Genomic DNA, 57,131 nt, shown 5'->3' on the forward strand with positions numbered 1-57,131 from the left:
CGGCAAGACGATGCTCGCGAAGGCGCTCGCACGCTCGGTCGACGCGAGCGTCAGCCGCATCCAGTTCACCCCCGACCTGCTGCCGAGCGATGTGACGGGCGTCTCGGTCTTCGACCAGGCGAGCCGGCGCTTCGAGTTCAAGCGCGGCCCCGTCTTCGCCAACCTCGTCATCGGCGACGAGATCAATCGGGCGAGCCCGAAGACCCAGTCCGCCCTGCTCGAGTGCATGGAGGAGCGCCAGGTCACGGCCGACGGCACCACGTACCGCCTCGACCCGCCGTTCACCGTCGTCGCGACCCAGAACCCCGTCGAGATGGAGGGCACCTACCCGCTGCCCGAGGCGCAGCGCGACCGCTTCATGGCGCGGATCTCGATGGGCTACCCGGCATCGGCCGACGAGCTCGCGATGCTCACGACGCGCGAGACCTCGAGCCCGTTCGACGTGCTCGACGCGGTCGTCTCGCTCGGCGAGCTCCGCGCCATGATCGCCGCGGTGCACCAGGTGTTCACCTCGCAGCCCGTGCAGGAGTACGCCGTCGAACTCGCCCGTGCGACCCGCGAGGACCGGCAGCTCCGGCTCGGTGCGAGCCCGCGCGCGACGCTCCAGCTCGTGCGAGCGGCGAAGGCGCACGCGGCGATGCACGGTCGCGACTTCGTGCTGCCCGACGACATCGACGCCCTCGCCGTGCCGGTGCTCGCGCATCGGCTCGTGCCGACGAGCCGCGCGCTCGGGGCGCACGACCGCGATGCCGGCCCGCTGATCGACGCCATCGTCCGACGCATCGTGGGGGAGACGCCGGTTCCGGTCGGCAGCGCGCGAAGGAACTGAGATGAGGCGCCCCCGTCCACTGCGCGTCGCGGCCTGGCCGCGGCTCACCAGGCGCGGGGGCGCACTGCTGGTGGTCGGGGCGGCACTCCTCGCCGTCTCGCTCTGGTTCGACCTGCGCGACATCATGCTGCTCGCCTTCGTCGGCATCGCGATGCCCGGCGTCGCGGCGCTCTTCGTCACGCTGCGGGTGCCGCGGCTCGGCGTGACCCGCAGGTTCTCGCCCCCGATCGTCGCCGCGGGAACCTCGACGGCCGTCGCGATCGCAGTGCGCAACCGCTCGCGGCGAACCCTCGACGGCGCGCACTGGCGGGACCGGGTGCCCGAAGGGCTCGACGCGCCGGCCGAGGCGGTGCTGCCGGCCCTCGGGGCGTACGAGGCCGTGCTGCCGTCGGGCGACGACACGGTGCACCTCGAGTACCGCCTGCGGCTGCCCCGCCGCGGCGTCTACGGCATCGGCCCGATGCGGATCGGCCTCGCCGACCCGTTCGGGCTCGCCCGCATCGACCGCGACGCCGGTCCGCGCCATGAGGTCGTGGTGACGCCTCGGGTGACCCCGCTCGAGCGGGCCCTCGGTTCCGCCGCCAGCGTCGACGGCGTGCTGCACGGCCTGCAACGGCGCTCGCACCCGAACTCCGACGAGCTCATCGCCCGCGAGTACCGCTACGGCGATCCGCTGCGCCGCGTGAACTGGCCCGCGACCGCCCGGCGCGGCGAACTGATGGTGCGCGAGGAGGAGCAGCGCGGCGACCCCGAGGTCCGGATCCTCCTCGACACCACGCTCGCCGGGCAGTTCCCCGGCGGCGGCTCGAGGCCCGAGTGGGCCGAGCGCGTTCACCTCGGCTTCGAGCTCGGCGTCGAGGTGGCGGCCTCGATCGGCGTGCACCTGCTCGAGCGGGGGTTCCGCGTCCGCTGCGACCCGCTCGGCGACCCCGGGCGCGGCGGCGTCGGCGAGGGGGCGCCCGGCGCCTACCGGATGCCCGGGGGCGATCACCTGCTGCTCGAGGACCTCGCCCGGCTCGACGCCCCGGGCCGGGGCGAACGCGTCGACGGCTCGGCTGCGCGCGGCAGCCGGATCGCCGAGGGCCTCGGTCGCGGCGAGGTGCGCGCACGCGAGGCGAGGATGCCGGGGTTCGCGGTGCTCGTCGACCCCGACGACCAGGATGCCGCGACGCTCGTCTCGCTCCGCACCGGATTCGAGCCCGCGGTCGCCTTCGTCGGCGAGGGCGTCTCGACGCGGGTCGTCGACGCGCTGGAGCAGGCGGACTGGCGGGTCGTGCGGGTGCGACGGGCCGCAGTGATCGGCGACGCGTGGGCGGGCGTCGCGCAGCGCGACCGGATGGGCGGAACAGGCGCAGCAGAGACCGCGCGCGGGAGCGCAGCGGGCGCTGACGAACGCGGAACGAACCGCCCGCCGGCACGGGGGCGCGATGCGTCCTGACACTCTGCCGCTCACCCGAGGTCAGCGACTCGCGCTCACCGCGGCGAGCTTCCTGCTGCTCGCGGTCTCGACGATGGCGCTCGGACCGCTCATCTCGGGCAGCGGATGGTGGTGGCTCTGCGCGTTCGTCGCGGCCGGCACGCTGTTCGGGGGCGCCGGACTCCGGGCGATCCGGGTTCCCGCCTCGCTCGTGCCGGTGCTCGAGCTCGTCGTGCTCCTGCTCCTGCTCACACTGCTCTTCGGCGGGTCGACGAGCTTCGCGCTCGTCGTGCCGACCCAGGACACCTTCGTCCACTTCGGGGAGCTCTTCGACGGCGCCCAGCGCACGATCCAGCAGCAGTCCGTGCCGGCGATCCCCGTGCCGGCGCTCAACTTCGTCCTGGCCCTCGGCGTCGGGGTGCTCGCGATCTGCATGGACGTGCTCGTGCAGACCGTCCGCATGCCCGCACTCGCCGCGGCTCCGGCGCTCGTGCCGATCCTCATCCCCGGGTTCATCATCGAGTCGGGCGCCGAAGTGCCGACGCTCGTCTTCTCGGCGGCCTCGTACCTGCTGCTCCTGCGCATCGACGTGCGAGCCCGCCGCCGCGCACTGCTCGCCGCCGCGGAGCGCAACGACGAGACGGGCGGCACCACGGTGATCCCGCCGGCACGGGTGCCGATCGTGTCGAGCCTCGGTGCGACGCTCGGCCTCACCGCGGTGGGCATCCTCACGGCGGCGGTGCTCACGGCCTCGACCCCGAGCATCTCCTCGAGCCTGTTGCTCGGTTCGGGCGCGCCGTCGACGAGCTTCGCGCGCGGGGTGAGCCCGTTCATCGACCTCGGACGCGATCTCCGGCGACCCGATCCGCGGCCGGCGTTCCACTACTTCGCGAGGGACAACGACCGCCCGTACTTCACGGTGCTGACCCTCGATCGATTCGAGGGCCAGGCGTGGGGCGTCACCGAGCGGCCGGTCGACGCCGACAACACCGTCGACGCCCTGCCGCTGCCCGACGGCCTCGACGAAGACGTCGCCGCCACGGAGCATCCGATCGACATCGTCGTCGACGAGGTGCGCACCACCTGGCTGCCGCTGCCGTACCCGACGCGGCAGGTCGAGGGGCTCAGCGGCTCGTGGTTCTGGGACGCCGGCTCGCTGACGGTGCGCAGCGTCGATGCCGACACCGGCGGGCAGCGCTATCGCGCGACGTGGCTCGAGGTCGATCCGAGCCCATCCCAGCTGAGGTCGGCCGGCGGGCGGGCCGGCGAGGAGTTCGACGCATTCCTCGAGCTGCCCGACGACGCACCGCCGATCATCGCCGAAACGGCCGCGGCCGTCGCGGACGGCGCGGCGACCCAGTACGACGCGGCGGTCGCGATCCAGGCGTTCCTGCGCTCGGCCAGCTTCGAGTACTCGACGGAGGCGCCGGTCGAGTCGGGCTACGACGGCGGCGGCTTCGACGTGATCGCCCGGTTCCTCGAGGAGCGCTCGGGCTACTGCGTGCACTTCGCCTCGACGATGGCGGTGCTCGCCCGCGAGGTCGGAATCCCCTCGCGCATCTCCGTGGGCTACACGCAGGGCACATCGACGCAGGAACGGGTCGGGGGCGTGCAGCGCGTCGAGGTCGACTCGCACGACCTGCACGCGTGGCCCGAACTCTACTTCGAGGGCGTCGGGTGGGTGCCGTTCGAGCCCACGCCGAGTCGGGGCACGGTGCCCGACTACTCGCGGCCCGGGGCGGGCGATGCCACGGCGACGACACCGCCCACGACGGGCACCGCGAGCGCCCCGCCGAGCGGCCGGCCCGAACTCGACCCCGATCGAAACCTCGCGGGCGGCGGCGGTACCGCCTCGCCGGCCGACTCGTGGTGGTTCCGCGGCGGCGTCGCCCTGCTCCTCGTCGCAGGGCTCCTGCTCGCTCCCGCCGCGCTGCGGGCCGGACAGCGCGCCTCCCGGCGCCGGCGGATCGCACGCGGCGACCGGCCGGCGGATGCCGCGTGGGACGAGTTCGTCGCGACGGCGCGCGATCTCGGGCTCCGACCCGAGACGACCTCGACCCCGCGCGCGATCGCCGGGCGGCTCGTCGAGCGGGAGGGCTTCGCCGGCGAGGCGGGCGATGAGGCGCGGGCGGCGCTCACCGCACTCCGCGATGCGGTCGAACGCGAACGCTACGGGCCGGGGGCGGCACGATCCGGTGCCGGCGCGGTGCGCCCCGCCGGTGCGGACGGGGGCGCGGCCGAGGCATCCGACCCGCTCGTGCGCGCGCTCGCGACCGCCTGCGCCGCGCTCGCGGAGGGTGAGCCGCTGCTCGTGCGATGGCGTGCGACGCTGGTGCCGCGCTCGCTGATCGAGCGTGCACGGCCGACGTTCGGCGAACGTCCACCTGTCGACGCGTAGAATCGTCGATCGTGGCCACCAAGCATTCCGTGTTCGATCTCAGCGTGCGCGATCTCGTGAACCGTCCGGGCGAGATGCGCGAAGAGCGCATCAGCGCACCCGCACCCGAGCAGTTCGGCGAGGCACTCGTCGCCGTGAAGGAGGGCTCGGCGATCGATCTCGACGTCCGGCTCGAATCCGTGCACGAGGGGATCCTCGTCACCGCCGAGGTCGATGCGACCGCGGACGGCGAGTGCGGGCGCTGCCTCATCGAACTCGCCGTGCCCGTCCAAGTCGAGTTCCAAGAACTCTTCGGGTATCATGGCGGGGAAGCCATCGAGTATGAGGTTCAAGACGACCACGTGGATCTTGAACCACTCATCCGAGATGCGGTAGTGCTGGCACTGCCGTTCCAGCCGGTGTGCCGACCGGATTGCCCAGGTCTCGACCCCGAGACCGGAGTCCGACTGGCCGATCATCCGGAACTCGTCACCCCTGAGCACAGCGACCCCCGCTGGGCCGCGCTCGCGGGGTTCCAGGCTTCCGAAGACAACGGTCCGGATTCCATGTCCGGCGCCGACCAGCAGAGAGAAGAGAGATAGTCATGGCTGTTCCGAAGCGGAAGAAGTCACGCGCCAACACCCACGCGCGCCGTTCGCAGTGGAAGGCCGAGGTCCCCACGCTCGTCAAGACCGTCGAGAACGGCAAGGTCACCTACAGCCTTCCGCACCGCGCGAAGGTAGTCGAGGACTCGGCGGGCACCCCGCTCTTCCTCGAGTACAAGGGCCGCAAGGTCGCCGACGTCTAGTCGGCCCGAGACGCACCGACGACCGGTCGTGACGCGAACGGAACGCATGGGAGGCGGGCGCACAGCGCTCGAAGATCGCACGCTCGACGAGTTGCAGCGAACGCTGCAGGTCGACATCGATCCCACCCTGCTCCTCCTCGCGCTCACGCACCGGTCGTTCGCGTACGAGAACGGCGGCATCCCGACGAACGAGCGCCTCGAGTTCCTCGGCGATTCGATCCTCGGGCAGGCCGTCACGGTCCGGCTCTTCAGGGATCATCCCGACCTCGATGAGGGCGAGCTCGCGAAGCGGCGCGCCAGCCTCGTGTCGAGTGTGGCCCTCGCCGAAGTCGGCCGCACCATCGGCATCGGCTCGTACATCAGGCTGGGCCGCGGCGAGACGATGACCGGCGGCGCCGACAAGCCGTCGATCCTCGCCGACACCGTCGAGGCGATCATCGGCGCGGTCTACCTCGATGCCGGCGGAGACGCTGCGACCGAGCTCGTGCTGCGTCTCATCACGCCGCTCATGCAGGACCCCGAGCGCTTCGGCGCCGCGATGGACCCCAAGACGAGCCTGCAGGAGATCGCGGCCCGCCGCGGTGCTCCGGCACCGTCGTACTCGGTCGCCGAATCCGGCCCCGATCACAACAAGCACTTCGTCGCGACCGTCACGGTCGGTGAACTCGTGCAGGCGTCGGGCGAGGGGTCGAGCAAGAAGCAGGCCGAGATGGCCGCCGCACTCGAGGCCTGGACCCGCATCAGCGGCGCGGCCTGAGTTGCCCGAACTCCCCGAGGTCGAGGTCGTCCGCTCAGGGCTTGCACCCGCGGTGACCGGTGCCGTCGTCACCGCGGTCGAGGTGCTCGAGCCGCGCTCGCTGAAGCGCCACGATCCGGCATCCGGCGACTTCGAGGCGTTGCTGACCGGCGCCCGCATCGACGCGGCCGTGCGCCGCGGCAAGTTCCTCTGGCTGCCGCTCTCGGGTGACGAGCGCCGTGGCGGTCGGGCAGTGGTCGGCCACCTCGGCATGAGCGGCCAGATGCTCCTGCGCACCCCCGAACACCCGGGCGACGACCGGCACGCACGGGTGCGCCTGCACCTCGAGCATCCCGAGCACGGCGAGCTCCGCGTCGACTTCGTCGACCAGCGCATCTTCGGCTCGCTCGCGGTCGATCGTCTCGTGCCGACGAGCGACGGCGAGCTCGGCGGCTTCTCCGACCGGGTGACGGGGGAGTGGGCGCGGCTGCTGCCCACCCAGGTCGCCCATATCGCGCGAGATCCCCTCGACCCCGCCTTCTCCGAGCGTGCGTTCGTCGCCGCGCTCGCGAAGCGCGGCACCGCCGTCAAGCGCGTGCTGCTCGACCAGGGAGTCGTCAGCGGCATCGGCAACATCTACGCCGATGAGTCGCTGTGGGCCGTGCGGCTGCACGGCGAGCAGCCCGCCTCGTCGCTCTCGCCTCGCAAGGCGCGCGACCTCCTCGCCGCCGTGCGCGACGTGCTCGGCAAGGCGCTCGCCGAGGGCGGCACGAGCTTCGACGCCCAGTACGTCAACGTCAACGGGGCATCCGGGTACTTCGAGCATTCCCTGAACGCCTACGGGCGCGCCGGCAAGCCGTGCCCGCGTTGCGGCACGCCGATGGTGCGGGAGGCCTTCATGAACCGCGGTTCGCACTTCTGCCCGAGGTGCCAGCGACGGCGCTCTCGATGATCACGGATACCGTTCTGGATGGAATGAGCGAGTGGTAGAACCGGCCGTTGGATCCGGGGCGTCTTCTGCCCGGTCGTGTTCATCGGGGTCGAACGCGACACGGACGGGCAGCTGTCCTCGACCACCTCGAACCTGATGGGCCACCTCGAGCGTGACGAGCGCGACGTCGCCGTCCGTGACGGGGGAGCGGAGGCAATCATCTACGACACCCTCCGTGATCACGGGATGGTCTGAACCCATAATCCGATTCGCATCGTTTATGAGTATCGACATGAATTCATAAATTAGTCCCTATCTCTTATGGAAAACGGCGATTTCCCATAAAATGGGTGCAGCGGGTTATGAATCCGCACGAGGAGAGCGATGAGCACATTCGACCCCAGGAAGGACCCGCGAGGCCGCACAAGCAACGCAGGTTCGTTCTCCGAACGAACTCACTCCGACCCAGAGACCACCCTCGGCGCACCAGAAGACTGGCCGGCCATCGGCTCCGAAACCCTCGACTGGGAGAGCCGGTATGCGGAACCCTCCGCGCTCGAGCGGTACGGCCCCCACCCGCAGACCTATACCGCAGCCGTGCCGCCGCTCATCTCCGGGCGCGCGCTCCGGCTGAGCCCCCAGACCGCCGCGCTCGCGCGCGCAGCCGAGAACGAGCTCATCCGCTTCGATGCATCCCTGAACGACGAGATGACCGGGTTCGCGCCGCTCCTCCTCCGCTCCGAGGCCGCCGCGTCGTCGCAGATCGAGCACCTCTCCGCCAGCGCCCGCGCCATCCTCACCGCCGAGATCGGCGACACCAGCAAGCGCAACGCCACCGAGATCGTGGGCAATACCCGGGCGATGCAGTCTGCCCTCGCCCTCGCCGACGAGCTCACCCCTGGCTCCGTGCGGAAGATGCACGAGGTCCTCATGGGCGGCACGAACCACGCACCCGGCGACTGGCGGACCGAACCCGTCTGGATCGGCACGAGCGCGCGCAGCCCCGTCGGCGCCGCGTTCGTCGCACCCAGGTTCGAACGTGTGCCCGCACTCATGGACGACGTCATGAAGTTCGCGCGCCGAGACGACCTCCCCGTCCTCAGCCAGGTCGCCATCGCCCACGCCCAGTTCGAGACGATCCACCCCTTCACCGACGGCAACGGCCGCACCGGCCGTGCGCTCGTCCAGTCGATGCTCCGAGGCAAGGACATCACCCGCTCCGTCACCGTCCCAGTCTCCGCAGGGCTCCTCACCGACGTGAACGCCTACCATGACGCGCTCACCGCGTACCGGGCCGGTAACGTCGAACCCATCGTCGAGCAGATGGCGGTCGCCAGCGACGACGCCATCCGGAACGCCCGAACCCTCGTCGGCCAGATCCGCGAGACGACCACCGGATGGCGCGAGCAGGCGAAGCCGCGCACCGGCTCGCAGCTCGAGAAGATCCTCGACTACGCCGCCCGGCAGCCGGTGTTCACCGCCGCGACCGCGTCCGCGGACCTCGGCATCGGCACGACGAACATCTACCCGCACCTGCGGAAGCTCGCCGAACTCGGCATTCTCAAGCAGAAGTCCGAGTACAAGATCGGCCAGGTCTGGCGCTCCGACGATGTGCTCGCCGCGCTCGACCAGTTCGTGGACCGCGCCGGCCGCCGCCGCAGCTGACCGCGCAGAGACGAGGATGCCACCGCGTCGGCCGCGCCCGGCGCACGACAGGAGACCCGACCCCTGGCCGACGAACACGCCAGCGCCGCACTGCCGTGGCACGTCGTCGTGCTCCCGTTCGGGCTCCGCCGGGTCGCACCGCGTACCTGACGGCGATGGACGGCGCGTGGACGTGGCGCGGTGGCGGTAGATGAGCAGTAGGGCGAGCTGCTCGCAGGTGATGCCTTGTAGCTGAGCGTGAGGCCGGTGGAGTGACTCGAAGGTTCCGTCGCTCTGCAGCGAACGGGTGTGACCTCAGCCGTTCAGCTTGACCCAGGCGACCGCGCCGTCATGCACCGAGGCGGCCACGTCGACCCCGGCATCGATACCAGAGGCCAGAGCGATGCTGGGCGCATCCGCCGTCGAGTCCAGGAAGCGCTGAGGGAGACGAGTTCGCACCGGTCGAAGAGTGCCGGATCAGCGCCGGCGGGCAGATGTGCAGCGACGTCGGCGCGGAGCATCCGCGGTTCCTTTTCCTGCACGACCCTGGAACGGAAGAAGCCGGAGCCCAGTGGTTCGAACCGGATGGCGTCCTTTCCGCAACTGCCGCCAACGTGCTGTTCCTCGAGCACGGCTACGACCGCACCTCGCTGGCTCGCGTCGCCGAGCGCGCCGGCGTCTCCAAGGCGACGCTGTTCAAGCAGTTCCCGACCAAGGCCGAGCTCTTCGAGGCGATGGTGCTCGCCGCGGCCGGCTCGCCGGACGGCGCCTTCGAGGATCCCACGTCGGGTGACTTCAGTGCGGGACTGATCGGCTTGGGCCTCGCCTACGTCGAGCTCCTGAACCGACCGGGGATGACGGATCTGATCCGCGCGGTGATCGCCGAATCGTCGCGGTTCCCCGAACTCCGAGAACGGGTCTTCGACTTCGGCACGCTGCCGCTGTTCGCGGCGGTGCGGTGCTGCTTCGTCACCGCGAGCGCCGAGGGGACCGCGGTCGTCGACGACCCGGACACGGCGTCCGCGCAGTTCCTCGGCATGATCTCGACCGTCGTCTTCTGGCCGCGACTGATCCATGGCGGCTGGTCGCTGAGCGACGCCGAGATGCGCCGCGTCGTGGACGAGGCGGTGTTGACCGTCGTGGCGCGGTACGGCTCACGAACCGGCGGCTGACCGGCTCAGCCGCGCTGGAACTCGGCGCCCATGCCGTGCTGCTCGAACCCGAGTGCGAGGTTGATCGCGAGCATATGCTCGTTCTCGTCGGCGTTCCACGTGTAGACCGCGGTGCGCTCCGGCGCGAACTCGGCGAGGCGCACGAGGTTCGCGAGCTTCACGCGCATGCCGAGCCCGTGTCCGCGGTGCGCTGCGACCACGAGCGTGTCGGATTGGTAGGCGAGCGACTTGCCTGGCGGGAGCTCGAGCTCGGTGTAGCCGGCGATCGCACCGTCGGGCGCGACGGCGGCGGCGACGAGCAGCCTGCGGCCGCCGCGAGTCGCCCGCGATTCGTGCACGCGCACCCGTTCGGCGTCCCAGATCTCGGGGTCGAGGTCGAGGCCGCCCGCGGGAACGTCGAGCACCATGCGCGCACGGGCAGCGGCATAGCTCTCGACGAGCGCGTCGGGCACGTGGTCGACCCACGAGACGGTGCGGTAGTCGGATGCCCCGGCTTCGAGCCGCTCGGAATCGGCCCGGAACTCGTCGCGACGGGCGGCGATCTCGAGCACGCTCGCCCGTTCGAGCTGGCCGAGCACGTAACCGTGACGGAGCGCGAAGCGCACGCCCGGCAGCTCGGCGGGCAGGGACGCATCGCCCTCGGGCGCGTGCAGTCGGTCGCCGGGTGCCTCGAGTGCGGCGAGCGGGAAGTCGATCCAGCCCGTGTTGCGGTGCCGGCCGAGTTCGGTGATCACCCCCTCGGCGAGCTCGAGCAGGCGGCTCCCGATTCCCTGCCGGCGGTAGGCGGGGGCGACCTCGACGATGACGATGCCGCTCTCGGCGGCGGCGTCGCGCTCGCCCCAGGAGATCGAGCGACCGACGCACGCGTCGCCGTCCCAGGCGGCGAACGCCCGTCTGATCTCGTAGTCGTCATCGCGGTACATCGACAGCATCTCGGCGGGCGTATCGGCGAACCGGTCGTCCCCCCAGCGTTCGACCTCGATGTCGGTCGCCAGGGCGGCGTAGCGCTCGAACTCGACGGCCTCGGGCGTGCCGAGCCGCTCAGGGAGCGTGATCGGGCGGATCTCGACGGACATGCGCAGCTCCTCTCGGATGGTTCCGGATGATGCGCCGCCGGGTGGGCAGCCGCCCAGACTACCGAGCGCAGCGGGCGACGACAAGCGTGGAATCCCCGCGGGCGCGGCGCGCGTGCACGGCGGCGGCCGCAACCTCGGATACGGTAGTCCGCAGCGTTCTCGCGCACAGGGGAGGGTAGGACGTGTACCTCAAGAGCCTGACGCTCAAGGGCTTCAAGTCCTTCGCACAGCCGACGACCTTCGCCTTCGAGCCCGGCGTGACGTGCATCGTCGGTCCGAACGGCTCCGGCAAGTCGAACGTCGTCGACGCGCTCGCCTGGGTGATGGGCGAGCAGGGAGCGAAGACCCTCCGCGGCGGCAAGATGGAGGACGTCATCTTCGCAGGCACCTCCACGCGGGGTCCGCTCGGCCGCGCCGAGGTGAGCCTCACGATCGACAACTCCGACGGCGCCCTCCCGATCGAGTACAGCGAGGTCACGATCTCGCGCACGCTGTTCCGCAACGGCACGAGCGAGTACGCGATCAACGGCGACCAGTGCCGCCTGCTCGACGTGCAGGAGCTGCTCAGCGACTCGGGCCTCGGCAGGGAGATGCACGTCATCGTCGGCCAGGGCCAGCTCGACCAGGTGCTGCGCGCGACGCCTGAGGACCGTCGGGGCTTCATCGAGGAGGCCGCGGGCATCCTCAAGCACCGCCGCCGCAAGGAGAAGACGCTCCGCAAGCTCGACGCGATGCAGACGAACCTCACACGCCTCTCCGACCTCGCCGGCGAGATCCGGCGCCAGCTGAAGCCGCTCGGCCGGCAGGCCGAGGTCGCCCGCGAGGCCGCGACCATCGCCGCCGTCGTCCGCGACGCCAAGGCGCGACTGCTCGCCGACGAGGTCGTCGGCCTCCGACGCGCCCTCGAGGAGCACGGGAAGAGCGAGCACGAACGGCACTCCGAGCGGCTCGTGCTGCAGGAGCGCCTCGAACAGCATCAGGCCAAGGTCACACGGCTCGAGGAGGCGCAGGGCGGCGACGACGTCGACCGGGCCCGTTCGACGAGCTTCGCGCTCGAGCAGGCGCAGTCGCGCCTGCGCTCGCTCGACTCGCTCGCCCGGCAGCGCATCGCGCTCCTCGAGGGCGCGTCAGACGAATCGGATGCCGCGCCGAGCGTGACCCGCGAGATGATCGACGGCGCCGTCGCCGAACTCGACGGGCTCCGCGACCGCATCGGCGCAGAAGCATCCGCCCTCGATCTCGCGCACGAGGCGACCATGCGCACGCGCGCCGAACTCGACTCGGTCGACGAGGGCATCGCGCGGCAGTCGGCGCTCGTCTCCGCGTACGACCTCGAGCTCTCGAAGCTCGCGGGGCAGGCCGATTCGGCTGCCTCGAAGCTCGCCGCCGTGCGCGGCGAGGTGCTGCGCCACGCCAACGCGCTCGACGCTGCTGCGGGCCGCCGCGAATCGGCCGCCGCTGCGCTCGCCGAGGCCGAGGCGGCCGCAGGCATGGAGGAGACCGCCGAGACCGATCTCGACGAGGCGTACGAGCTCGCGCAGGGTGCGGTGTTCGAGGCCGAAGCCGAGATCGAGCGTATCCGCGAGGAACTGCACGGGCGCGAACGCGAGCACGGCGCCCTCAGCGCACGCACCCAGGCGCTCTCGCTCGCGCTCGACCAGAAGGACGGCTCGGCCGCCCTCGTCGCCGCAGAAGTCCCGGGTGTCCGAGGGCTCCTCGCCGAGTCGATGCAGGTCGAGCCCGGGTTCGAGGCCGCGATCGCCGCCGCGCTCGGCTCGCTCGCCGACGCCGTGCTCGTCGACGACCGCGACGCCGCCTTCCGCGCGCTCGGCCGCGCCGAGTCGGGCGAGCTCGGCCGCGTCGCGCTCGCCGTCGCCGAAGCCGGTGGCGAGCCGGTCGCCGCGCCGCCGCTCGACGGGCTCACCGCCGCGGCCGCCGTCGTCAGCGCCCCGCCGGGAGTGCGAGGGCTGCTCGCCGAGATCTTCATCGCCGACGACCTCGCTGCGGCGCGCGCCGCGGAGCCCGCCCTCGCCGGGGCATCCCAGCCGGCGACCGTGATCACCCGCGACGGTACCGTCATCGGCCGCTACGTGGTGCGCGGTGGATCGGGCCGGAAGCAGAGCCGGATCGAACTCATCGCCGAGCGCGACCGAGCCGCCGCCCGTCTCGAGGAGGTGCGCGGCGAGATCGAGCGCAGTCGTGCGGAGCTCGCCGAGCAGCGACAGCTCGTCGAGGCCGCCAAGGAGCAGTCGAAGCGCGCGCTCGCCGCGCTCCGCGAGTTCGACGCGCAGCTCGCGCAGCGCACCGAACGGCTGAACCGCGCCCGGGTGCAGGCCGAGGCGGCCGAGGCCGACTCGGAGCGGCTCCGGCAGACGTCGGCGCACGCCGAGGAGCGGGTCGCCGAGGCCGAGCAGGCGGCGGGCGAGGCGAAGGCCGCGCTCGAAGCCGCCCGCGCCGTACCGCGCCCGGTGCTCGACGTCTCGGTGCGCGATGCGGCCCTCGCGACCGTCGAATCGGCCAGGGAGGCCGAGGTCGAGGCGAAGCTCCGGCTCGAGACCGCGAAGGAGCGCGTGCGTGCCGAAGAGGCCCGCATCCGCACGATGGAGGCGCAGTACGACGCCGAGCGGCAGGCCGCGGTCGAGGCCGCCCGCCGCGCGGTGATCCGCCGGGCGCAGCTCGAGGCGGCGCGGCGCGTGGCCGAGGCGCTGCCGCCCGCGCTCGAATCCGTCGACGCCTCGGTCGCCGAGGCCCGCGTCGCCCTCGGCCGTGCAGAGGCCGAGCGCTCCAGCCGCAACGAAGAGCTGCAGGCGGTACGCCGCGAGGAGGCCGCGGTGCGGGAGCGCCTGCACTCGGTCACCGAGGACGTGCACGGGCTCGAACTGCGCATCTACGAGAAGAAGCTGCACGTCGGCGGGCTCGTCGAGCGCGCCGAGTCGGAGCTCGGCCTCGACGAGCAGGTGCTGATCGCCGAGTACGGCCCCGACGAGCTCATTCCCGCAGAAGACGAGGAGGGCGAGCCGCGGCCGTACCGCAAGGAGGAGCAGCAGCGACGCCTCGCGGGCGCCGAGCGCAAGCTCGCCCAGCTCGGCCGGGTGAACCCCCTCGCGCTCGAGGAGTTCGCGGCGCTCGAACAGCGCCACCAGTTCCTCAGCGAGCAGCTCACCGATCTCGCGAACACCCGCAAGGACCTGCTCACGATCATCGAGGAGATCGACGGGCGGATGGAGACGATCTTCCGCAGCGCTTTCGACGACACCAAGGCGGCCTTCGCCGAGGTGTTCCCCGTGCTCTTCCCGGGCGGCACCGGCAGCATCTCGCTGACGAACCCCGACGACATGCTGACGACCGGCATCGAGGTGAGCGTGAAGCCCGCGGGCAAGAAGATCGAACGGCTCTCGCTGCTCTCGGGCGGCGAGCGCTCGCTCGCGGCGGTCGCGCTGCTCATGGCGATCTTCAAGGCCCGCCCCAGCCCGTTCTACATCATGGACGAGGTGGAGGCCGCGCTCGACGACGCCAACCTCGGGCGCCTGCTCACGACCTTCGAGAGCCTGCGCGACGCGAGCCAGCTGATCGTCATCACCCACCAGAAGCGCACCATGGAGATCGCCGACGCCCTCTACGGCGTCTCGATGCGACAGGACGGCGTCTCGGCGGTCGTCGGACAGCGCGTTCGCGAGGAGCGCGAGGCGAAGGCGAGCTGACGCGTCCGACGAACCGTCGGCGATCCGCGCGATCCGCGGGTCAAGTGAGCCGGCGGTCGTCGGGCTCGACGATCCGGAACCAGCGGAACCCGTACGCGTCCAGGTGCACCTCGATGCGCCCGCGCTCGTCGATCGGGAAAGCGTCGGCCGCGAACAGGTCGGAGAGCACGGTGCCCGGCGCGACCGGCCCGAGCTCGAGGTGCACGAGCGTCGGCGTCGGTGCGAAGTTGTGCACCGCGACGAACCGTCCGACATCGGCGGTGATCCGGTGGGCGAGCACCGGGTCCTGTTCGGTGGCCAGTACCTCGAGCTCGCCCCAGCCGATCTCGGGAGAGCTGCGGTATCGAGTCGCGAGCCGCCTGATGAACGAGAGCAGCGACTCGGGGTCGTGCATCTGCGCCTCGACGTTGACGTGGTCGGGTGAGTACCCGTCGCTCGGCGGCGAGGCGACGAGCCTCGACGGGGCGGCCCGGGAGAATCCGCCGTTGCGCTCGTCGCTCCACTGCATGGGCGTGCGCACCGCCTGGCGGCCGACCTGCGCGCCGTTCTCGCCCATGCCGATCTCCTCGCCGTAGAAGAGCACCGGCGTGCCGGGCAGCGAGAAGAGCAGGCTGTAGACGAGTCGGATGCGACGGGGGTCCCCGTCGAGCATCGTCGGCAGCCTGCGCACGATCCCGCGGTCGTAGACGCGCATCCACTCCTCGGGGGCGAACGCGTCGAATACCTCCGCGCGCTCGACCTCGGAGAGCTTGTCGAGCGTGAGCTCGTCGTGGTTGCGCACGAAGTTCGCCCACTGCGCCTCGGGCTCGAGCACCGGCCGCTGTGCGAGTGACTCGGCGAGCGGGCGTGCATCCGCGCGGGCGAGCGACAGGTAGAGGGCCTGCATGCCGAGGAAGTCGAACTGCATGGTGAGTTCGGCGGCGTCCCCGGAGCGGCCGAAGTAGTCGAGCTGCTGATCGTAGGGCAGGTTCACCTCGCCGAGCAGTACGGCCTCGCTCGAACGCCGCTGCAGGAATCGGCGCAGATCGCGCAGGAACTCGTGCGGATCTCCGATGTCGACGCCCTCGGGCGGTTCGATGAGGAATGGGACGGCGTCGACGCGGAACCCCGAGATGCCGAGTTGCAGCCAGAAGCCGAGCGTACGCGCGATCTCGTCGCGGACGGCGGGGTTCGCGATGTTCAGGTCGGGCTGGTGACGGTAGAAGCTGTGCAGGTAGTACTGGCCGGTGCGCTCGTCGAGCTCCCAGATCGAGTCCTCCTCGCCCGGGAACACCGCATGCGCCTGCTTGGGCGGGTCGTCGCGCCACACGTACCAGTCGCGGAACGGCGAGGTACGGCTGCGCCTCGCGGCCGTGAACCACGGATGCCGCTCCGAGGTGTGGTTCATGACGAAGTCGATGATCACGCGCATGCCTCGGTCACGCGCCGTGCGCGTGAACTCGGCGACGTCGCCGAGCGAGCCGAGGCGGGGATCGACGCCGAGGAAGTCGGTGATGTCGTACCCGTCGTCGAGGTCGGGGGTCGGCTGGAAGGGCATCAGCCAGATGCAGGTGACGCCGAGCTCTGCGAGGTGGTCGAGCCGATGGGCGAGTCCCTCGAAGTCGCCGGAGCCGTCGTCGTTCCAGTCCATGTAGGTCTCGACGTCGAGGCAGTAGATGACCGCGGTCTTCCACCACAGGTCGCTCCGGTCGGTGATCCTCATGCTGAGACCGCCGCGAGTTCGGGCACGACGCGCTCGCCGAAGACCTCGATGAACGCCGTCTGCTCGGTGCCGACATGGTGCAGGTGGATCCGGTCGACGCCGAGTTCGGCGATGCGCAGGAGGTGGTCGAGGTGGCGCGCGGGGTCGGCTGAGGCGAGCAGCGTCCCAGCCACCTGGGCGGCGGTGGCATCGGCGGTTCGGGCGTCGAAGTCCTCAGGCCGATCGAGCTCCCAGGCGAGGTGCGCCGGAACGAGCCCGTGCCGCCATTGCTCGTGGGCGATCGCGAGCGCCTCGTCGTCGGTGCTCGCCCAGCTGAGGTGCACCTGCACGGCGATCGGTCCCCGACCGCCGGCGTCGCGATAGGCGTCGATGAACTCTCGCAGCGCCTCGCGCGGCTGATCGACGGTGATCACGCCGTCGGCCCAGCTCGCCGCGGCGCGTGCGGTGTCGGGGCTCACCGCCGCGGCGAGGAGCGGCGCCGGTACGGCGGGCAGGCTCCACAGCCGGGCGCGGTCGACGCGGATCAGCCCGTCCGCGGTCACCTCCTCGCCCGCGAGCAGTCGACGCATCACCTCGATCGATTCGAGAAGCCGAGCGTCCCGCTCGTCCTTCGTCGGCCACCGGTCGCCCGTGATGTGCTCGTTGATCGCCTCGCCGCTGCCGAGCGCGGCCCAGAACCGGCCGGGGTACATCTCGGCGAGGGTGGCGATCTTCTGGGCCGCGACAGCGGGATGGTACCGCTGCCCGGGCGCCGTCACGACGCCGATCGAGAACCGGGTGGCCTCGAGGGCGGCGCCGAGCCAGCTCCAGGCGTACCCCGAGTGTCCTTGGCGGAGGCTCCACGGCGCGAAGTGGTCGCTGCACATCGCCGCGGTGAACCCGGCCCGCTCTGCGCGTTGCACGGCCTCGAGCAGCCGACCGGGGGGCATCTGCTCGTGCGAGGCGTGGAACCCCACGGAGGTCATCAGCGCTCCTTCCGACGTCCAGAGACTCCTCCGAGCGTGCGGTTGCGGGCAACCCCTTGCGGAGCCTCCGGCCTCCGTGTAACGGCTGCGGAGGAGTCGCCGGCCTCAGCCGCCCAGGATGCGACGCTGGACGGGGTCCCGCCGGGAATGTGCGCGGTGGACGCGGAACACGCCCCCGAACACGCCGCACCCGACGACGATGAGCAGCGCGCCGATCGATGCCGCCGCGGCGGTGAGCGCGATCTCACTCGGATCGCCGGCGGACATCGGCTTGAACACGATCGACGCCGACAGAACCCCGAACAGGAGGCTGAGCGATGCGGCCGCGATTCGCCAGACGATGAACGGCTCGAGGATGAAGGTGCGCGCGAGGACGACGTCGGCGATCGAGCCGCCGGACCCGACGGCGGCGCTCAGCCGATCGGCGAGCGCGACCGAGAGCCTTCGGCCGCTGCGATGCAGACCGAGCAGCAGCCAGGCCGCGCCGGCGCCGAGCGCGGCGAGGGGGATCGCCGTCACGGCCGCGAACGGGTTCGCGAGTCCGACGGCGCCGACGAGTCCGTACACGAGGAAGATCGCGATCACGAGCACGAGCGTGGCCGCGATGCCGATGAGCAGTCTCGAGGCGCGGCCGTAGTCGGCGCGCAGCGTCGCGATCTGCCATTCGATCGATCCGGTGCCGTCGACCGTCGGCGGGCCGAGGAGCGGCCGGGACTCGGGGAGCACGAATCGGAACGTCACGCGCCGAGTCTACGGATCACCGCACCGGCCGGCCGCCGCGGGCGGCACGCCCGCCGAGACGTCCGCCCCCCGTAGGCTGGAGGCATGGCAGAACGCGCATCCTGGTCGCTCGGCGCGGCCCTTCGCGGGGTCTTCGGAGCGAAGACGATCGACGACGACACCTGGGACGACCTCGAATCGGCACTCATCCGGGCCGACTTCGGGCCAGCGGTCACCGAGGAGATCGTCGCGCAGATCCGCGCGCAGGTCGAGCGGTTCAAGACCACCGACCCGAAGGACGTCCAGCGGATGCTCCGGGAGGTCGTCGAGGAGCGCCTCGCCAAGTACGACCCCACCCTGAAGCTCACCGAGCGGCCGGCCGTCGTGCTCGTCGTCGGCGTGAACGGCGTCGGCAAGACGACGACGATCGGCAAGTTCGCGCGCTTCCTCCGCAGTTACGACCGCTCGGTCGTCGTCGGTGCGGCCGACACCTTCCGCGCGGCGGCCGTCGACCAGCTGGCGACCTGGGCCGAGCGCGCGGGCGTCGGCATCGTCCGCCCCGAGCGCGAGGGGCAGGATCCGGCCTCGGTCGCCTTCCAGACGGTCGACAAGGCCAAGCAGGACGGCACCGAGATCGTGATCATCGACACCGCCGGCCGCCTGCACACCAAGGGCGGCCTCATGGACGAGCTCGGCAAGATCCGCCGCGTGGTCGAGAAGCAGGCCCCGATCAGCGAAGTGCTGCTCGTGCTCGACGCGACGACGGGCCAGAACGGGCTCGCCCAGGCCGAGGCGTTCATCGAGCACGGGGGAGTGACCGGACTCGTGCTCACGAAGCTCGACGGCAGCGCGAAGGGCGGCTTCGTGCTCGCGGTGCAGGAGAAGACGGGCCTGCCGATCAAGCTCATCGGTCAGGGTGAGGGCATCGGCGACCTCACCGGCTTCACGCCGCACGTCTTCGCGCAGAAACTCGTCGGTTAGGAGCATCCCATGTCGATCGAACACGACTACTTCGGCCTCGTCGGCGACTACTGGTCCGAGACGTTCGAGTACGCCGACCAGCGCGTCGAGGTCGTGCTCGACGCCGACGCCGACCTCGTGTCGCTGCCGTCGCTCGACGTCGCCTCGTCGCTCGTCGGCGAGCTCGAGCTCGTCGACGACGAGCTCCGTCAGGCCTTCGTCAGCCAGCTCGACACCAAGAGCTCGCCGATCGTGCGCTACCTCGACGTCGTGCTCGACCCCGAGCTCGAGCAGGCCGAAGACATCGAGGCGGCGATCGGCCGCGACTCGGGCGACCGGCAGGTCGACGCGCTGCGCTCGCTGAGCCTCGTGCGCGTCGACCTCCGTCCCGACGCCGACGAGCCCGGCGACGCCTTCGCCGAGTTCGAGTACGCGCTCGCCCCCGACGACACCGACGAGCGACTCGTGGCGTCGATCGACCTCGAGCGCGAGATCGTCGACGTCCGTTTCGAAGGCTGAGCGGGCACCCGAGCGCGCCGCGGCGCGCAGACCGGGGGCGCGGTTCGCCCCGGCGAAGCGGAGAGGCATCCGACCTCGCTTAGAATCGAAGGCACCATGGCTACCTTCGGAAACCTGTCTGACCGCCTCGCGGAGACCTTCAAGAACCTCCGCACCAAGGGCAAGCTCTCCGCTTCCGACGTCGACGGCACGGTGCGCGAGATCCGTCGCGCCCTCCTCGACGCCGACGTCTCGCTCGACGTGGTCAAGCAGTTCACCGGGCACGTGCGCGAGCGCGCGCTCGGCGACGAGGTCAACAAGGCGCTGAACCCGGCCCAGCAGGTCGTGCAGATCGTCAACGAGGAGCTCGTCGCGATCCTCGGCGGCCAGCAGCGCCGCCTGCAGTTCGCGAAGAACCCGCCGACGGTGATCATGCTCGCGGGCCTCCAGGGCGCCGGCAAGACGACCCTCGCGGGCAAGCTCGCGAAGCACCTCGCGAAAGAGGGGCACACGCCGCTGCTCGTCGCGAGCGACCTGCAGCGCCCGAACGCGGTCAACCAGCTGCAGGTCGTCGGCGCGCAGGCCGGCGTGCCGGTATTCGCGCCCGAGCCGGGCAACGGCGTCGGCGACCCCGTGAAGGTCGCGAAGGCCGGCGTCGAGCAGGCGCGTCGCGCGCAGCACGACGTCGTCATCATCGACACGGCCGGCCGTCTCGGCGTCGACGCCGAGATGATGAAGCAGGCCTCGAACATCCGCAAGGCGACGAACCCCGACGAAGTGCTCTTCGTCATCGACGCGATGATCGGTCAAGACGCGGTCACGACCGCGAAGGCGTTCCAGGAGGGCGTCGACTTCACCGGCGTCGTGCTCTCGAAGCTCGACGGCGACGCGCGCGGCGGTGCCGCGCTCTCGGTGGCCTCGGTGACGGGCCGGCCCATCATCTTCGCGTCGACCGGTGAGGGCCTCGACGACTTCGAGCCGTTCCACCCCGACCGCATGGCGAGCCGCATCCTCGACCTCGGCGACATCCTCACGCTCATCGAGCAGGCCCAGCAGGCCTTCGACGAAGAAGAGGCGCTGAAGGTCGCCGAGAAGCTCGCGACCGAGCAGTTCACCCTCGACGACTTCCTCGCGCAGATGCAGCAGCTGCGCGGCGCGGGCTCGATCAAGAAGATGCTCGGCATGCTGCCGGGCGCGGGCGGCATGAAGCAGCAGCTCGAGAACTTCGACGAGCGCGAGATCGTGCGCACCGAGGCGATCATCCAGTCGATGACCCCGGCCGAGCGCAAGAACACGAAGCTCCTGAACGGCTCGCGGCGCCTGCGTATCGCGAAGGGCTCCGGCATGACGGTCACCGACGTGAACCAGCTCGTGCAGCGCTTCGAGCAGGCCGCGAAGATGATGAAGACCGTCGCCCGCGGCGGCGTGCCGCAGATCCCCGGCATGGGCCCGATCCCGGGCGCCGGCGGCTACGGCGGCGGCAAGCGCCAGGCCGCGAAGGCGAAGAAGAAGTCGGGCGGTTCGCGCTCGGGCAACCCCGCGAAGCGCGCGGCCGAGAACCAGGCCATCGCGTCCGGCGTGACGCCGGCGGGCCAGGGGCAGGCGGCCTCGGGCTCGGGCTTCGGCCTCGGCGGCGCCAAGAAGGACGCGCCGAGCGAGGCCGACCTGGCGGCGATGCAGAAGCTGCTCGGCGGCCGCTGACCGGCTGAGCCCGCCCGGGTCGGGTGCGCGCGGCGCCGTGTTCAGCCGGCGGATGCTCCGTGGTCGCCGTGCGGCGCGACCCCCTCGCGCAGCTCACGGGCGAGATGCGCGACGACGGCCCTGAGGTCGCCGCCCGCGGCGTTGGCGACGTCGAGCTGGCGCTGAGCGCTCGCGCCCGAGTCGAGGGTCGCCCGTACGCCCTGGAGCTCGACTGCGCAGCCGAGCCGTTCAGCGACCGGGGCGAGGGTCGTGAGGAGCTCCCGCAGGTCGTCGGCGACGGGTTTCTCGGTGCCCGAGACATCCGTGATGACCTCGGCGGCGAGCCCGTATCGCGCCGCGCGCCACTTGTTCTCGCGCACGTACCAGGGCTGCAGCACGGTGAGCGTCTCGCCGTCGTCGAGGCGCGTCGACATCCACTCGACGAGGCACTGCACGAGTGCGCCGATCGCGGCGATCTCGGCCGCGGTCGACACGCCGTCGCAGACGCGCACCTCGACGGTGCCCCAGCGAGGCGAGGGGCGGATGTCCCAACGGACCTCGCTGTGGTCCTCGATGACGCCGGTGCGCACGAGGTCGCCGACGTAGCGCTCGTACGCCGCCCAGTCGGCGAGCGGGTAGGGCAGTCCAGCCGTGGGCAGCTGCTGGAACATGAGCGCGCGGTTCGAGGCGTAGCCGGTGTCGACACCGGCCCAGAACGGACTCGAGGCGCTGAGCGCCTGCAGATGAGGAAGGTAGGCGAGCAGCCCGTCGAGGACCGGCAGCGCCTTGTCGCGGTGCTCGAGGCCGACGTGCACGTGCACACCCCAGATCATCATGTTGCGGCCCCACCAGCGGGTGCGCTCGATGAGCTTGTGGTACCTGGGCTTGTCGGTGAGGTGCTGGTCGTACCACTGGCTGAACGGGTGCGATCCGCTGCAGATGAGGTCGTAGTCGCCGAGCCCGTCGATGACCGCGCGCACCTCGGCGAGCTGCTGTTCGAGGTCGCGCACCGCGCCCGCGATCGTCGTGTGCACCCCGCTCACCAGTTCGACGGTGTTCGTCAAGAGCTCGGAGGTGATCGAGGGGTGCTTGCCGCCGGGGCTGCCCGCATCGAGCAGCTCGAGCACCCGATCGCCGATCGAGGCGAGTTCGCCGGTCGCGCGGTCCACGATCGCGATCTCCCATTCGAGGCCGACGGTGGATCGTCGGGAATGCGCGAACTCGATCGGCATGGCGGCCTTCCTCGGGGTCGCGCGCGGGGGGCGGCCCGTGCGCCAATCATCCCACGGGGCACCCCGCCGATCGCCGGTGCGACGCGGGATGACGTCGGCCGGGTTCGCCGGTTCGGACGGCTGACTGGAGTACGATGTGCCGCATGATATCTCGCCAGATCGGTACCCCGTGAGCCCCGAGCCGATGCGGTTGCTCGAGGTGCAGAGCCTGCGCGAACAGGTCGAGCGTACGCTGTCCTCGCGGATCGTGGCGGGCGAGTTCGCACCGGGGGCCGTGCTCACGGTGCCGACGCTCGCCGCCGAGTTCGGGGTCAGCGCGACGCCCGTGCGCGAGGCGATGCTGAACCTCGCCCGGCGCGGGTTCCTGAGCCCGATCCGCAACCGCGGCTTCCGCGTGACCGAGATCTCGCTCGACGAGCTCAGGGAGCTCGGCGAGGTACGGGCGCTGCTCGAGGCCCCGCCGATGCGTCGGCTCGCAGGAAACCTGCCCGACGCGACGGTCGCGCGGCTCGAAGAACTCGCGGCCGAGATCGTCGCCGCGGGCCGTGAGGGCCGGTTCGAGGACTACCTCGAGGCCGACACGGCGTTCCACCTCACCCTGCTCGAGCTCACCGGAAACCGGCACCTCGTTCGGCTCGTGAGCGAGTTGCGGCAGCAGACGCGTCTCGTCGGGCTCGTGAACCTGGCCGAGAGCGATGCGCTCGTGGCCTCCTCGCTCGAGCACACCGAGCTCGTGCGACTGCTCGTGGCGGGCGACGGCGTCGCCGCCGAAGACCTGATGCGCCGCCACGTCGGCCACGTCGCCGGGCTCTGGAGCGGTCAGGACGAGGGCTGACGGGCTGACGCCCGGCACCCGCGGCGAACCGCTTCGATAACGGTTGGGTCGCGGCGCTTGCGAGGCGCCCGCCGAGCAGTAATATGTCACGTATCGCAGAGTGACATGTCACACGTGACGCGCATTCTGATCATGCATCGACGCATCAGAGGAGAGCCCATGTCCCACGGAACCCGGCGCCGCACGCGCACCCTGCAACTCGCCGCCGCCGCGAGCCTGATCCTCGTCACCGCCGGCTGCTCAGGCGGCCTCGGCGGCGACGGCGGCGGAGGCGGCGACGCCGACGGCCCGATCAGCTTCGGCATGCTCGCCCCGTTCTCGGGCAGCGAGTCGGCCTTCGGCGCCTACATGGAGAACGGCGCCCAGCTCGCCGTCGACGAGATCAACGCCGACGGCGGCGTGCTCGGTCGCGAACTCCAGCTCGTCGTCGAAGACGACGCCTGCGACGCCACGACCGCCGTGGCCGGAGCCAACAAGCTCGTCACCGACGGCATCGTCGCCTCGGTCGGCGGGTACTGCTCGGGAGCCACCCTTCCCACGCTCCCGATCTTCGACGAGGCGGGGATCCCCATGGTGATCCCGGCCGCGAACGCCAACTCGCTCGTGGAGGAGGGGCTTCCCGGCGTCTTCCTCATCAACGGCACCGGCACCCAGCAGGCAGCGGCCGCGGTGCAGTACGCCGAGCAGATCGGCGCCACGAGCGTCGCCGCGATCGACGACGCGACCGCGTACTCGGCCGACCTCGCGGCATCCTTCGTCGAGCAGGCCGCCGATGCCGGCCTCGACGTCGCCTTCGAGGCGACCGTCACCCCCGGCGAGAACGACTACTCGGCCGTCGCCACCCAGCTCGCCGATGAACAGCCCCAGCTCATCTACTGGACCGGCTACTACCAGGAGGGCGGACTCATCGCCCGCCAGTCGAGCGACGCCGGCTTCGCCGGAGCGTTCCTCGTGGGCGACGGCTCGGTCGACGCGAAGTTCGCCGAGATCGCCGGAGACGGCTACACCGACAACGTCGTCGGCACCTTCACGCAGACGCCCGACATGATCGAGGGCGCCGACGACTGGATCGCCGACTACACCGAGCTCGCGGGCGCCGCTCCCGGCCCGTACTCGACGCAGTCCTACGACGCCGTGCGCGTCATGGCCCAGGCGATCGAGGACGCGGGCAGCACCGAGTTCGACGACGTCGTCGCGGCGCTCGAGGGCCTCGACGGATTCGAGACCTTCGCCGGCCCCCTCACCTTCACCGAGAGCCACACGCTCTCGGGCGGCGGCTTCGTGATCGTCTCGATCGACCCGGCGACCGGCGCATTCGTCCTGAAGGACGACCTCCAGGGATGAACCGACGGGGTGCGGGCCAGAAGCCCGCACCCCGCACCGGCCCTCGGAAGGAGCCGCACCACCGTGATGCAACTCATCTGGAACGGGATCATCGTCGGGTCGTTCTACGCGCTCGTCGCGCTCGGCTACAGCATGGTCTACGGAATCATCAAGCTGCTGAACTTCGCCCACGGCGACATCTACATGCTCGGCGCCTTCGTCGGGTTCTTCACCCTCAGCTCGTTCGGCATCTCCAACGAGACGTCCATCCCGCTGCTGCTCGTCGTGCTGCTGCTCTCGATGGTCACGACCGGGCTCATCGGCGTCGGCATCGAACGGATCGCCTACCGGCCGTTGCGGCGGAGTCCGCGCCTCGCGGTGCTGATCACCGCGATCGGCGTCTCGTTCACCCTCGAGTACGGCGTGCGCCAGATCTTCGGTCCGAACCCCGAGGCGTTCCCGATCCGGCTCGAGTCGAGCGGGTTCGAGGTGGCCGGCGTCCGCGTGACCGCCTCGCAGCTCGTGCTCGTCATCATCGCCGCCGCCCTCATGCTCGTGCTCGCGCACATCGTCGAACGCACCCGCCAGGGTCGCGCGATGCGCGCGATCGCCCTCGACCCGCAGGGCGCGCAGCTCATGGGCGTGAACGTCGACCGCGTGATCTCGACGGTCTTCTTCATCGGTTCGGCGCTCGCGGGCGCCGCCGGTGTCATGGCCGGGGCGTACTACGGGTCGATCGACTTCCTGATGGGCTTCATCATCGGGTTGAAGGCCTTCACGGCCGCCGTCATCGGCGGCATCGGCAATCTCTACGGCGCCATGCTCGGCGGGCTGCTGCTCGGCCTGCTCGAGTCCTTCGGCGCCGCCTGGTTCGGCGGGGAGTGGCGCGACGTGTTCTCGTTCGCGTTCCTCATCCTCTTCCTGACCTTCAAACCGACGGGCCTGCTCGGTGCCCGTGTCGTCGAGAGGATGTGACGTGGCCCGCGATCTCGCCGCCGCGCTGAAGCACGCGCCGCTGCGCGCCCCGGCGCCCCTGTTCGACCGCCCCGCGGCACCCCGCGGCATCCTCGACTCGCAACGCGGCTTCATGCGCGCCCTCGGTGCGCTCTGCGTCGTGCTCGTCGCGATCCTCCCCTTCGTCGACGCCTCGCGGTACACGATCTCGATCGCGACGAGCGCGCTCATCTACGTCATGCTGTGCATGGGCCTCAACGTCGTCGTCGGGTACGCCGGGCTGCTCGACCTCGGGTACATCGCGTTCTTCGCCGTCGGGGCCTACGTCTCGGGCATCTTCACGACGGTGCTCGGATTCCCGATGTGGCTCGCGCTGCCCGCCACGATCCTCGCGTGCATCCTCGCCGGCATCATCATCGGTGCTCCGACGCTGCGACTGCGCAGCGACTACCTCGCGATCGTGACGCTCGGCTTCGGCGAGATCATCCGCATCACGGCGAACAACCTCGAGGTGACCGGCGGCCCCTCGGGCATCCACGGCATCCCCACCTGGGAGTTCTTCGGATGGAGCTTCGCCGACGGCTTCACGATCGGCGGCATCGAGTTCCCCGAGCGCGTGGTGTTCTACTACTTCGTCGCCCTCGTCGTCATCGTGGTCGGCGTGATCGGCGCGGGGCGGCTCGGCAAGGGCAAGCTCGGCCGGGCGTGGAAGGCGGTGCGCGACGACGAGGACGCCGCCGAGGCGATGGGCATCAACACCTACGTCGCGAAGATCTCGGCCTACATCATCGGCGCCGTCTGGGCGGGCATGGCGGGGCAGCTCATGGCGACCCACCTCTCGGCGATCAGCCCGAACAGCTTCCAGTTCCTCTACTCGACGCTCATCCTCATGGCCGTCGTGCTCGGCGGCATGGGCTCGACCCCCGGCGTCATCATCGGCGCGCTCTTCGTGTCGCTCGCCCCCGAGCTGCTGCGCGACTTCGCCGAATGGCGCTACCTCATCTTCGGCGTGCTGCTCGTCGTGGTCATGCTGTTCCGTCCGGCCGGGCTCTGGCCCGCGACGGCCGTGCTGCCGTGGCTCAAGAAGCGACGACCGCAGCCGCCGCCGTTCACCGCGGCGATCGGCGCGGTCGACGAGGCCGCGAGCACGGGCGGCGACGCCGTCGAACCGAGCGTCATGGAGTCGGTCGACGGACTGCCGGCGACCGACGCGGAAGAGGGGAGGCGCGGATGAGCGCGTTGCTCGAGGTCACCGATCTCACCCTGCGATTCGGCGGCGTGAAGGCCGTCGACGGATTGAGCTTCGAGGTCCGCGAGGGCGAGATCCTCGCCGTCATCGGGCCGAACGGCGCCGGCAAGACGAGCGCGTTCAACTGCATCTCGGGGTTCTACCTGCCGACGTCGGGCTCGGTGGTGTTCCAGGGACGGAGCATCGTGCGCGAGGTGCCGCGGCTGTGGCACTCGCTGCGACTCGTGCACCTCCTGCAGAGCTTCGGCTTCTACCGGGTGCTGCCCTCGCGGGTCACGAAGTGGGGGATGGCCCGCACCTTCCAGAACCTGCGCCTGTTCCGCGAGCTGTCGGTGCTCGACAACGTCAAGACGGCGATGCACGCGAACCTGCGCGAGGGATTCTGGTCGACCCTGCTCCACACCCCCGGGTACCGCCGCGCCGAGGCCGCGTGCGCCCGCGAGGCGCGCGGCTGGCTCGACTTCGTCGGCTTCGACGACGACGAGGAGCTCTACGTCGGGCAGCTGCCCTACGGCGAGCAGCGTCGGGTCGAGATCGCCCGGGCGCTCGCGACGAGCCCGAAGCTGCTCCTCCTCGACGAGCCGGCGGCCGGCCTCAACTTCAACGAGAAGCAGGCGCTCATGGCGCTCATCAGGAAGGTCAGGGACCTCGGGGTCGCCGTCGTCCTGATCGAGCACGACATGGGCATGGTGATGGAGCTCGCCGAGCGGATCGTCGTGCTCAACTACGGCCGCGAGATCGCCGACGGCACCCCAGAGGAGATCAAGGCCGACCCGCTCGTCATCGAGGCCTATCTCGGCGTCGACGACGACGGCGCGGCCGTCGACGACACGCGCCTGCGGACGGGCGCCGTCTCGGCCGACGCCATCGCGGCGGCCATCGGAGACGGGGCGGGCGGGGCATCCACACCGCTGCCGGGAACCCGCGCAGATCAGGAAGGCGACGTACGATGACGACCCTCGAAGTGGCCGATGTCGAGGTCTACTACGGCCGGGTGCACGCCCTGCGCAAGCTGAGCTTCACCGTGGGCGAGGGTGAGATCGTGTGCCTGCTCGGCAACAACGGCGCCGGCAAGTCGACCACCATGAACCTCCTGTCCGGGCTCGTCCGGCCGAAGTCCGGCCGGGTGACGTGGGACGGCATGGACCTCGCGACCGCCAAGCCGTGGGACATCGTCGCCTCGGGGCTCATCCACGTGCCCGAGGGCCGGCGCATCTTCTCGACCATGACGGTGCACGAGAACCTGCTGCTCGGCGGCTACACGGTGCGCGACCGCCGCGCCGTCGACGAACGCATCGAGCGCGTCTACGAGCTCATGCCCCGACTCGCCGAGCGTCGCAGGCAGCAGGGCGGCACGCTGTCGGGCGGCGAGCAGCAGATGGTCGCCATCGGCCGCGCCATCGTCGGGGGACCGAAGCTGCTGCTGCTCGACGAGCCCTCGATGGGGCTCGCCCCGCTCGTCGTCAAGCAGGTCATGGAGATCGTCGCCGCGATCAACGCGCAGGGCACGACCGTGCTGCTCGTCGAGCAGAACGCGCGGGCGGCGCTGAAGATCGCGCACCGCGCCTACGTCGTCGAGACGGGGAGCACCACGCTCTCGGGGCCCGCCGCGGAGCTCGCCCGCGACGCCCGCGTCGTCGAGGCGTATCTGGGATCCTGAGACGGAAGAGCACGGAAGGACAGCGATGCGGATCGCAGTGATCGGGGCGGGCGTCGTCGGCGCAGCGTGCGCCCTCGAACTCGCCGAGCGGGGCGCCGAGGTGGTGCTCGTCGACCGGGTGGGCATCGCCGCAGAGACCTCGAGCCGATGCGAGGGCAACCTCCTCGTCAGCGACAAGGCGCCGGGGCCCGAGGCCGACCTCGCCATCCACTCCAACGCACGCTGGCGCGCGCTGGCAGATCGGCTCGACGCCGAGCGCACCGGCGGCCAGCCCGAGACCGAGTTTGAGGCGAAGGGCGGCGTGGTGGTGGCGTTCCCCGGCGGCGAGGAGGCGCTCCGGCGCTTCGCGGCGGCCCAGCGGGGCATCGGCATCCGGGCGGAGGAGCTCGACGCCGAGCGGCTGCTCGCGGCCGAGCCGCACCTCTCGCCCGAGGTCGCCCTCGCGATCCACTACCCCGACGACGCCCAGTTGCAGCCCTCGAACACGACCCAGGCGCTCGCCGCCGCGGCCGTCCGGCATGGCGCCCGCCTCGTCGTCGCCGAAGTGACCGGCTCCCGTGCGGAGGCCGGGCGCATCGCGGCGATCGAGACGACGGCCGGGGCGATCGAGGTCGACGCCGTCGTCAACTGCGCCGGTCCCTGGGCGGGCGAGCTCGGCCGCCGTCTCGGTGCGCCGCTCGACATCCGACCGCGCCGCGGCGTCATCCTCGTGACGACCCCGATGCCCCAGCGGGTCTTCCACAAGGTCTACGACGCCGATTACGTCGGCGCCGTCGGTTCGGGGGATGCCGCGTTGCAGACCTCGACCGTCGTCGAATCGACCCCCGGCGGCACCGTGCTCATCGGGTCGAGCCGGGAACGCGTGGGCTTCGACGAGCACCCCGGGGTCGACCCGGTGCGCGCGATCGCGGCCAAGGCGACCCGCCTCTTCCCCTTCCTCGAGGAGACCATCCTGCTGCGCAGCTACTTCGGGTTCCGCCCGTACGCCCCCGACCATCTGCCCGTGATCGGCGAGGACCCGCGCGTCGGCGGCCTGTTCCATGCCACCGGTCACGAGGGCGCCGGCATCGGTCTCGCCCCGGCGACGGCCGAGCTCGTCGCCCACGCCGTGCTCGGCGCACCGACGTCGCTCGACCCCGTGCCGTTCCTGCCCGGGCGCCCGGGGATCGGGGTGGCCGCGTGAGCGGGGCGCGCGGCGCGACCGCCGCGCACGGCTCGTCCGGCGCGCACGGCTCGTCCGGCGCGCACGGCTCCGTCGAGATCCTCGTCGAGGGCGAGACCGTCGCCGGGCGCGCGGGCCAGACGATCGCGGGCGTGCTGCTGGGCTCGGGCCGGGTCGCCTGGCGCGGCGCCCAGCAGGGCGAGCGCGGCGTGTTCTGCGGCATCGGGGTCTGCCACGACTGCCTCGTCACGGTCAACGGCGTCGAGGGCGTGCGCGCCTGCCAACGGGAGGCCGTCCACGGCGACCGCGTCGAACGCGAGGTGCGCGGATGACCCGCGTCGCCGTCCTCGGCGCCGGGCCCGCGGGACTCGCCGCAGCCGAGGCCGCGCTCGCGGCGGGCGCGCAGGTCACCGTGCTCGACGAGGGGGCTCGCCCGGGCGGGCAGTTCTGGCGCCACCGTCCCGGTCTGACCGATCCGCGCATGCAGCACGGGGTGCGCCGGTTCGAGCAGCTGCAGTCGGCGCTCGCCGGCGCCGTGGTGCATTCGGGCGCCGCCGTGTGGTCGGTCGAGCTCCGCGAGCCCGGCGAGAGGGGCGGCGCCGTGGTACTCCGCGCCGCAGTCGGCCCGGCCGACGGTGCCCGCCGCGAGGCGGTCGTCGTCGAGGCCGATGCGCTCGTCATCGCGACGGGCGCCCACGACCTCGCGCTGCCGATTCCGGGATGGACGCTGCCAGGGGTGACCACCGCCGGCGCGGCCCAGGCCCTGGCGAAGCGCGACGGCGTCTCCGTCGGGCGGCGCACCCTCGTGGCCGGCGCGGGGCCGTTCCTGCTGCCCGTCGCCCAGTCGCTGGCGCTCGTCGGCTCGACGGTCGTCGGCGTGCACGAGGCATCCCGCATCGGCGCACTCGCCGGCGGCTGGCTGCCGAAGCCGTGGCAGCTCCTCGGCAAGTCGGCCGAGCTCGCGCAGTACGCGGGCGCGCTCGCGCGCCACCGCATCCCGTACCGCATCGGCAGCGGGGTCGTGCGCGTGCTCGGAGACGAGCGGGTCGAGGGCGCGGTCGTCGCGCAGCTCGATGCCGACTGGCGGCCGCGGCCCGGCACCGAGCGCGTCATCGAGTGCGACGCCGTCGCGCTCGGGCACGGGTTCACGCCGCGGCTCGAGGCCGCCGTCATGCTCGGCTGCGAGGTGACCGGCGATCGGCGCGGGCGTTTCGTCGTCGTCGACGACGGGCAGCGCACGACGCAGCCGCGGGTCTTCGCCGCCGGCGAGGTGACGGGCATCGGCGGCGCCGACGCCGCGCTCGCCGAGGGCGCGATCGCAGGCTATCGTGCGGCCGGGCTCGCGCAGGACGACGAGCGGCTGCACGCCGCACTCCGCGTGCGCGATCGGATGCGCCGCTTCGCGCGGCGACTCGAGACGGCGCACGGCATCCGGCCGGGCTGGACGGCGTGGCTCGACGACGACACGATCATCTGCCGCTGCGAGGCGGTCGCGAAGCGCGCGATCGTCGAACGTGCCGAGGTGCCGCTGCGGGCGATGCGCCTCGCCACGCGGGCCGGGCTCGGGCCCTGCCAGGCGCGTACCTGCGGGCGCGCGGTCGAGGCGATCGTCGCCGAGGCTCGCGTGTCGGCGACCGGGGTCACCGCGGCGGGGCAGGCGGTCGACGGTTCGGATTCCGCGGCGCCGGGCGGCGGAGACCTCGGCTTCGAACGCCGGCCGTTGCTCGCTCCGGTGCGGCTCGGTGAACTCGGCGGCGCGGATCGGCCGACGTGCGGGGAGAATTGACAAGAAACCGCACAACTCCTCGTAGTGCGTGATATATTACACATTACTTGAGGTCGAGGATGTCCCGTCGACGCCCCGAGACCCACCAGACCCGCATCGAGACCGACAGGATGGAAACCCCGATGACCGAGAAGAACATGGACCTGGGCGGTGTCGTCGTCGCCACCACCCTCGCCTTCCGCGAGGACGCCGCAGCGCCCGCCGGGCTCGCCGTCGACTACGACAAGTTCGGCGAGCACGTCGACTTCCTCATGTCGAACGGCTGCCGCGGCGTCGGCCCGAACGGCTCGCTCGGCGAGTACTCCTCGCTCACCGACGAGGAGCGCCGCAAGGTGATCCAGGTCGCCGTCGAGGCGGTCGACGGCCGCGGCATCGTGATCGCGGGCGTCCACGGCGTCGGCAGCCACCAGGCGCGCAAGTGGGCCGAGATCTCGCAGGAGGACGGCGCCGACGGCGTGCTCCTGCTGCCGCCGACGCTCTACCGGGCCAACGAGGCCGAGGTCATCGCGCACTACCAGGAGGTCGCGAAGGTCGGGCTGCCGATCATGGCCTACAACAACCCCTTCGACACCAAGGTCGACCTCGTGCCCTCGCTCGTCGCGAAGCTCGCCGAGATCCCCGAGGTCGTCGCGATCAAGGAGTTCTCGGGCGATGTCCGCCGGGTCTACGAGATCAAGGAGCTGTGCGACATCGACGTCATCGCCGGTGCCGATGACGTGCTCTTCGAGCTCATGGTGAACGGCGCCGTCGGCTGGTTCGCCGGCTACCCCAACGCCTTCCCGAAGGAGGCCGTCGAGCTCTACAACCTCTGCGCCGACGGCAAGTGGCACGAGGCGAAGGCGCTCTACGAGCAGCTCGTCGCCGTCTTCCGCTGGGATTCGCGCACCGAGTTCGTGCAGGCCATCAAGCTCTCGATGGACATCTGCGGCAACTCGTACGGCGGGCCGACCCGCCCGCCGCGCGGCCCGCTCTCGGCCGAGCAGCACGCGCAGGTCACCGCCGACACCGAGCGTGCCCTCGCTGCGCTCGCGGCACGGCAGCCGGTGCTCGCCTGATGCGCGCGCGCCGGGTTCTGTCCGCCGTCGACTCCCATACCGAGGGCATGCCGACCCGCGTCGTCACCGGCGGGGTCGGCCGGATCCCCGGCGCGACCATGAACGACCGTCGCCTGTACGCCATGGAACACCTCGACGGGCTGCGGGGCCTCCTCATGAACGAGCCCCGCGGCCACGCGTCGATGTCGGGCGCGCTGCTGCAGCCGCCCGCGCGCGACGACGCCGACTGGGGCGTCGTGTTCATCGAGGCGAGCGGCTTCCTGCCGATGTGCGGACACGGCACGATCGGCGTCGCGACGGTGCTCGTCGAGACGGGCATGGTCGAGGTGACCGAACCGGTCACCGAGATCCGGCTCGACGTGCCCGCCGGCCTCGTCATCGCGCGCGTCGCGGTCGAGGGCGGCCGAGCGAAGCACGTCACGATCGAGAACGTGCCGAGCTTCGCCGAGCGGCTGGATGCCTCGATCGAGGTGCCGGGCTACGGCGAGGTGCCGTACTCGATCGCCTTCGGCGGCAACTTCTACGCCCTCGTCGAGCTCGAGGCGGTCGGGCTGCCGTTCGACCGCTCGCGCCAGGACGAGATCCTCAGGGCGGGGCTCGCGATCATGGACGCGATCAACACGCAGGCGCCGCCGCAGCATCCGGTGATCGCCGGCGCGAACCACGTGCACCACGTCGAGTTCATCGCGCCCGGCTCGGACGCCGTCCGCTCCCGGCATGCCATGGCGATCCACCCCGGCTGGTTCGACCGATCGCCCTGCGGCACCGGCACGAGCGCGCGCATGGCCGAGCTCTTCGCCCGCGGCGAGCTCGCCCTCGACACCGACTTCGTCAACGAGTCGTTCATCGGCACCGAGTTCACGGGGCGCCTCGTCCGCGAGACCGAGGTCGGCGGCATCCCCGCCGTCGTCCCGACGATCACGGGCCGCGCGTGGGTGACCGGCCTCGGCCAGTACCTGCTCGACGACGACGACCCGTTCCCCGAGGGATTCGTGTTCTGAGCCATCCCGTCGGCGACGCCATCCGATACGACCAGTTGGAGACCCACGCATGACCACCGAGATCGACCTCGACGACGTCGCCGCGCGCGCCGCGCGCGCCGCGCGACCCTTCGCCGAGACACCGCCGCGCGAGCGCGCCGCCGCACTCGTCGCCGTCGCCGACGCGCTCGACGCGGCATCCGCCGAGCTCATCGCCATCGCGATGCGCGAGACCGGCCTCACCGAGGCGCGCCTCACGGGCGAGGTGCGCCGCACCACCAACCAGCTGCGGCTGTTCGCGGAGGTGATCGTCGACGGCGGCTACCTCGACGCGCGCATCGACGACGCCGACCCCGAGTACGTGATCGGGCCGCGGCCCGACGTGCGGCGCGTGCTCGAGCCCGTGGGCCCGGTGCTGAACTTCGCCGCGTCGAACTTCCCCTTCGCCTTCTCGGTCGCCGGCGGCGACTCGGCCGCGGCGCTCGCGGCCGGGTGCCCCCTCATCGTGAAGGCGCACTCGGGGCATCCCGAGCTCTCGCGGCGCACCGGCGAGGTCGTCGCCGCCGCGCTCGCCGGGGCGGGCATGCCCGACGGCGTCTTCCAGGTGGTCGCGGGGCAGCAGGCGGGGGTCGCGCTCCTGAAGGACGACCGCATCCGCGCCGGCGCCTTCACCGGGTCGACGCATGTGGGGCGGCTCCTCGCCGACGTCGCCGCGTCGCGGCCGCGCCCCATCCCGTTCTTCGGCGAGCTCGGCAGCGTGAACCCCGTCTACGCGACGGCGGGCGCGGTGTCGGAGGACCCCGAACTTCTCCAGGGCTTCCTCGCGTCGGTCTCGGGATCGGCGGGGCAGCTGTGCACCAAGCCCGGCTTCCTCTTCGTGCCGCGCGGGGCCGCGCTCGGCGCCGTCGGCGAGACCGCAGCCACGCTCGCCGAGCACCGCCTGCTGAACCCGGGTATCGGCCGCGCATTCGAGGAGCGCCGCACCGCCGTGCTCGGCGCCCCCGGCGTCACCGTGCTCGCCGAGGGCGCGGTGCGCGTCGACGACGCCGAGCAGCGTTTCGCGACGCCCACCGTGGTCGAGGTCGACCTCGCGACCCTGCGCGAGCACCGCGACGAACTGCTCGAGGAGTCGTTCGGCCCGCTCTCGATCATCGTCCGCTACGACGACGCAGCCGAGTTGCCCGAGGTGCAGCGCGAGCTGTTCCCCGGCAACCTCACCTCGACCCTGCATGCGAGCGACGCCGAGCTCGCGGGCGGCGGTCTCGCCGATCTCGTCGACGCGCTCGCCGAGACGAGCGGCCGCGTGCTGTTCGGCGGCTGGCCGACCGGTGTGTCGGTCACGAGCGCGATGCAGCACGGCGGACCCTACCCGGCGACCACGAGCGACGCGACGAGCGTCGGCACCGCGGCGATCACCCGGTTCCTGCGCGGCGTCGCCTACCAGAACGCGCCGCAGGCGCTGCTGCCCGCGCCGCTCCGCGACGACAACCCCTGGGGGGTGCCGCAGCGGCGCAGCGCCGCGGGCCGTTCGAGCGGGTGGGGGAGTCTCACCGGCGTGCACTGAGCACGGAACACGGCGACGGATGCCGCGGGCGAGGCCCCGGGGCATCCGTCGTCGTCGTTCGTACCCGTGACCCCACCGTTTCAGGAACACGAACGCCGCTCAGGACGGAATCTCGTGGATCGTCCTGAGCGGCGTTCGTGTTCCTGAATCCGTGCGATGCACGAGGCGACGGGCGCGGGCGGTCAGCGCAGGCTGAAGCCCTCGGCGAGCGGGTCGGCCGGATCGAGCTCGAACTCGCAGCGGCCGACGCGGTACGCCTGGCCGGCGACCTCGGGGATCACTCCGGCCTCGGTGCGCTCGGCGACCCGGGCGAGGAAGCGGGTGCCGATGATGGAGTCGTGCGTCAGCGTCTCGCCGTCGGCGAGCTCGCCCGTGTGCGCGAGGAGGGCGACGCGCGAGGCGGTGCCCGAGCCGCAGGGGCTGCGGTCGACCTCGCCGTCGGCGAAGACCGTCACGTTGCGTTGCCACGGGCCCGACTCGGTGCGGCCGAGCTCGTCGACGAGGATCGTGCCGTAGACGCCCGAGAGGCGGTCGTCGTCGAGTCGCGCCGCGGGGTGGTCGTTCAGCGCCCACTTGATCTCGCGACCGAGGCGGATGAGCTCGGTCGTGTCGGCCGGGGCGACCTCGAGCCCGAGCGATGAGGCAGGGAGCGTCGCGTAGACGGCGCCGCCGAAGACGAGGTCGACGAGCACCTCGCCGCGGCTCGTCGAGAGCGGGATCGCCCGCGCGAGGACGCGGGAGGCGACGTTGCGGAACACGACGCCCGTCGTGCGGCCGTGTTCGCGCTGCACCCGCGCCTGCACCCGTCCGCTCGGCACGTCGATCGTGACGACCGCCTCGCCGTCGTCGGGTGCGGCGATGCGACCGCTTGCGACCGCCCAGGCGCCGAGTGCCATCGTGCCGTGCCCGCACGCGGTCGAGAACCCGTCCTTGTGCCAGAACAGCACGCCGAAGTCGGCGCCGTCGTCGTCGGGCGGCGTGATGAAGCCGCCGTACATGTCGTCGTGGCCGCGCGGCTCAAGGCAGAGGAAGCGGCGCACGGCATCCGGTTCGCCGGTCATCGCGTGCACCCGCCGCTCGGCCACGGTCCGGCCCTCGGTCGCGACGCCCTCGACGATCCGGAACGGTTCGCCGGCGGTGTGCCAGTCCTCGGTGCTCCAACGCATCACGCGCCCTCCTCCTCGAGCGCGGCCTGTGCGACCGCGAGGTCCTGCCAGCCCATGCCGCACGTCTTCACGACCCGCGGACGATCCCGCGCCACGGCGACGTCCCCGGTCGCGATCCGCGCCATCGGCACGACGTCGCCGGGGGAGAGGTGCCCCTCCGCGACGGCCAGGATCACATCCCCGGCCTCCGTGCGCGCCACCCGATCGGTCTCCACGATCACCTGCGCGCGCCCGAGGAGCGCGCCGGGCAGCTCGCGCGCGTCGCGCTCGTGCGAGCCGACCGCGACGAGCGCGGTGCCCTCGCGCACGAGGGCGGCGTCGAAGAGGGGTTCGCGCGCGGTCGTCGCGCACACCACGAGGTCGGCGTCGGCGACGTCGGCGGCGGTGCCGACGGCGACATCGAGGCCGGATGCCGCGAATGCGGCCACCGCGCGTTCGGCCCGCTCCGGATCGCGGCCGACGAAGCGCACCCGCTCGATCGGGCGGATGGCGCGCATCGCCTCGACGTGGCGGACGCCCTGTGGGCCGGTGCCGAACACGACGACGCTCGACGCGTCGGGCTCGGCCACGAGGTCGAGCATCGCGGCCGACATGGCGGGGGTGCGCAGGTTCGTGAGCTCGGTGCCGTCGAGGAGGGCGACGGGCGAGAGGGTCTCGGCGTCGAGCACGATGTAGACGGCCTGGATGCGCTCGAGGCCCCGCTCGGGGTTCGCGGGAGCGACGGTCGCGAGCTTCTGCCCGGCGTAGCGCCCGAGGTCGGCCGGCATCAGCAGGAGCTGCCCGTGCCGGACGTCGACGATCGATCGCGGCGGATCGTCGTCGGGATCGAACCCGGCTCGGAGCGCATGCTGGAGGGCTCGGATGGCGCGGGGGAGGTCGACGCGGGCGCGGAGCGCCGCCGCATCGAGGACCCGCATGGCGGCGATGACATCGGTCATATCGACATCCTAGTGCGTGATGTGTAATATGCTACTCATCGCGGATTGTTCGACGAAGCGCGTCCGAGGTTCGCCCGGCCCCTCCCATTTCGGAGGCCGGGCGCGCCGCTGGCCCCCGTCGCAGCCGGCGATCCGCGGTGCTGACCGGTATCGCGGCTCGGATCAACCCGAAGGTGACCGATGTCCCGGAAGCTCCTCGTGCCTGCCACCGCCCTCACCGTCGCCACGGTGTTCGCGCTGGCCGCGTGCGCGCCATCGTCCGACGACGCCGCGGGCGGAGGTGAACCCAAGGCCGGCGGCACGCTCAAGGTGCTCGCGAACGGCGACGTCGACCACCTCGACCCCCAGCTCGTCGCGTACGTGCCCACCTACAACGTCATGCGCTCGATCTCGCGCTCGCTGCTGAGCTATTCGGCGAGCAACGACGCCGCCGAGCGCATCGTGCTGCAGCCCGACCTCGCCGAGGCCGTGCCCGAGCCCAGCGCCGACGGGCTGAGCTACACCATCACCCTGCGTGACGGCATCACCTGGGGCGCCCCCGACGGCGAGCGCGCGATCGTCGCATCCGACGTGGAGCGCGGCATCAAGCGGCTCTGCAACCCGCTCATCTCGGGCGCCCTCGCCGGGTACTTCACCGGTCTGATCGAGGGCATGGCGGAGTTCTGCACCGGCTTCGCCGCCGTCGCCCCCGAGGTCGATCCCATGCGCGAGTACCTCGAGAACACCGACATCTCGGGCATCGAGACGCCCGACGACACCACCGTCGTGTTCACGCTCACGAAGCCCGCGAGCGACTTCCCGTTCATGCTGTCGCTCGATGCGGCCGACCCCGCGCCGATCGAGGCGCTCGACGAGCTGCCCGACTCGCCCGAGTACCGTCGCAGCTTCGTCTCCTCCGGCCCGTACAAGGTCGCCGACTACACGCCGGACGCCAAGCTCGTGCTCGAGCGCAACGAGGCGTGGAACCCCGACAGCGACCCGCTGCGCAAGGCCTACGTCGACTCGATCGAGATGACGATGGGCGTCGAGGGCGACGCCGCGATGCAGCAGCTGCAGGCCGGCTCCGCCGACCTGCTCTTCGACCTCTCGCCGAGCCCCGCGAACATCCAGCAGCTCAAGGCGCAGAACGACGACAAGCTCTCCACCATGGAGAACGGCGGCGTCGACCAGTTCATGTGGATCAACACGAAGTCGCCGAACAACGGCGGCGCGCTCGCCGACCTGAAGCTGCGCCAGGCGCTGCAGTACGCGGTCGACAAGACCGCGGTCGTCCAGACGATGGGCGGCGAGGAGCTCGCCGGCGTCACCAACGGCATCTTCGGGCCCGGCATCCTCGGCTACGAGGAGTACGACCCGTACCCCGCGAACGACGGCAAGGGCGACCCCGAGAAGGCGAAGCAGCTGCTCGCCGAGGCCGGGTTCCCCGACGGCATCACCCTCAAGCTGCCGTACCGCAACGTGGGCACCCAGCCCGACATCGCGCAGACGGTGCAGGCGAGCCTCGAGCGCGCCGGCATCACGGTCGAGCTCACCCCGGTGCCGCCGACCGACTACTACGCGAACTTCATGACGAACCCCGAGAACGCCACGACCGGCGCCTGGGACATCGCGCTCGTCGGATGGTCGCCCGACTGGCAGGGCGGCGCCGCGCGCAGCGTCTTCCAGCCGCAGTTCGTCTTCGATGGCACGCACCAGAGCTACAACTACGTCGACTACAACAGCGACGCGGCCAACGCCCTCGCCGAGCAGGCGCTCGCGGCGACGACCCCCGAGGAGGCCGGCGACCTCTGGCACCAGGTCGACGAGGCGGTCATGGCCGACTCGCCGATGGTGAGCATCGCCTACCGGCTCAAGCCGAACTACCACTCGGAGCGCGTCGGCGGATTCGTCGAGTACGCGCAGAGCCAGAACGGGGACTGGACCAACGTCTGGCTGAACGGCTGACGCAGGTCACGAGTCATCCATGAACCGTGGGGCGGGCCGCCCGGGGGCCCGCCCCCCCCGCGGGGGGCACGGCCCCCCCCACGGCCGGCTCGCGGGGGCGGCACGCGGTGGGGTTCGGGGTGGCTTCTGTAGCTTCTACACCCGCCCGGGGGGGGGGGGGGGGGGGGGGGCCCCCCCCCCCGCTCGGAGGAAAGGACCACGCAATGGCGCTTCTCGAGGTCTCGAATCTCGTCGTCGACATCCCCACCGAGGACGGCACGGTGCACGCCGTGCAGGACGTCTCCTTCACCGTGCACGAGGGCGAGTTCTTCGGCATCGTCGGCGAGTCGGGCTCGGGCAAGTCCGTGATGGTGCAGTCGATCATGGGCCTCGTCGCCGGTGCGCGCACGAGCGGCACCGTCGACTTCCGCGGTCGCAACCTGCTCGCACTCGACGACGAGGCGATGCGCTCGGTGCGCGGCCGTGAGATCGGCATGATCTTCCAGGACCCGCTCTCGAGCCTGCACCCCCAGTACACCGTCGGCTGGCAGATCGTCGAGCAGATCCGGGCGCACGAGAAGATCTCGCAGCAGGCTGCGAAGGCGCGGGCGATCGAGCTGCTCGAACGCGTCCGCATCCCCGACGCCGCGGCGCGGTTCGACGCGTACCCGCACCAGTTCTCGGGCGGGATGCGCCAGCGCGTGATGATCGCGATGGCCCTCTCGCTCGGCCCAGCCCTCATCATCGCCGACGAGCCCACCACCGCGCTCGACTCCACCGTGCAGGCGCAGATCCTCGACCTGCTCGACGAGATGCGGCGCGAGTTCGGGGCGACCGTCGTGATGATCAGCCACGACCTCGGGGTGCTCGCCCGCGTCGCCGACCGCGTCATGGTCATGTATGCGGGGCGGCGCATGGAGCTCGGCGAGAGCGCGAACGTGCTCTGCTCGCCCGCGCACCCCTACACGGCCGGCCTGCTCCGATCCTCCGCGTTCAACCGCGAACCGGGCACCCCGCTCGTGCCGATCGCCGGTCGGCCGCCGAGCCTGCTCGCACCGCCGTCGGGCTGCGCATTCGCCTCCCGATGCCCCGATGCGATGTCGATCTGCTCGGAGCGGCCGCCGCTCCGCCGCTACGACGACGGCACCGAGGTCGCGTGCTGGCTCGAGGGAGAACCCGGCGAACCGCCGGCGCCCGAACTGCCGCCCGCGGTCGAGGCCCGCTCCGACGACCCGGCCGCCGACGCCTCGATCGTCCGCGTCGAGTCGCTGCGGCTCGCGTTCCCGCAGCGGCGCGGCCCGGCCAGCGTCGTGCTCGACGACATCACGCTCGAGGTCCGCCGCGGTGAGACGCTCGGGCTGGTCGGCGAGTCGGGCTGCGGCAAGACGACGCTCGCTCGCGCGATCGCCGGGCTGGTCGCGCCGACCGCGGGCACCGTGACCTTCGACGGGCACGAGCTCTCGACGCTCGGCCGGCGCGAGTGGCGCTCGCTCCGGCGTCGCGTCCAGGTCGTGTTCCAGGATCCGTTCGGCTCGCTCAATCCGCGACGCCGGGTCGGCTCGATCATCGGCGACCCGTTCCGGATCCACGGGCTCGCCTCGGGCGCGGAGCGTCGCGCCGAGGTGCAGGAACTCATGGAACTCGTCGGTCTCAACCCCGAGCACTACAACCGCTTCCCGTCGCAGTTCTCGGGCGGCCAGCGCCAGCGCATCGGCATCGCCCGCGCGATCGCGCTGAAGCCCGAGCTCGTGATCCTCGACGAGCCCGTCTCCGCGCTCGACGTGTCGATCCAGGCGCAGGTGCTGAACCTCCTCGACGAGCTGCAGCGCACGCTCGGGCTCACCTACCTGTTCATCTCGCACGACCTGTCGGTCGTGCGCCATGTCTGCGACCGCATCGCGGTGATGGAGGGCGGACGCATCATCGAACTCGACGACGCGGATCGGCTCTACCGTGACCCGCAGCAGCCGTTCACGAAGCGACTGCTCGCGGCGGCCGCACCCGAGATCCCGCGCACGCCGGCCCGGCGACGGCTCGTTCGCGCCGCCCGGCCCAGGGAGGCGGGACCCGCGCCGGTGCTCCTGCCCGAGCGGGCGATCGAGGGGGCGCGTCGATGAGCCTCTCGACCTCCAAGCCACCGGCGCCGCGGCTCGCGACGCCGAAGACCGCGGCGATCGCAGCGCGCAACGCCGCGGACGTGCAACTGCGCGGTTCCTGGTCGCTGACCTTCGCGCGGCTGCGCCGCGACCCGGCGAGCATCGGCTCGATCGCGGTCATCCTGCTGATCGTCGCCTTCGCGATCGGGGCGCCGCTCGTCGCCGCGTGGACGGGCCACGGCCCGACAGAGCAGTTCCGCGACACCGGGCTCAGCCCGTCCGGAATCCCGGTCGGCCCCTCAGCGGAGTTCCTGCTCGGTGCCGACCAGCTCGGCCGCGACGTGCTCGTCCGACTCGCCTACGGTGCGCAGGTGTCGCTGCTCGTGGGCGTCGTCGCCTCGATCGCCGCCTCGATGATCGGGGTCGTCGTCGGCGTCGTGGCCGGCTTCTTCGGCGGCCCGGTCGACACCGTCCTCAGCCGCATCACCGACCTCGTCATGAGCGTGCCGTTCCTGCTCTGCGCGATCGCGCTCGTCGCGGTGCTCGGGCCGAGCCTGCCGCTCTCGATCGCCGTGATCGTCTTCTTCAGCTGGACGGGCCTCGCCCGGGTCATCCGGGGCCAGGTCATGGCGTTGCGCCACCGCGAGTTCGTCGAGGCGGCGCGCTCGCTCGGTGCCTCGCGCACCTCGATCATGTTCCGCGACATCCTGCCGAACCTCGTCGTGCCGATCATCGTCTACACCACGCTCATGATCCCGTCGGCGATCGTGTTCGAGGCGACGCTCTCCTTCCTCGGACTCGGCATCGTGCCGCCGACGCCGAGCTGGGGCAACATGCTCGCCGATGCGGCGAACGGCTCGCTCTACCTCATCGCGTGGTGGATGGTCGTGGTGCCCGGCGGCGCCCTGCTCGCCCTGACACTCGCATTCAACCTGCTCGGCGACGGCCTGCGCGATGCGCTCGACCCCGCCGCATCGAAGGGGGGCAAGGGCGCATGACCCGCTTCATCCTCTCGCGCGTGGGCTTCGGCCTGCTCGTCCTGTTCCTGCTCAGCGTGTTCGTGTTCGTGCTCTTCTACGTCTCGCCGTCCGACCCCGCCCGCATCATCGCGGGCGACAAGGCGACCGAGGAGCTGATGGCCCAGATCCGGGTGAAACTGGGTCTCGACCAGCCGATCTACGTCCAGTACCTGAACTTCGTCGGCAACCTGCTCCGCGGCGACATCGGTTTCTCGTACCGCTCGGGGCTCCCGGTCTCCGACCTCCTGTACGCGCGCATCCCGGTCACGATGTCGCTCGTGTTCGGCGCCGTCGTGCTGTGGCTCGCAATCGGCATCCCGATCGGCATCGCCTCGGCGAAGCACCCGGGGAGCCTGCGCGACCGCTTCGGGCAGGGCTTCGCCATCGTCGGCATCAGCTTCCCGACCTTCGTGCTCGGCATGATGGCGCTCTTCCTGCTGTACTTCCTGCCGACGAAGGCCGGCGTGACCCTGTTCCCGCCCGGCGGGTACGTGCCGTTCGCACAGGACCCGCTCGGTTGGGCGTGGCACCTGATCCTGCCGTGGACGACGCTCGCGCTCGTCGTCGCGGCGGTGTACGCGCGCCTCACCCGAGGTCAGATGCTCGAGGTGCTCGGCCAGGACTACATCCGCACCGCTCGGGCGAAGGGCCTCACCGAGCGCCGGATCACCTACACGCACGCGTTCCGCAGCGCGATGCCGCCGCTCGTGACGCAGCTCGGCATCGACATCGGCCTCATGCTCGGCGGCGTGATCGTCATCGAGCAGGTGTTCGGCCTGCTCGGCGTCGGCAGTCTCGCCGTGACGAGCGTCGCGATGCAGGACCGCCCCGTCGTGATCGCGATCGTGCTGCTCGGCGGCGTCTTCGTCGTCGTCGCGAACCTCGTCGTCGACCTGCTCTACGCCGTGCTCGACTCCCGCGTGAGGACGGCGGCACGATGAGCGGCTCCGGCTACCTCGTCGGTCGGGACGTCGTCGCCCGCGACCTCTGGACCGACGTCCCGCTCGACTGGGACGACCCCGAGGGCGAGACGATCCGGGTGTTCTCGCGCGAGCTCGTCGACGCCCGACGCGCGCACGAGCGCTTGCCGCTGCTCGTCTACCTGCAGGGCGGACCGGGCGGCAAGTCTCCCCGGCCGACCGGCCGCGACGGCTTCCTCGCGGCCGCGCTCGAGCGGTTCCGCGTGGTGCTGCCCGACCAGAGGGGGACGGGGCGCTCCACACCGCTCGACGGCGAGGCCTTCGCGGGGATGCCGGCGGCCGAGCAGGCCCGCCGGCTCGCCCTGCACCGCGCCGACTCGATCGTGCGCGATCTCGAGGCGGTGCGCACGACCCACTATGGCGGCGAGCGCTGGTGGACGCTCGGCCAGAGCTACGGCGGATTCCTCACGCTCCACTACCTCTCGGTCGCCCCTGAGGCGATCGTCGCCGCGGCGATCGCCGGAGGACTGCCGTCGCTCGACCCCTCGGCCGATGCGGTCTACGCGCGCACCTTCCCGCGCGTCCGCGCGAAGAACCTCCGCTTCGAGCGGAGGTTCCCGCACCTCGGCGAACGCGTCGCCGCGGTGGCCGATCACCTCGCCGCGAGCGACGTCCGGCTGCCCGACGGCGACCGGCTGACGGTGCACCGCCTCCAGACGCTCGGCTTCGACTTCGGCATGGTGGTCGGCTTCGACCGCGTGCACTGGGTGTTCGACGAAGCGTGGGCGGATGCCTCGGAGACGCGCCTGTCCACGACCTTCCTCGCCGAGGCGCAGCAGCTCACGGGCTTCGAGCGCAATCCGCTGTTCATCGCGTTGCAGGAGAGCATCTACGGAGAGGGGCCGACCGGGTGGGCGGCGGAGCGGGCCAGGACCGCCCATCCCGACTTCGACCCCGCGGCGCGGCCGCTGCGCTTCACCGGTGAGATGGTGTTCCCGTGGATGTTCGAGGAGATCCGGGCGCTGCGCGGCTTCCGGCGCGGAGTCGAGCTGCTCGCCGAATCCCGCGTGCCGATCGCGCTCTACGACCTGCCGCGTCTCGCCGCGAACGAGGTGCCCGTCCAGGCGGCCGTCTACCACGACGACATGTACGTCGATGCGGGCCTCTCGCTCGAGACGGCCGCACGCGTCGGCGCCCTCGAAGCGTGGATCACCAATGAGTTCGAGCACGACGGCCTGCACCAGGGCGACGTCGCCGAGCGACTGTTCACCGCCCTCGAGGTGCGCCTCGGCATGGCACCAGCAACGGATGGCCCGCGCACCGCGGGCCGGGAGGAGACCCGATGACCACCAATGACGCCCCCGACGCCGTCGCCGAACTCGCCGCGCCCGCAGCGGCGGCGCCGCCCGCACGATCGATGCCGCAGGCGGCCGAGCCCGATCCGCGCATGCCGCGGCTCGCCGAGGCGACCGGCTTCAGCGAATGGATGCTCCAGGGCTGGGGCGAGGCCGATCGCACGCCCGTCGTCCCGTCGGGCGCCTCAGGCGCCGCCGCTCGGCACCGGGCGCGACTGGGGGAGGCGCTGCCGGGGCGCGTGCTCGCGATCGCCGCGGGCCGGGCGCCCATGCGCGTGAACGACAACGCGTACGAGTTCCGCGCCGACAGCGACTTCCTCTGGCTCGTCGGCGCCGCGATCGACGATGCGGTGCTCGTGCTCGAACCGGTCGCGGGCGGCCACGAGGCGACGCTCTACCTGCCCGCGCCGTTCCGTCCGGGCGACTCCGGCTTCTTCGCGGATCCGCTCCGGGGCGAGCTCTGGGTCGGCCCGATGCCCGGCCTCCGCGAGTACGGCGACGCGCTCGGCGTGCGCACCCGGCGCCTCGAGGAGCTCGAACTGCCCGGCGACGCCCTGCTGGCCGGCACGCCCACCGCGGCCGGCCCCGCCGCTGCGCTCGGCGCCCGCCCCCGCTCGGTGGAGCTCGACCGGGTGCTCGCCGAGCTCCGCATGATCAAGGACGACTGGGAGCTCGCCGAGCTGCGTGCGGCCGTCGACACGACGGTCGACGGGTTCGCCGCGACCGCGCTCGAGATCCCGCAGGCGGTGCGCCTCGGCGGCGAGCGTTGGCTCCAGGGCACCTTCGATCGGCACGCGCGCACCTTCGGGGCCGGGGTGGGCTACGCGTCGATCGTCGGGTCCGGCGCGCACGCGCCCATCCTGCACTGGGTGCGTGCGGAGTGCGAGGTCGACCCCGAGGCCCTGCTGCTGCTCGACCTCGGCGTCGAACGCCGTTCGGGCTACACCGCGGACGTCACGCGCACCCTGCCCGCTTCGGGGCGGTTCGGTACGGCGCAGCGCGAGGTCCACGACCTCGTCGAGCGTTCGCACCGCGCGGGCCTCGCGGCGGTCGGGCCGGGTCGCGACTGGGCCGACTTCCACACGGCCTGCATGGAGGTGCTCGCCCGCGGGCTCGCCGATTGGGGCCTCCTGCCCGTCTCGGTCGACGAGGCGCTCTCGCCGGGCGGGCAGCAGCACCGTCGCTACATCGTGTGCGGGGTCGGGCACCACCTCGGCATCGATGTGCACGACTGCTCGACGGCGAGCCACGCGGCCTACCAGGGGGCGAAGATGCGCCCCGGCATGGTGCTGACCGTCGAGCCGGGGCTCTATTTCCACGCCTTCGACGAGACGCTTCCGCCCGAGCTCCGCGGCGTCGGGGTGCGCCTCGAGGACGACCTCGTGGTCACCGCCGACGGCAGCGAGGTGCTCTCGGCGGGGCTGCCCATCGACGCCGACGGCATCGAGCGCTGGATGGCGGGGCTGCACTGACGCGCCGACGCTGCCCCGGTTCGCGGGCGCCCGCCGAATCTGGCAGAATAGGGGGTTGGATCGCCGCCCGACCCTCTATCAGGCCGTGGTCCGACCATTTCGAGCTTCCGCCGGGTGTGCACCCCACGCTCCAGGCGATCGGTTCAACCTTTCTACACATTCAGGAGAATCGTGGCTGTCAAGATCCGTCTCAAGCGTCTCGGCAAGATCCGTGCGCCGTACTACCGCATCGTCGTCGCCGACTCGCGCACCAAGCGCGACGGTCGTGTGATCGAGGAGATCGGCAAGTACCACCCCACCGAGCAGCCCTCGTTCATCGAGGTCGACTCGGAGCGTGCCCAGTACTGGCTCTCCGTCGGCGCGCAGCCGACCGAGCAGGTCACCGCCATCCTCAAGCTCACGGGCGACTGGGGCAAGTTCAAGGGCGACGCGAACGCCGTCTCGACGGTGCAGACGAAGGCCGCCAAGGTCGAGTTCGTCGCCGACGAGAAGAAGAAGCCGGTGCTGAAGCCCAAGGCCGAGAAGCCGGCACCCAAGGCCGAAGAGGCCCCCGCCGAGGCCGAGGCCGAGGCTGCGGAGACCGCGACGGACGAGGCGTAAGCCTTGCTCCAGTCCGCGCTCGAACACCTCGTCAAGGGGATCGTCGATCACCCTGACGACGTGAAGGTCGTCTCCGCGTCGAGCGCACGCGGCGAGGTCCTCGAGGTTCACGTGAACCCCGAGGACCTCGGTCGCGTCATCGGACGCGCCGGCCGCACGGCCAAGGCGCTCCGCACGCTCGTGACCGCGCTGGCCGATGGCCGCCGTGTGCGTGTCGACGTCGTCGACACCGACGACTGACGTGGCCGACTCACCGGGTACGCAGCTCCGGGTCGGGCGCCTCACGAAGGCGCACGGTCTGAAGGGCGCGATCAAGCTCGAGCTCTACACCGACGACCCCGAGCGTCGCTTCGTCCCCGGCGCGGTGTTCTCGCTGCAGGTCCCCAAGGACTCGCCGTGGCACGGCCGGCACCTGACGCTCCGCGAGGTGCGCTGGTACAACGGGCAGCCGGTCGGGTTCTTCGAGGGAGTCGACGATCGCACCGCGGCCGAGACCCTGCTGAAGGCCATCCTCTGGGTCGACCAGGTCGACGACGAGGATCCTGAAGACGACGCCTGGTACGACCACCAGCTCATCGGGCTCGCCGTGCTCCGCGACGGCGGCCGGATCGGCGAGGTCGTCCACGTCGAGCACCTTCCCGCGCAAGACCTTCTGATCGTCCGCGTCGACGAGGAGCGTCCCGGCGGTCGCGACGTCATGGTGCCGTTCGTCTCCGCGATCGTGCCCGAGGTCGACCTCGCCGCAGGCACCCTCACGGTCACCCCGCCGGCCGGGCTCTTCGAGGAGCTCGCCGAGAGCGCGTCGGCCGATAACGCGGCCGCGCCCGCCGGCGACGGCGACGCGCCCGCCGAGTAGGGCCTGCCGATGCGCGTCGACATCGTCACGATCTTTCCCGAGTTCTTCTCGGTGCTCGACCTGTCGCTCCTCGGCAAGGCGCGCGAGTCCGGCCTCCTCGAGGTCACCGCGCACGACCTGCGCGACTTCACGCGCGACCGACACCGCACCGTCGACGACACGCCGTACGGCGGCGGTGCGGGCATGGTCATGAAGCCCGAGCCGTGGGGCGAGGCCCTCGACTCGATCGTCGGCGACGAGGCATCCGATGCCCTGCTCATCGTGCCCTCGCCCGCCGGCGAGCCGTTCACGCAGGCGATCGCCCGTGAACTCGCCGAAGAGCAGCACCTCGTGTTCGCCTGCGGACGCTACGAGGGCATCGACCAGCGCGTCGTCGACCACTACTCGACGCGCATGCGCGTGCGGCTCATCTCGCTCGGCGACTACGTGCTGAACGGCGGCGAGGTCGCCGTCATGGCGATGATCGAGGCGGCGGGCCGTCTCGTGCCCGGCGTGGTCGGCAACCCCGAGTCGCTCGTCGAGGAGTCGCACGAGAACGGCCTGCTCGAGTATCCGAGCTACACGAAGCCCGCCGAGTGGCGGGGCCTCGAGGTGCCGCCGGTGCTGCGCTCGGGCAACCACGGCGCGGTCGCGGCCTGGCGGCACGAGCAGCAGCTCGAACGCACCCGCCGCGTGCGGCCCGAGCTGCTCGCAGACGGGCCCGACGGCGCGAGCGCGTGAGGCGTTCTTCACGCGCCCGAAACATCCGGCTCGCCGCCCCGTAACACCCGCTCCATACCGTCGAATCGGCGGGCACCACCGATTCCCCCGCCGGAGAGCGCGGGTCGGAGCATGGTCACGAGTGCAGTTCCGGCCCCGCTCGACTCCGCATCGATGCCGCTCCGCCTCGTCGCGGTGACGCACGGCGCGCCATCCGGGGCCAACCGGGAGGCGATCATGCGCCTCGTCGACGGCGTCGCCTCGGCCAGGCCCGAACTCGACGTCGCCATCAGCTTCGTCGACGCCCGCGACGGCGACCTCGCGGTCGGCCTCGTCGGCGGCGGCCCCGCGCCGGTGATCGTGCCGCTCGTGCTGTCGGCGGGGTTCCACGTGCGCACCGGGCTCTCGCTCGGGCTCGAACGGCTCGGAGCGGATGCGGGACTGGCCGAGGCGCTCGGGCCCGACGACCGCATCGTCGAGGTGCTCGCGCGCCGGCTCGCGCTCGCGGGCCTCGAGCGCGACGACGCCGTCGTGCTCGCCGCCGCGGGCTCGAACGATCCCCGCGCAGTCCGGGAGTGCTTCGAGACGGCTCGCCGGTTGGGCCTCAGGCTCGGCCGCTCGGTCACGGTCGGGTTCATCGCCGCGGCGATCCCGCGGCTGCCCGACGCGATCGAGATGATCCGCGAGGTGCACCCGGGGGAGCGGATCGCGGTCGTCCCCTACCTGCTGGCGCCCGGCGCATTCTCCGACGCGGCGGCGACCTCGGGGGCCGAGGTCGTGGCGGACCCGCTACTCCTGCCCGGCGAGCCGGCTCCCGCTGAACTCGTCGCGCTCGTGCTCGAACGCTATCGGGCGGCCGCCGACGCTGCGCACCGGATCACGGCGTAGGCGCGTCGGGGCGACGCATTCGGGCGTGCGCGACAACCGGCGGGTGCGTCCCGCGACGATCAGCCCGTGAGACTGGTGGCGTCGTCGGGCTCGCCGATGGGTGCGACGTCGTTCGCTCCTGCCGCCGCGCGCGCGAGCACCTCGGCGATCCGCCCCTTGCAGCCGCCGCAGCCGGTGCCGGCGCGGGTGTCGCGCCCCACGCACTCGACCGTGGTGCTGCCGCTCGCCGCCGCGGCCTCGATGCGCTCCACCGTGACGCCGTTGCACCAGCACACGGTCGCGGTGGGGGCGAACGCGTCGCCCGACGCCGTCGGGTCGTCGTCGGGTCCGTCGAAGCGGAGGAGCAGGGAGCGGTCCGCCGGCAGTTCGGCCCGGCGCTCGAAGAGCAGGGTCAGCTCGGCGGCGGTGCGGGGCATCCCGACGCTCGCGAACGCCGTGAGCACCCCGCCCTCGGTGACCATCTTCACGTAACGGTGGTGCTCGGGGTCGGCCCACTGGGCCACCCGGCGCTGCGGGTTCCTGGGGTCCTCGTCCCACGGCTCGGGCCCGACGTCGCCGACCGCGACGACATCGAGGTGCTCGGCCTTCAGCATGACGATCGGCTCGCGTTCGGCGGGCGGCGCAGTGCGCTCGCCGTGTGACGAGGGGCCGGCGCCGCCGGCGATCGAATCGGCGGATGCCTCGCCGCGGGCCTCGGCCGCGAAGCTCGCCGCGAGCCAGTCGGCCTGCCGCCAGCCGGGTCCGATGAGACCGGACGGGGCGCCGGGCAGGGTGCGTTCGAGCGAGTTCTCCTCGGTGCGTTCGACGACCTGCGCGCAGTCGCCGATGGCGAAGACCGCGGGGTCGCTCCAGGAGGCGAGCCACGGGTTCACGACGATGCCGGACGCGGTGCGGAGCCCGGCGAGGGTCGCGAGCTCGGTTCGGGCGCCGACGCCGCACGAGAGCACGAGCAGGTCGCCCCGGAGCTGCTTGCCGTCGGCCGTGACGAGCTGGTCGAACGATCGTGAGCCGTCGGCCTCGTCGCGGAAGCCGACCGCCTCGGCGCGCGAGTTCGCGACGACGGTGACACCGGTGCGTCGGAGCCCGGCACGGAGCACGAGCCCGGCGCCGCGGTCGAGGTTGCGGGGCATCGGGTGCGGTCCGTGGTGCACGACGCAGACCTCGGCGCCCGCGTGCGCGGCGGCGAGCGCCAGTTCGAGCCCGAGTACGCCGGCGCCGAGCACGATGATCCGGCGCCGCGAGCGCACCGCCGCGAGCACCCGTTCGGCGTCGGCGAGGTCGCGCAATGCCGTGATGCCCGCCGGCAGTTCGTCGTCACGGCCGACGAGCGCGTCGGCGTACTTCTCGAGCGAGACGAGGTCGCGCCTGCGGCGCTCGACGCCGTCGAGGGTCGGCACGTTCGCGCGGGCGCCCGTCGCGAGCACGAGCCGGTCGTAGCCGAGGTGCTCGCCCGTCTCGAGCTTGACCGTGCGGGCGTCGCGGTCGATCGCGCGGGCGGTGACGCCGAGCCGCATCCTGACGCCGGCGGCCTCGGCCGCCGCCCGATCGCCGACGAGCATCGCGTCGAGCTCGGTGCCGCCGACCGCGTACTCGGCGACGAGCACGCGGTTGTACGCCTCGACCGGCTCACCGCCGACGACCGTCAGCTCGAGCGAGCCATCGGCGACGGCCGGCAGCAGCTCCTCGACGAAGCGTGCGCCGACCGGTCCGTACCCGAGGAGGACGATGCGCTGCACGGTCATATCGGGGCTCCGGCTTCTGCGAGGCGGCCTGCGGGGCGGGCAGCGGGGCGCAGCCGCACGCGGTTCGTCTTGAACTCGGGCATGGCCGACACGGGGTCGACGAGGTCGCTCGTCAAGAGGTTCGCCGCCCGGTCGTCGCCGAAGTGGAACGGCAGGAACACCGTCTCGACCCGCACCTCGGTCGTGAGCAGCGCCGGGCAGCAGACGCGACCGCGTGCGTTCTCGACTTCGACGAGCTCGCCGTCGGCGATGCCGAGCCGTTCGGCGGTCGCGGGGTGGATCGACGCACGCAACTCGGGCTCGGCGGCGAGCAGCTCGGGCACGAGCCGCGTCTGCGCCCCGCTCTGGTAGTGCTCGAGCAGCCGACCGGTCACGAGGGTGAGTTCGTCGGGGGCGGGGCCCTCGAGCACGGCCGGGCGCACCGAGACCGGCACGAGCCTGGCCAGGCCGTCGGCGTGCGCGAAGCGCTCGTCGAAGAGCCGCGGGGTGCCGGTGCCGCCACGCGGGAACGGCCAGTACGCGGCCTCGCCCCGATCGAGCATCGCGTAGTCGATGCCCGAGTAGTCGGCGAGGCCGCCCTCCGACGCGAGCCTCAGCTCTTCGAAGACCCGTTCGGGATCGGTGTCGAACGTCGCCGGGCATTCGAGCCGCCGGGCGAGCTCGGCCAGCACCCAGAGCTCGTCGCGCGTGCCCTCGGGCGGCTCGATCGCCCGGCGTCGTCGCAGCACGCGTCCTTCGAGCGAGGTCATCGTGCCCTCCTCCTCGGCCCACTGGCGCACGGGCAGCACGACGTCGGCGAGCGCCGCCGTCTCCGAGCGCACGAAGTCGCAGACCACGAGCAGCTCGAGCGAGGCGAGCCCGTCGCGCACCGCGGCGACGTTCGGCGAGGAGACGACGAGGTTCGAGCCGTGCACGAGGAGTGCTCGCACGCCGCCGTCGCGGCCGAGCGACTGCAGCAGCTCGACCGCGGGCAGCCCCGGGCCGGGGATCGCCTCGGGCTCGACGCCCCAGACGCGGGCCACGTGGGCGCGTGCGGCCGGGTCGGTGATCTTGCGGTATCCGGGCAGCTGATCGCATTTCTGCCCGTGCTCGCGCCCGCCCTGCCCGTTGCCCTGACCGGTCAGCGTGCCGTAGCCGCTGCCGGGGCGCCCGGGAAGCCCCAGCAGCAGCGCGAGGTTGATCGCGGCCGTGGCGGTGTCGGTGCCGTCGACGTGCTGCTCGACGCCGCGCCCGGTGAGGATGAACGTGTTTCCGCCGGCGGCGAGGCGCCGGGCGAGGCGCCGCAGCGCCGTCGCGGGCACGCCGGTGACCGACTGCACGCGCTCCGGCCACCAGCTCGACACCGACCGCCGGAGCGCCGCGTACCCGATCGTGCGCCGTTCGAGGTAGTCGGCGTCGACGAGCCGCTCGGCGACGACCTGGTGGATGAGGCCGAGGAGCAGCACGAGGTCGGTGCCGGGCGCCGGCTGCAGGTGGAGGCCCTGCCCGTCGTCGGTCAGTCGCGCGGTCGCGGTGCGGCGCGGGTCGACGACCACGAGCCCGCCGGCGGACTGCGCGCCGGCGAGGTGCCCGATGAAGGGGGGCATGGTCGCCGCCACGTTCGACCCGAGGAGGAGGACGGTATCGGCCGCGTCCAGGTCCTCGACCGGGAACGGCAGCCCCCGATCGACGCCGAAGGCCCGGTTGCCCGCGGCGGCGGCCGACGACATGCAGTAGCGGCCGTTGTAGTCGATTCGGCTCGTCCCGAGGGCGAGCCTCGCGAACTTGCCGAGCAGGTAGGCCTTCTCGTTCGTGAGCCCGCCGCCGCCGAAGACGCCGACGGCGTCGGCGCCGTACTCGTCGCGGATGCCTCGCAGCCGACTCGCGACGAGATCGAGCGCCTCGTCCCAGCTCGCCTCCGCGAGCTCGCCGTCCGCGCCACGCACGAGCGGCACCCGCAGCCGCGAGGCGGTGCCGAGCAGTTCGGCGGAGGTCCACCCCTTCTTGCAGAGGCCCCCGCGATTCGTCGGGAAGTCGCGAGCGGTGACGCTCACCGGCGCCGTCGACGAGGGCGACGCCGAGGCATCCGGCTCGCCGAGCGTCATCGCGCACTGCAGCGCGCAATACGGGCAGTGGGTGTCGACTGAGGCTCGTGGCATCCGTGCTCGATTCAGATCTGCTGCGCGCGCGCCCGGCCGGGGCGCACGTAGACGAGGGCGGTCAGGACGAGGAGCACGGCGTAGCCGGCGACGAAGCCGAGGAAGGCGCCCGCGTAGCCGCCCGTCGCCTGGAACGAGAGGTTCAGCGCCTGGGGGATGAGGAAGCCGCCGTACGCGCCGATCGCCGAGATCAGGCCGAGCGCCGCGGCCGCCTTGCGTGCGCGTGCGCTCTGGTCGCCCGAGGCGCGCAGCGCGAAGACGATCGGCACCATCCGGTAGGTCGAGCCGTTGCCGGCGCCCGCCGCGGCGAAGAGCAGCAGGAACAGGCCGAGGAATCCCCAGAACCCCGTGACCGGAAGCGCGAGGACGACCGCGAGCGTGATCGCGGCCATCGCCGCGAAGGCGCACATCGTGATGCGGGCGCCGCCGAAGCGGTCGGCCAGACGACCGCCGTACGGGCGCGCCAGCGAACCGACGAGCGCCCCGAGGAAGGCGAGCCCGATCGACGTGCCGCCGACCTCGATCACCCCGAACTCGGGGAACTGGTCGACGATGAGCTTCGGGAACACGCTCGCGAATCCGATGAACGAGCCGAAGGTGCCGATGTAGAGCAGCGACAGCACCCAGAGGTGCGGCTCCCTGAGGGCCGCCGCCGAACCCGCGAGGTCGGCCTTCGCGTTCGAGAGGTTGTCCATGCTGCGCCACGCGCCGACCATCGCGACGAGGATGAACGGCACCCAGATCCAGCCGGCGAGCGGCAGGTCGAGGGCAGCCCCCGCACCGACCGTGATGATGATCGGCACGACGAACTGGGCGACGGCGGCGCCGAGGTTGCCGCCCGCGGCGTTGAGTCCGAGCGCCCAGCCCTTCTCGCGCTGCGGGTAGAAGTACGTGATGTTCGACATCGAGCTCGCGAAGTTGCCGCCGCCGAAGCCGGCGAGGGCGGCGGCTCCGAGGAGCACGCCGAAGGGCGTCTCGGGGTTTCCGACGCAGACGGCGAGGGCGATCGCCGGGGCGAGCAGCAGCCCCGCCGAGATGATCGTCCAGTTGCGGCCGCCGACGAGCGGCACGAGGAAGGAGTAGGGGATGCGCAGCGTCGCGCCGACGAGGCTCGGGATCGAGATCAGCCAGAAGATCTCACCGGTGGAGAGCTCGAATCCGGCGCGGGGCAGGGTCACGGCGACGATCGACCAGAGCTGCCAGATCACGAAGCCGAGGAACTCGGCGAAGATCGACCAGCGGAGGTTGCGGCGGGCGATGGCGCGCCCCTCGGTCTGCCACTGCTCGTGGTCCTCCGGATCCCAGTGGTCGATCCAGCGGCCCGGCCGCATCGCGAGCGCGGGGGCCTTGGCGGGGGCCGCGGTCGTGGCGGTCGCGGGATCCGGCTGGTGCTGCTCGGTGCTGACGGTGTCGGTCATCGGTGCCTCCGGCGGGGTCGGTGGTGCGCGGAACTCGTGCGGCCGACGCTACGGAGCGGGTGTTTCCGCCGGTCGTGCCGCCCGTGAACGCCTCGTCTCGAGGTGCTCACCCGGCGCCGAGCGGCGTGTGAGGCGGAGCTCAGACATCGATCCGATACCCGCGCTTGACCACGGTGGCGATGAGCCCGGGCACCCCGATCGTCTGCCGCAGGCGGCTGAGCGCGACCTCGAGGGCGTGCAGGTCGCCCGTGCCGGGCAGCCCCGACGCGAGCCGGTCGCGGGCGACGACGGCGCCGTGGGCGAGCACGAGCGCGCGCAGCAGGGCGAGCGCGACGGGCGCGAGCGGCACCCGCCGGTCGTCGATCTCGAGCACCGCCCCGCGGAGGGCGAGCAGCCCGTGACGGGTCTCGAGGCGCAGCACGCGCGACTGCTCGAGGTGTTCGCAGACGAGGCGGATGAGGGCGCCCATGCGGAAGCGTTCGGGCTGGATCGGCGTGATGCCCGCGTCGAGGAGGGGCGCCGCCGTCACCGGACCGACCGCCGCGGCGACGACGGGCCCGCACATCGCGTCGACGAGTTCGTCGTACCGGCCGCGCGCCTCGGCGGCGCCGAACAGCGCGTGCACGGCGGGTGCGCTCGTGAAGGTGATGGCGTCGAGCCCGCCCGAGCAGGCGGCGTCGATCAGCCGGTCGACCCGATCGTCGTCGGCGTCGGTCTCCACCCAACGGTACGGCTCGACGGTGAGCACGCGGGCGTGGGCGGCGCGCAGGCGATCGAGCTGGTGGGCCTGCAGGAAGCCGTGCAGCTGCACCGCGATCGTGAGCCCGGGCGGGTAGCGGTCGAGCACCTCGTCGATGAGCGACTCGGTCGTCTCCTCGGCGCTCATGCCGACGTCGTTCAGCCCCGCCGCGCGGATCCCGCCGCGCGCCTTCGGCCCGCGCACCAGGATCGCGGTCGCCTGCAGCGCGTCGACGAGGTCTTCGCCGAGTCCCGCCGAGTCGGCGACCTCGAACCAGCGCCGCACCCCGTAGGCGGTCGTCGCGAGCAGCACCTCGGGTCGCGCGGCGACGATCGCGCGGGTGTCGGCGATGACGGGATCGTCGCTCGCGGCGTTCGCCATCCGCAGCGTCGGCGCGTGCAGCACCTGCGCCCCGCGCCGCGCGAGGGCGTCGATGAGGTCGGCCGAGCGCCGGTCGCTCGTGACTCCGATGCGGAACCCCGCCAACTGGTCGGGCCGGAAGCCGGGCGGGCACTCCGTGGCATCCGTCATGCGATCACCGGCATCGCGGCCGCGCGGGCCATCGTCTCGGACGCAGCGGTCTCGCCGTCGTGGGCGAGCCGAACGACCTCGCCGATGACGACCACCGCGGGGGAGACGACCCGCGCTCGCGCGGCCGTCGCGACGATGTCGGCCAGCGTGCCGACGGTCGTGCGCTGCTCGGGGCCGAAGCCGCGTTCGACGACGGCGACCGGATGCTCCGCCGGAAGGCCGTGCCGGGTGAGCCCGGCCGCGAGCGAGGGGAGCGTGCCGACGCCCATGAGCACCACGATGGTGCCGCCGAGCCCCGCGAGGTGGGCGAGCTCGTCGTCGCCGAGCGGGGCGTGCCCCGAGACGACCGTGAACAGGCGGCTCACGTCGCGATGCGTGACGGGGATGCCGGCCGACGCCGGAACGGCGATCGCGCTCGAGACGCCGGGGACCACTTCGACCGGGATCCCCGCCGCCCGGCAGGCGAGCACCTCCTCGCCGCCGCGGCCGAGCACGTAGGGGTCGCCGCCCTTCAGGCGCACCACGTGGGCGCCGGATGCCGCGTACCGCACGAGCATCGCCTCGATCTCGTGCTGGGGCACGGCGTGGTGACCGGGGGTCTTGCCCACGTCGACGATCTCGGCGCGCGGCGCCAGGGCCGCCAGCTCCTCGTGGGGAGCGAGCCGGTCGACGAGCACGACGTCCGCGTCGGCGAGGGCGCGCACGGCGCGAACGGTGAGCAGGTCGGCGGCGCCGGGGCCGCCGCCCACGAGCGTGACGCGCCCGGTCATGCGAGCTCCTCCCGCATCGGGATCGTGGCGCCTGCGATGAGCACGGCCCGGCCGTCGGCCCGTTCCGCGGCGGTCGCCGGTCGGAACTGCTCGCGCTCGGCGACCCGGGCGATCGACGGATCGGGCGTGTTCGGGGCGTTCACGAACGAGCGGAACCGGCGCAGCCGCTCGGGATCGGCGAGCGTCGCCGCCCACTCGTCCTCGTAGTGCTCGACGTGGGTCGCCACGGCCGCCTCGAGTTCCGCGGCGAGACCGAGGCGGTCGTCCACGACGACCTCGCGCACGTGCTCGAGGCCACCCTCGAGGTCCTCAATCCACCGCGCGGTGCGCTGCAGTCGGTCAGCGGTGCGGATGTAGTACATGAGGTAGCGGTCGATGTAGCGGATCAGCGTCTCGTCGTCGAGGTCGCTCGCGAGCAGTTGCGCGTGCGCCGGCTGGAAGCCGCCGTTGCCGCCGACGTAGAGGTTCCAGCCCTGGTCCGTCGCGATGACGCCGACGTCCTTGCCCCGGGCCTCGGCGCACTCTCGCGCGCACCCCGAGACGCCGAACTTGAGCTTGTGCGGCGAACGCAGCCCCCGGTAGCGCAGCTCGAGTCTGACCGCCATCGCCACCGAGTCCTGCACGCCGTAGCGGCACCAGGTCGATCCGACGCAGCTCTTCACGTTGCGGAGCGCCTTGCCGTAGGCCTGGCCGGACTCGAAGCCGGCGTCGACGAGCTGCTTCCAGATGTCTGGCAGCTGGTCGAGCCGTGCACCGAACAGGTCGATGCGCTGGCCGCCGGTGATCTTCGTGTAGAGGCCGAACTCCTGAGCGACCGCGGCGATCACGGCGAGCTTCTCGGGGGT

The 57,131-nt window shown here is 72.0% G+C and carries 51 protein-coding genes (2 of these 51 cut by a window edge); 37 read left to right on the forward strand and 14 right to left on the reverse strand.

Annotated elements, in window-relative coordinates; translation table 11 throughout:
- The 9 genes from GQQ93_RS09335 to GQQ93_RS09375 form a co-directional block, all read left to right on the forward strand.
- Window positions 1-829 carry the 3' portion of an AAA family ATPase gene (locus GQQ93_RS09335; RefSeq protein WP_157424234.1) on the forward strand. The gene continues 146 nt to the left of window position 1, outside the view, so the window shows 829 of its 975 coding nt (coding positions 147-975); its start codon lies beyond the left edge, outside the window; it ends in the stop codon at window positions 827-829.
- Window position 830: 1 nt separating this feature from the next.
- Entirely contained in the window at window positions 831-2,267 is a 1,437-nt protein-coding gene (locus tag GQQ93_RS09340; protein ID WP_157423979.1) for a DUF58 domain-containing protein, read from the forward strand.
- Window positions 2,257-4,644, forward strand: a complete 2,388-nt coding sequence (locus tag GQQ93_RS09345; RefSeq protein ID WP_157423980.1) for a transglutaminase TgpA family protein — start codon at window positions 2,257-2,259, stop codon at window positions 4,642-4,644. Before GQQ93_RS09340 ends, GQQ93_RS09345 begins: the two co-directional genes overlap by 11 nt.
- An 11-nt stretch (window positions 4,645-4,655) precedes the next feature.
- Complete coding sequence (locus tag GQQ93_RS09350; protein WP_246192246.1) at window positions 4,656-5,225, forward strand: YceD family protein; 570 nt, start codon at window positions 4,656-4,658, stop codon at window positions 5,223-5,225.
- A 2-nt stretch (window positions 5,226-5,227) separates the two neighbouring features.
- Entirely contained in the window at window positions 5,228-5,431 is a 204-nt protein-coding gene (gene rpmF / locus GQQ93_RS09355) for a 50S ribosomal protein L32 (RefSeq protein WP_022887809.1), read from the forward strand.
- 46 nt (window positions 5,432-5,477) lie between these two features.
- Window positions 5,478-6,188, forward strand: a complete 711-nt coding sequence (gene rnc / locus GQQ93_RS09360) for a ribonuclease III (RefSeq protein WP_157424235.1) — start codon at window positions 5,478-5,480, stop codon at window positions 6,186-6,188.
- A gap of 1 nt (window position 6,189) precedes the next feature.
- Complete coding sequence (gene mutM / locus GQQ93_RS09365) at window positions 6,190-7,119, forward strand: bifunctional DNA-formamidopyrimidine glycosylase/DNA-(apurinic or apyrimidinic site) lyase (protein WP_157423982.1); 930 nt, start codon at window positions 6,190-6,192, stop codon at window positions 7,117-7,119.
- A gap of 75 nt (window positions 7,120-7,194) precedes the next feature.
- Window positions 7,195-7,353 carry a hypothetical protein gene (locus GQQ93_RS09370; protein ID WP_157423983.1) on the forward strand — a complete coding sequence of 53 codons (159 nt, stop codon included), beginning with the start codon at window positions 7,195-7,197 and terminating at the stop codon, window positions 7,351-7,353.
- 129 nt (window positions 7,354-7,482) lie between these two features.
- On the forward strand, window positions 7,483-8,763 hold the full coding sequence (locus tag GQQ93_RS09375) for a Fic family protein (protein WP_157423984.1): 1,281 nt from the start codon (window positions 7,483-7,485) through the stop codon (window positions 8,761-8,763).
- A 294-nt stretch (window positions 8,764-9,057) separates the two neighbouring features.
- On the opposite strand, the gene GQQ93_RS17880 is transcribed toward GQQ93_RS09375, so the two are convergent.
- Window positions 9,058-9,201 carry a hypothetical protein gene (locus GQQ93_RS17880; protein WP_170296166.1) on the reverse strand — a complete coding sequence of 48 codons (144 nt, stop codon included), beginning with the start codon at window positions 9,199-9,201 and terminating at the stop codon, window positions 9,058-9,060.
- A gap of 35 nt (window positions 9,202-9,236) precedes the next feature.
- On the opposite strand from GQQ93_RS17880, the gene GQQ93_RS09380 reads away from it, so the two are divergent.
- A complete protein-coding gene (locus GQQ93_RS09380; protein WP_157423985.1) occupies window positions 9,237-9,914 on the forward strand; it encodes a TetR/AcrR family transcriptional regulator in 678 nt (225 codons plus the stop codon).
- 5 nt (window positions 9,915-9,919) lie between these two features.
- Here GQQ93_RS09380 and GQQ93_RS09385 read toward each other — a convergent pair whose 3' ends face one another.
- Window positions 9,920-10,990 carry a GNAT family N-acetyltransferase gene (locus GQQ93_RS09385; protein WP_157423986.1) on the reverse strand — a complete coding sequence of 357 codons (1,071 nt, stop codon included), beginning with the start codon at window positions 10,988-10,990 and terminating at the stop codon, window positions 9,920-9,922.
- A gap of 182 nt (window positions 10,991-11,172) precedes the next feature.
- Here GQQ93_RS09385 and smc point away from each other — a divergent pair, with 182 nt between their 5' ends.
- Window positions 11,173-14,691 carry a chromosome segregation protein SMC gene (gene smc, locus GQQ93_RS09390; RefSeq protein ID WP_157423987.1) on the forward strand — a complete coding sequence of 1,173 codons (3,519 nt, stop codon included), beginning with the start codon at window positions 11,173-11,175 and terminating at the stop codon, window positions 14,689-14,691.
- A gap of 40 nt (window positions 14,692-14,731) precedes the next feature.
- On the opposite strand, the gene GQQ93_RS09395 is transcribed toward smc, so the two are convergent.
- The 3 genes from GQQ93_RS09395 to GQQ93_RS09405 all read right to left on the reverse strand — a co-directional run bounded on the left by GQQ93_RS09395 (window position 14,732) and on the right by GQQ93_RS09405 (window position 18,099).
- Window positions 14,732-16,393 (reverse strand): alpha-amylase family protein, encoded by a 1,662-nt coding sequence (locus GQQ93_RS09395; RefSeq protein WP_157423988.1) that lies wholly within the window; start codon window positions 16,391-16,393, stop codon window positions 14,732-14,734.
- The gene (locus tag GQQ93_RS09400; protein WP_157423989.1) at window positions 16,390-17,358 is read right to left on the reverse strand and encodes a TIGR03885 family FMN-dependent LLM class oxidoreductase; all 969 of its coding nucleotides are present in this window, start codon (window positions 17,356-17,358) and stop codon (window positions 16,390-16,392) included. Before GQQ93_RS09400 ends, GQQ93_RS09395 begins: the two co-directional genes overlap by 4 nt.
- Window positions 17,359-17,463: 105 nt before the next feature.
- A complete protein-coding gene (locus tag GQQ93_RS09405; RefSeq protein WP_157423990.1) occupies window positions 17,464-18,099 on the reverse strand; it encodes a hypothetical protein in 636 nt (211 codons plus the stop codon).
- An 84-nt stretch (window positions 18,100-18,183) separates the two neighbouring features.
- Between GQQ93_RS09405 and ftsY the strand changes: the two genes are divergently transcribed.
- From ftsY to ffh, 3 genes are all read left to right on the forward strand, one after another.
- Entirely contained in the window at window positions 18,184-19,059 is an 876-nt protein-coding gene (ftsY, locus tag GQQ93_RS09410) for a signal recognition particle-docking protein FtsY (RefSeq protein ID WP_157423991.1), read from the forward strand.
- A 9-nt stretch (window positions 19,060-19,068) separates the two neighbouring features.
- Complete coding sequence (locus GQQ93_RS09415; protein WP_157423992.1) at window positions 19,069-19,557, forward strand: DUF2004 domain-containing protein; 489 nt, start codon at window positions 19,069-19,071, stop codon at window positions 19,555-19,557.
- A gap of 96 nt (window positions 19,558-19,653) precedes the next feature.
- A complete protein-coding gene (gene ffh, locus GQQ93_RS09420) occupies window positions 19,654-21,237 on the forward strand; it encodes a signal recognition particle protein (protein WP_157423993.1) in 1,584 nt (527 codons plus the stop codon).
- Window positions 21,238-21,278: 41 nt separating this feature from the next.
- Here ffh and GQQ93_RS09425 read toward each other — a convergent pair whose 3' ends face one another.
- Window positions 21,279-22,448 (reverse strand): glutamate--cysteine ligase, encoded by a 1,170-nt coding sequence (locus GQQ93_RS09425; RefSeq protein WP_157423994.1) that lies wholly within the window; start codon window positions 22,446-22,448, stop codon window positions 21,279-21,281.
- Between the two features lie 169 nt (window positions 22,449-22,617).
- Here GQQ93_RS09425 and GQQ93_RS09430 point away from each other — a divergent pair, with 169 nt between their 5' ends.
- The 12 genes from GQQ93_RS09430 (at window position 22,618) to GQQ93_RS09485 (ending at window position 35,016) form a co-directional block, all read left to right on the forward strand.
- The gene (locus GQQ93_RS09430) at window positions 22,618-23,283 is read left to right on the forward strand and encodes a GntR family transcriptional regulator (protein WP_246192248.1); all 666 of its coding nucleotides are present in this window, start codon (window positions 22,618-22,620) and stop codon (window positions 23,281-23,283) included.
- 159 nt (window positions 23,284-23,442) lie between these two features.
- Window positions 23,443-24,627: a branched-chain amino acid ABC transporter substrate-binding protein gene (locus tag GQQ93_RS09435; protein WP_157423995.1), complete on the forward strand. Its 1,185-nt coding sequence runs from the start codon at window positions 23,443-23,445 to the stop codon at window positions 24,625-24,627.
- A 66-nt stretch (window positions 24,628-24,693) separates the two neighbouring features.
- Window positions 24,694-25,581, forward strand: coding sequence for a branched-chain amino acid ABC transporter permease (locus tag GQQ93_RS09440; protein WP_212277312.1), 888 nt, complete (start codon window positions 24,694-24,696; stop codon window positions 25,579-25,581).
- A gap of 1 nt (window position 25,582) precedes the next feature.
- Window positions 25,583-26,794: a branched-chain amino acid ABC transporter permease gene (locus tag GQQ93_RS09445; RefSeq protein ID WP_246192250.1), complete on the forward strand. Its 1,212-nt coding sequence runs from the start codon at window positions 25,583-25,585 to the stop codon at window positions 26,792-26,794.
- Entirely contained in the window at window positions 26,791-27,762 is a 972-nt protein-coding gene (locus GQQ93_RS09450; RefSeq protein WP_157423997.1) for an ABC transporter ATP-binding protein, read from the forward strand. Before GQQ93_RS09445 ends, GQQ93_RS09450 begins: the two co-directional genes overlap by 4 nt.
- Window positions 27,759-28,469, forward strand: a complete 711-nt coding sequence (locus GQQ93_RS09455) for an ABC transporter ATP-binding protein (protein WP_157423998.1) — start codon at window positions 27,759-27,761, stop codon at window positions 28,467-28,469. Before GQQ93_RS09450 ends, GQQ93_RS09455 begins: the two co-directional genes overlap by 4 nt.
- Window positions 28,470-28,494: 25 nt before the next feature.
- A complete protein-coding gene (locus tag GQQ93_RS09460) occupies window positions 28,495-29,652 on the forward strand; it encodes an NAD(P)/FAD-dependent oxidoreductase (protein ID WP_157423999.1) in 1,158 nt (385 codons plus the stop codon).
- Entirely contained in the window at window positions 29,649-29,963 is a 315-nt protein-coding gene (locus GQQ93_RS09465) for a 2Fe-2S iron-sulfur cluster-binding protein (protein WP_157424000.1), read from the forward strand. The genes GQQ93_RS09460 and GQQ93_RS09465 overlap by 4 nt, the downstream gene beginning before the upstream one ends.
- Complete coding sequence (locus GQQ93_RS09470) at window positions 29,960-31,417, forward strand: FAD-dependent oxidoreductase (protein ID WP_157424001.1); 1,458 nt, start codon at window positions 29,960-29,962, stop codon at window positions 31,415-31,417. Before GQQ93_RS09465 ends, GQQ93_RS09470 begins: the two co-directional genes overlap by 4 nt.
- A gap of 122 nt (window positions 31,418-31,539) precedes the next feature.
- Window positions 31,540-32,472: a dihydrodipicolinate synthase family protein gene (locus tag GQQ93_RS09475; RefSeq protein ID WP_157424002.1), complete on the forward strand. Its 933-nt coding sequence runs from the start codon at window positions 31,540-31,542 to the stop codon at window positions 32,470-32,472.
- Entirely contained in the window at window positions 32,472-33,473 is a 1,002-nt protein-coding gene (locus GQQ93_RS09480) for a proline racemase family protein (protein ID WP_157424003.1), read from the forward strand. Before GQQ93_RS09475 ends, GQQ93_RS09480 begins: the two co-directional genes overlap by 1 nt.
- A 49-nt stretch (window positions 33,474-33,522) precedes the next feature.
- Window positions 33,523-35,016, forward strand: a complete 1,494-nt coding sequence (locus GQQ93_RS09485; RefSeq protein WP_157424004.1) for an aldehyde dehydrogenase (NADP(+)) — start codon at window positions 33,523-33,525, stop codon at window positions 35,014-35,016.
- A gap of 182 nt (window positions 35,017-35,198) precedes the next feature.
- Here GQQ93_RS09485 and GQQ93_RS09490 read toward each other — a convergent pair whose 3' ends face one another.
- Complete coding sequence (locus tag GQQ93_RS09490) at window positions 35,199-36,182, reverse strand: proline racemase family protein (RefSeq protein WP_157424005.1); 984 nt, start codon at window positions 36,180-36,182, stop codon at window positions 35,199-35,201.
- Window positions 36,182-37,120 (reverse strand): ornithine cyclodeaminase family protein, encoded by a 939-nt coding sequence (locus GQQ93_RS09495; protein WP_157424006.1) that lies wholly within the window; start codon window positions 37,118-37,120, stop codon window positions 36,182-36,184. The genes GQQ93_RS09490 and GQQ93_RS09495 overlap by 1 nt, the downstream gene beginning before the upstream one ends.
- A 180-nt stretch (window positions 37,121-37,300) precedes the next feature.
- On the opposite strand from GQQ93_RS09495, the gene GQQ93_RS09500 reads away from it, so the two are divergent.
- The 11 genes from GQQ93_RS09500 to GQQ93_RS09550 all read left to right on the forward strand — a co-directional run bounded on the left by GQQ93_RS09500 (window position 37,301) and on the right by GQQ93_RS09550 (window position 48,948).
- Window positions 37,301-39,064, forward strand: a complete 1,764-nt coding sequence (locus GQQ93_RS09500) for an ABC transporter substrate-binding protein (protein ID WP_157424007.1) — start codon at window positions 37,301-37,303, stop codon at window positions 39,062-39,064.
- Between the two features lie 203 nt (window positions 39,065-39,267).
- Window positions 39,268-41,160: a dipeptide ABC transporter ATP-binding protein gene (locus GQQ93_RS18200; protein WP_157424008.1), complete on the forward strand. Its 1,893-nt coding sequence runs from the start codon at window positions 39,268-39,270 to the stop codon at window positions 41,158-41,160.
- A complete protein-coding gene (locus GQQ93_RS09510) occupies window positions 41,157-42,137 on the forward strand; it encodes an ABC transporter permease (protein WP_157424009.1) in 981 nt (326 codons plus the stop codon). The genes GQQ93_RS18200 and GQQ93_RS09510 overlap by 4 nt, the downstream gene beginning before the upstream one ends.
- A complete protein-coding gene (locus tag GQQ93_RS09515) occupies window positions 42,134-43,099 on the forward strand; it encodes an ABC transporter permease (protein ID WP_157424010.1) in 966 nt (321 codons plus the stop codon). The genes GQQ93_RS09510 and GQQ93_RS09515 overlap by 4 nt, the downstream gene beginning before the upstream one ends.
- Window positions 43,096-44,424 (forward strand): alpha/beta fold hydrolase, encoded by a 1,329-nt coding sequence (locus GQQ93_RS09520; protein ID WP_157424011.1) that lies wholly within the window; start codon window positions 43,096-43,098, stop codon window positions 44,422-44,424. The genes GQQ93_RS09515 and GQQ93_RS09520 overlap by 4 nt, the downstream gene beginning before the upstream one ends.
- Window positions 44,421-45,905, forward strand: a complete 1,485-nt coding sequence (locus tag GQQ93_RS09525; protein ID WP_246192251.1) for an aminopeptidase P family protein — start codon at window positions 44,421-44,423, stop codon at window positions 45,903-45,905. Before GQQ93_RS09520 ends, GQQ93_RS09525 begins: the two co-directional genes overlap by 4 nt.
- Before the next feature lie 171 nt (window positions 45,906-46,076).
- Window positions 46,077-46,505, forward strand: coding sequence for a 30S ribosomal protein S16 (gene rpsP, locus GQQ93_RS09530; protein WP_157424012.1), 429 nt, complete (start codon window positions 46,077-46,079; stop codon window positions 46,503-46,505).
- Window positions 46,506-46,508: 3 nt separating this feature from the next.
- Complete coding sequence (locus GQQ93_RS09535; RefSeq protein WP_056651189.1) at window positions 46,509-46,745, forward strand: RNA-binding protein; 237 nt, start codon at window positions 46,509-46,511, stop codon at window positions 46,743-46,745.
- Complete coding sequence (rimM, locus tag GQQ93_RS09540) at window positions 46,702-47,361, forward strand: ribosome maturation factor RimM (protein ID WP_157424013.1); 660 nt, start codon at window positions 46,702-46,704, stop codon at window positions 47,359-47,361. The genes GQQ93_RS09535 and rimM overlap by 44 nt, the downstream gene beginning before the upstream one ends.
- A gap of 9 nt (window positions 47,362-47,370) precedes the next feature.
- Window positions 47,371-48,081, forward strand: a complete 711-nt coding sequence (trmD, locus tag GQQ93_RS09545) for a tRNA (guanosine(37)-N1)-methyltransferase TrmD (RefSeq protein WP_157424014.1) — start codon at window positions 47,371-47,373, stop codon at window positions 48,079-48,081.
- Window positions 48,082-48,192: 111 nt separating this feature from the next.
- Complete coding sequence (locus GQQ93_RS09550) at window positions 48,193-48,948, forward strand: sirohydrochlorin chelatase (RefSeq protein ID WP_246192253.1); 756 nt, start codon at window positions 48,193-48,195, stop codon at window positions 48,946-48,948.
- A 59-nt stretch (window positions 48,949-49,007) separates the two neighbouring features.
- Here the strand turns inward: GQQ93_RS09550 and GQQ93_RS09555 are convergent, their stop codons facing one another.
- From GQQ93_RS09555 to nirB, 6 genes are all read right to left on the reverse strand, one after another.
- A complete protein-coding gene (locus GQQ93_RS09555) occupies window positions 49,008-50,690 on the reverse strand; it encodes an FAD-dependent oxidoreductase (RefSeq protein ID WP_157424015.1) in 1,683 nt (560 codons plus the stop codon).
- Complete coding sequence (locus GQQ93_RS09560) at window positions 50,687-52,828, reverse strand: molybdopterin oxidoreductase family protein (RefSeq protein WP_157424016.1); 2,142 nt, start codon at window positions 52,826-52,828, stop codon at window positions 50,687-50,689. Before GQQ93_RS09560 ends, GQQ93_RS09555 begins: the two co-directional genes overlap by 4 nt.
- An 11-nt stretch (window positions 52,829-52,839) precedes the next feature.
- Complete coding sequence (locus tag GQQ93_RS09565; RefSeq protein WP_157424017.1) at window positions 52,840-54,246, reverse strand: MFS transporter; 1,407 nt, start codon at window positions 54,244-54,246, stop codon at window positions 52,840-52,842.
- Between the two features lie 139 nt (window positions 54,247-54,385).
- Window positions 54,386-55,516, reverse strand: a complete 1,131-nt coding sequence (locus GQQ93_RS09570; RefSeq protein ID WP_157424018.1) for a uroporphyrinogen-III synthase — start codon at window positions 55,514-55,516, stop codon at window positions 54,386-54,388.
- Complete coding sequence (gene cobA / locus GQQ93_RS09575; protein ID WP_157424019.1) at window positions 55,513-56,286, reverse strand: uroporphyrinogen-III C-methyltransferase; 774 nt, start codon at window positions 56,284-56,286, stop codon at window positions 55,513-55,515. The genes GQQ93_RS09570 and cobA overlap by 4 nt, the downstream gene beginning before the upstream one ends.
- Window positions 56,283-57,131, reverse strand: the final stretch of a protein-coding gene (nirB, locus tag GQQ93_RS09580) for a nitrite reductase large subunit NirB (protein WP_157424020.1). 1,767 nt of this gene lie beyond the right edge of the window; the window shows 849 of its 2,616 coding nt (coding positions 1,768-2,616); its start codon lies off the right edge, out of view; the stop codon is at window positions 56,283-56,285. Before nirB ends, cobA begins: the two co-directional genes overlap by 4 nt.

This window comes from Agromyces lapidis (assembly GCF_009749405.1).
GTDB classification, from domain to species: Bacteria; Actinomycetota; Actinomycetes; order Actinomycetales; family Microbacteriaceae; genus Agromyces; species Agromyces lapidis.

Bases quoted from the DNA above. Each gene is read 5' to 3' on its own strand.
- GQQ93_RS09340 (WP_157423979.1), top strand. From the start codon at position 831: ATGAGGCGCCCCCGTCCACTGCGCGTCGCGGCCTGGCCGCGGCTCACC.
- GQQ93_RS09345 (WP_157423980.1), top strand. From the start codon at position 2,257: ATGCGTCCTGACACTCTGCCGCTCACCCGAGGTCAGCGACTCGCGCTC.
- rpmF (WP_022887809.1), top strand. From the start codon at position 5,228: ATGGCTGTTCCGAAGCGGAAGAAGTCACGCGCCAACACCCACGCGCGC.
- rnc (WP_157424235.1), top strand. From the start codon at position 5,478: ATGGGAGGCGGGCGCACAGCGCTCGAAGATCGCACGCTCGACGAGTTG.
- GQQ93_RS09375 (WP_157423984.1), top strand. From the start codon at position 7,483: ATGAGCACATTCGACCCCAGGAAGGACCCGCGAGGCCGCACAAGCAAC.
- GQQ93_RS09380 (WP_157423985.1), top strand. From the start codon at position 9,237: ATGTGCAGCGACGTCGGCGCGGAGCATCCGCGGTTCCTTTTCCTGCAC.
- GQQ93_RS09385 (WP_157423986.1), bottom strand. From the start codon at position 10,990: ATGTCCGTCGAGATCCGCCCGATCACGCTCCCTGAGCGGCTCGGCACG.
- GQQ93_RS09395 (WP_157423988.1), bottom strand. From the start codon at position 16,393: ATGAGGATCACCGACCGGAGCGACCTGTGGTGGAAGACCGCGGTCATC.
- GQQ93_RS09400 (WP_157423989.1), bottom strand. From the start codon at position 17,358: ATGACCTCCGTGGGGTTCCACGCCTCGCACGAGCAGATGCCCCCCGGT.
- ftsY (WP_157423991.1), top strand. From the start codon at position 18,184: ATGGCAGAACGCGCATCCTGGTCGCTCGGCGCGGCCCTTCGCGGGGTC.
- GQQ93_RS09415 (WP_157423992.1), top strand. From the start codon at position 19,069: ATGTCGATCGAACACGACTACTTCGGCCTCGTCGGCGACTACTGGTCC.
- ffh (WP_157423993.1), top strand. From the start codon at position 19,654: ATGGCTACCTTCGGAAACCTGTCTGACCGCCTCGCGGAGACCTTCAAG.
- GQQ93_RS09425 (WP_157423994.1), bottom strand. From the start codon at position 22,448: ATGCCGATCGAGTTCGCGCATTCCCGACGATCCACCGTCGGCCTCGAA.
- GQQ93_RS09435 (WP_157423995.1), top strand. From the start codon at position 23,443: ATGTCCCACGGAACCCGGCGCCGCACGCGCACCCTGCAACTCGCCGCC.
- GQQ93_RS09440 (WP_212277312.1), top strand. From the start codon at position 24,694: ATGCAACTCATCTGGAACGGGATCATCGTCGGGTCGTTCTACGCGCTC.
- GQQ93_RS09450 (WP_157423997.1), top strand. From the start codon at position 26,791: ATGAGCGCGTTGCTCGAGGTCACCGATCTCACCCTGCGATTCGGCGGC.
- GQQ93_RS09455 (WP_157423998.1), top strand. From the start codon at position 27,759: ATGACGACCCTCGAAGTGGCCGATGTCGAGGTCTACTACGGCCGGGTG.
- GQQ93_RS09460 (WP_157423999.1), top strand. From the start codon at position 28,495: ATGCGGATCGCAGTGATCGGGGCGGGCGTCGTCGGCGCAGCGTGCGCC.
- GQQ93_RS09470 (WP_157424001.1), top strand. From the start codon at position 29,960: ATGACCCGCGTCGCCGTCCTCGGCGCCGGGCCCGCGGGACTCGCCGCA.
- GQQ93_RS09475 (WP_157424002.1), top strand. From the start codon at position 31,540: ATGACCGAGAAGAACATGGACCTGGGCGGTGTCGTCGTCGCCACCACC.
- GQQ93_RS09480 (WP_157424003.1), top strand. From the start codon at position 32,472: ATGCGCGCGCGCCGGGTTCTGTCCGCCGTCGACTCCCATACCGAGGGC.
- GQQ93_RS09485 (WP_157424004.1), top strand. From the start codon at position 33,523: ATGACCACCGAGATCGACCTCGACGACGTCGCCGCGCGCGCCGCGCGC.
- GQQ93_RS09490 (WP_157424005.1), bottom strand. From the start codon at position 36,182: ATGCGTTGGAGCACCGAGGACTGGCACACCGCCGGCGAACCGTTCCGG.
- GQQ93_RS09495 (WP_157424006.1), bottom strand. From the start codon at position 37,120: ATGACCGATGTCATCGCCGCCATGCGGGTCCTCGATGCGGCGGCGCTC.
- GQQ93_RS09500 (WP_157424007.1), top strand. From the start codon at position 37,301: ATGTCCCGGAAGCTCCTCGTGCCTGCCACCGCCCTCACCGTCGCCACG.
- GQQ93_RS18200 (WP_157424008.1), top strand. From the start codon at position 39,268: ATGGCGCTTCTCGAGGTCTCGAATCTCGTCGTCGACATCCCCACCGAG.
- GQQ93_RS09510 (WP_157424009.1), top strand. From the start codon at position 41,157: ATGAGCCTCTCGACCTCCAAGCCACCGGCGCCGCGGCTCGCGACGCCG.
- GQQ93_RS09515 (WP_157424010.1), top strand. From the start codon at position 42,134: ATGACCCGCTTCATCCTCTCGCGCGTGGGCTTCGGCCTGCTCGTCCTG.
- GQQ93_RS09520 (WP_157424011.1), top strand. From the start codon at position 43,096: ATGAGCGGCTCCGGCTACCTCGTCGGTCGGGACGTCGTCGCCCGCGAC.
- GQQ93_RS09525 (WP_246192251.1), top strand. From the start codon at position 44,421: ATGACCACCAATGACGCCCCCGACGCCGTCGCCGAACTCGCCGCGCCC.
- rimM (WP_157424013.1), top strand. From the start codon at position 46,702: ATGGCCGCCGTGTGCGTGTCGACGTCGTCGACACCGACGACTGACGTG.
- trmD (WP_157424014.1), top strand. From the start codon at position 47,371: ATGCGCGTCGACATCGTCACGATCTTTCCCGAGTTCTTCTCGGTGCTC.
- GQQ93_RS09550 (WP_246192253.1), top strand. From the start codon at position 48,193: ATGGTCACGAGTGCAGTTCCGGCCCCGCTCGACTCCGCATCGATGCCG.
- GQQ93_RS09555 (WP_157424015.1), bottom strand. From the start codon at position 50,690: ATGACCGTGCAGCGCATCGTCCTCCTCGGGTACGGACCGGTCGGCGCA.
- GQQ93_RS09560 (WP_157424016.1), bottom strand. From the start codon at position 52,828: ATGCCACGAGCCTCAGTCGACACCCACTGCCCGTATTGCGCGCTGCAG.
- GQQ93_RS09565 (WP_157424017.1), bottom strand. From the start codon at position 54,246: ATGACCGACACCGTCAGCACCGAGCAGCACCAGCCGGATCCCGCGACC.
- GQQ93_RS09570 (WP_157424018.1), bottom strand. From the start codon at position 55,516: ATGACGGATGCCACGGAGTGCCCGCCCGGCTTCCGGCCCGACCAGTTG.
- cobA (WP_157424019.1), bottom strand. From the start codon at position 56,286: ATGACCGGGCGCGTCACGCTCGTGGGCGGCGGCCCCGGCGCCGCCGAC.